The 57,671-nt window shown below is 40.4% G+C and carries 45 protein-coding genes (2 of these 45 running past the window's edge); 25 read left to right on the top strand and 20 right to left on the bottom strand.

Features of this window, described 5'->3' with window-relative positions; genetic code table 11:
- On the bottom strand, positions 1–234 hold the 5' portion of the coding sequence (locus FLP08_RS00940) for an L-serine ammonia-lyase (protein WP_156273111.1). 1,200 nt of this gene lie to the left of the window's left edge; only the first 234 of its 1,434 coding nucleotides appear in the window; the start codon lies at positions 232–234; its stop codon lies off the left edge, out of view.
- 215 nt (positions 235–449) lie between these two features.
- Here FLP08_RS00940 and dnaK point away from each other — a divergent pair, with 215 nt between their 5' ends.
- Both dnaK and FLP08_RS00930 read left to right on the top strand, forming a co-directional pair.
- Entirely contained in the window at positions 450–2,375 is a 1,926-nt protein-coding gene (gene dnaK / locus FLP08_RS00935; RefSeq protein WP_156273109.1) for a molecular chaperone DnaK, read from the top strand.
- Positions 2,376–2,546: 171 nt separating this feature from the next.
- Positions 2,547–2,888 carry a hypothetical protein gene (locus FLP08_RS00930; RefSeq protein ID WP_156273107.1) on the top strand — a complete coding sequence of 114 codons (342 nt, stop codon included), beginning with the start codon at positions 2,547–2,549 and terminating at the stop codon, positions 2,886–2,888.
- 7 nt (positions 2,889–2,895) lie between these two features.
- On the opposite strand, the gene eutC is transcribed toward FLP08_RS00930, so the two are convergent.
- From eutC to FLP08_RS00910, 4 genes are all read right to left on the bottom strand, one after another.
- Positions 2,896–3,651, bottom strand: coding sequence for an ethanolamine ammonia-lyase subunit EutC (eutC, locus tag FLP08_RS00925; protein ID WP_156273105.1), 756 nt, complete (start codon positions 3,649–3,651; stop codon positions 2,896–2,898).
- Positions 3,648–5,015: an ethanolamine ammonia-lyase subunit EutB gene (locus tag FLP08_RS00920; RefSeq protein ID WP_156273103.1), complete on the bottom strand. Its 1,368-nt coding sequence runs from the start codon at positions 5,013–5,015 to the stop codon at positions 3,648–3,650. Before FLP08_RS00920 ends, eutC begins: the two co-directional genes overlap by 4 nt.
- 94 nt (positions 5,016–5,109) lie before the next feature.
- Positions 5,110–6,378 (bottom strand): Nramp family divalent metal transporter, encoded by a 1,269-nt coding sequence (locus FLP08_RS00915; RefSeq protein ID WP_156273101.1) that lies wholly within the window; start codon positions 6,376–6,378, stop codon positions 5,110–5,112.
- 96 nt (positions 6,379–6,474) lie between these two features.
- Entirely contained in the window at positions 6,475–7,110 is a 636-nt protein-coding gene (locus tag FLP08_RS00910) for an alpha/beta hydrolase (RefSeq protein ID WP_156273099.1), read from the bottom strand.
- 189 nt (positions 7,111–7,299) lie between these two features.
- On the opposite strand from FLP08_RS00910, the gene FLP08_RS00905 reads away from it, so the two are divergent.
- From FLP08_RS00905 to FLP08_RS00885, 5 genes are all read left to right on the top strand, one after another.
- The gene (locus FLP08_RS00905; protein ID WP_202912741.1) at positions 7,300–7,722 is read left to right on the top strand and encodes a PaaI family thioesterase; all 423 of its coding nucleotides are present in this window, start codon (positions 7,300–7,302) and stop codon (positions 7,720–7,722) included.
- A complete protein-coding gene (locus FLP08_RS00900) occupies positions 7,722–8,864 on the top strand; it encodes a chorismate-binding protein (RefSeq protein ID WP_156273095.1) in 1,143 nt (380 codons plus the stop codon). Before FLP08_RS00905 ends, FLP08_RS00900 begins: the two co-directional genes overlap by 1 nt.
- Positions 8,865–8,914: 50 nt before the next feature.
- Positions 8,915–10,648, top strand: a complete 1,734-nt coding sequence (gene menD / locus FLP08_RS00895) for a 2-succinyl-5-enolpyruvyl-6-hydroxy-3-cyclohexene-1-carboxylic-acid synthase (protein ID WP_156273093.1) — start codon at positions 8,915–8,917, stop codon at positions 10,646–10,648.
- 68 nt (positions 10,649–10,716) lie between these two features.
- Positions 10,717–11,061 carry a DUF2853 family protein gene (locus tag FLP08_RS00890; protein ID WP_156273091.1) on the top strand — a complete coding sequence of 115 codons (345 nt, stop codon included), beginning with the start codon at positions 10,717–10,719 and terminating at the stop codon, positions 11,059–11,061.
- A gap of 100 nt (positions 11,062–11,161) precedes the next feature.
- Positions 11,162–11,995, top strand: a complete 834-nt coding sequence (locus FLP08_RS00885) for a CvfB family protein (RefSeq protein WP_156273089.1) — start codon at positions 11,162–11,164, stop codon at positions 11,993–11,995.
- On the opposite strand, the gene FLP08_RS00880 is transcribed toward FLP08_RS00885, so the two are convergent.
- Positions 11,992–12,441: a hypothetical protein gene (locus FLP08_RS00880; protein WP_156273087.1), complete on the bottom strand. Its 450-nt coding sequence runs from the start codon at positions 12,439–12,441 to the stop codon at positions 11,992–11,994. The two genes, FLP08_RS00885 and FLP08_RS00880, sit on opposite strands and share 4 nt — an antisense overlap.
- A gap of 310 nt (positions 12,442–12,751) precedes the next feature.
- On the opposite strand from FLP08_RS00880, the gene FLP08_RS00875 reads away from it, so the two are divergent.
- From FLP08_RS00875 to FLP08_RS00855, 5 genes are all read left to right on the top strand, one after another.
- A complete protein-coding gene (locus FLP08_RS00875) occupies positions 12,752–15,886 on the top strand; it encodes a SusC/RagA family TonB-linked outer membrane protein (protein WP_238388425.1) in 3,135 nt (1,044 codons plus the stop codon).
- A gap of 11 nt (positions 15,887–15,897) precedes the next feature.
- Positions 15,898–17,379: a SusD/RagB family nutrient-binding outer membrane lipoprotein gene (locus FLP08_RS00870; protein WP_156273085.1), complete on the top strand. Its 1,482-nt coding sequence runs from the start codon at positions 15,898–15,900 to the stop codon at positions 17,377–17,379.
- A gap of 152 nt (positions 17,380–17,531) precedes the next feature.
- Complete coding sequence (locus FLP08_RS00865; protein ID WP_156273083.1) at positions 17,532–17,936, top strand: DUF2059 domain-containing protein; 405 nt, start codon at positions 17,532–17,534, stop codon at positions 17,934–17,936.
- Between the two features lie 104 nt (positions 17,937–18,040).
- Entirely contained in the window at positions 18,041–18,880 is an 840-nt protein-coding gene (locus tag FLP08_RS00860; protein WP_156273081.1) for a 1,4-dihydroxy-2-naphthoyl-CoA synthase, read from the top strand.
- Positions 18,881–18,936: 56 nt separating this feature from the next.
- Positions 18,937–19,506, top strand: coding sequence for a hypothetical protein (locus tag FLP08_RS00855; protein WP_156273079.1), 570 nt, complete (start codon positions 18,937–18,939; stop codon positions 19,504–19,506).
- Positions 19,507–19,574: 68 nt separating this feature from the next.
- On the opposite strand, the gene FLP08_RS00850 is transcribed toward FLP08_RS00855, so the two are convergent.
- From FLP08_RS00850 to uvrA, 4 genes are all read right to left on the bottom strand, one after another.
- Complete coding sequence (locus FLP08_RS00850) at positions 19,575–21,974, bottom strand: alpha-ketoacid dehydrogenase subunit alpha/beta (protein WP_156273077.1); 2,400 nt, start codon at positions 21,972–21,974, stop codon at positions 19,575–19,577.
- A 197-nt stretch (positions 21,975–22,171) separates the two neighbouring features.
- On the bottom strand, positions 22,172–24,982 hold the full coding sequence (locus FLP08_RS00845; protein WP_156273075.1) for a gluzincin family metallopeptidase: 2,811 nt from the start codon (positions 24,980–24,982) through the stop codon (positions 22,172–22,174).
- Between the two features lie 77 nt (positions 24,983–25,059).
- The gene (locus FLP08_RS00840) at positions 25,060–25,749 is read right to left on the bottom strand and encodes an LOG family protein (protein ID WP_156273073.1); all 690 of its coding nucleotides are present in this window, start codon (positions 25,747–25,749) and stop codon (positions 25,060–25,062) included.
- A gap of 9 nt (positions 25,750–25,758) precedes the next feature.
- Entirely contained in the window at positions 25,759–28,590 is a 2,832-nt protein-coding gene (gene uvrA, locus FLP08_RS00835) for an excinuclease ABC subunit UvrA (protein ID WP_156273071.1), read from the bottom strand.
- 371 nt (positions 28,591–28,961) lie between these two features.
- On the opposite strand from uvrA, the gene FLP08_RS00830 reads away from it, so the two are divergent.
- From FLP08_RS00830 to FLP08_RS00800, 7 genes are all read left to right on the top strand, one after another.
- Positions 28,962–29,972, top strand: coding sequence for a response regulator transcription factor (locus tag FLP08_RS00830; RefSeq protein WP_156273069.1), 1,011 nt, complete (start codon positions 28,962–28,964; stop codon positions 29,970–29,972).
- Positions 29,973–30,375: 403 nt separating this feature from the next.
- Entirely contained in the window at positions 30,376–31,749 is a 1,374-nt protein-coding gene (locus tag FLP08_RS00825; protein WP_156273067.1) for a superoxide dismutase family protein, read from the top strand.
- A 73-nt stretch (positions 31,750–31,822) separates the two neighbouring features.
- Entirely contained in the window at positions 31,823–33,991 is a 2,169-nt protein-coding gene (locus FLP08_RS00820; RefSeq protein ID WP_156273065.1) for a thrombospondin type 3 repeat-containing protein, read from the top strand.
- A 149-nt stretch (positions 33,992–34,140) separates the two neighbouring features.
- On the top strand, positions 34,141–35,112 hold the full coding sequence (locus FLP08_RS00815) for a hypothetical protein (RefSeq protein WP_156273063.1): 972 nt from the start codon (positions 34,141–34,143) through the stop codon (positions 35,110–35,112).
- A 79-nt stretch (positions 35,113–35,191) separates the two neighbouring features.
- A complete protein-coding gene (locus tag FLP08_RS00810) occupies positions 35,192–37,144 on the top strand; it encodes a hypothetical protein (RefSeq protein WP_156273061.1) in 1,953 nt (650 codons plus the stop codon).
- A 438-nt stretch (positions 37,145–37,582) separates the two neighbouring features.
- On the top strand, positions 37,583–38,623 hold the full coding sequence (locus tag FLP08_RS00805) for a M12 family metallopeptidase (RefSeq protein WP_156273059.1): 1,041 nt from the start codon (positions 37,583–37,585) through the stop codon (positions 38,621–38,623).
- A gap of 235 nt (positions 38,624–38,858) precedes the next feature.
- Positions 38,859–39,929 carry a M12 family metallopeptidase gene (locus FLP08_RS00800; protein WP_156273057.1) on the top strand — a complete coding sequence of 357 codons (1,071 nt, stop codon included), beginning with the start codon at positions 38,859–38,861 and terminating at the stop codon, positions 39,927–39,929.
- A 43-nt stretch (positions 39,930–39,972) separates the two neighbouring features.
- On the opposite strand, the gene FLP08_RS00795 is transcribed toward FLP08_RS00800, so the two are convergent.
- Positions 39,973–40,566: an acyl carrier protein phosphodiesterase gene (locus FLP08_RS00795; protein ID WP_156273055.1), complete on the bottom strand. Its 594-nt coding sequence runs from the start codon at positions 40,564–40,566 to the stop codon at positions 39,973–39,975.
- Between the two features lie 132 nt (positions 40,567–40,698).
- Here FLP08_RS00795 and glmM point away from each other — a divergent pair, with 132 nt between their 5' ends.
- Positions 40,699–42,084 carry a phosphoglucosamine mutase gene (glmM, locus tag FLP08_RS00790; protein WP_156273053.1) on the top strand — a complete coding sequence of 462 codons (1,386 nt, stop codon included), beginning with the start codon at positions 40,699–40,701 and terminating at the stop codon, positions 42,082–42,084.
- Here glmM and FLP08_RS00785 read toward each other — a convergent pair.
- Positions 42,081–42,986, bottom strand: a complete 906-nt coding sequence (locus FLP08_RS00785) for a lysophospholipid acyltransferase family protein (RefSeq protein ID WP_156273051.1) — start codon at positions 42,984–42,986, stop codon at positions 42,081–42,083. The two genes, glmM and FLP08_RS00785, sit on opposite strands and share 4 nt — an antisense overlap.
- 53 nt (positions 42,987–43,039) lie before the next feature.
- Between FLP08_RS00785 and FLP08_RS00780 the strand changes: the two genes are divergently transcribed.
- Together FLP08_RS00780 and FLP08_RS00775 are read left to right on the top strand one after the other, a co-directional pair.
- The gene (locus tag FLP08_RS00780) at positions 43,040–43,687 is read left to right on the top strand and encodes a rhomboid family intramembrane serine protease (RefSeq protein WP_156273049.1); all 648 of its coding nucleotides are present in this window, start codon (positions 43,040–43,042) and stop codon (positions 43,685–43,687) included.
- Between the two features lie 47 nt (positions 43,688–43,734).
- Complete coding sequence (locus tag FLP08_RS00775; RefSeq protein WP_156273047.1) at positions 43,735–44,418, top strand: SIMPL domain-containing protein; 684 nt, start codon at positions 43,735–43,737, stop codon at positions 44,416–44,418.
- A gap of 46 nt (positions 44,419–44,464) precedes the next feature.
- On the opposite strand, the gene FLP08_RS00770 is transcribed toward FLP08_RS00775, so the two are convergent.
- Positions 44,465–45,586 (bottom strand): TlpA disulfide reductase family protein, encoded by a 1,122-nt coding sequence (locus FLP08_RS00770; protein ID WP_156273045.1) that lies wholly within the window; start codon positions 45,584–45,586, stop codon positions 44,465–44,467.
- A gap of 135 nt (positions 45,587–45,721) precedes the next feature.
- Between FLP08_RS00770 and FLP08_RS00765 the strand changes: the two genes are divergently transcribed.
- A complete protein-coding gene (locus FLP08_RS00765; RefSeq protein WP_156273043.1) occupies positions 45,722–48,088 on the top strand; it encodes a GAF domain-containing protein in 2,367 nt (788 codons plus the stop codon).
- Here the strand turns inward: FLP08_RS00765 and FLP08_RS00760 are convergent.
- Complete coding sequence (locus FLP08_RS00760; RefSeq protein ID WP_156273041.1) at positions 48,080–49,264, bottom strand: Pycsar system effector family protein; 1,185 nt, start codon at positions 49,262–49,264, stop codon at positions 48,080–48,082. The genes FLP08_RS00765 and FLP08_RS00760 overlap by 9 nt on opposite strands.
- A 56-nt stretch (positions 49,265–49,320) precedes the next feature.
- On the opposite strand from FLP08_RS00760, the gene FLP08_RS00755 reads away from it, so the two are divergent.
- Positions 49,321–53,040, top strand: coding sequence for a metallophosphoesterase (locus tag FLP08_RS00755; protein ID WP_156273039.1), 3,720 nt, complete (start codon positions 49,321–49,323; stop codon positions 53,038–53,040).
- Positions 53,041–53,102: 62 nt separating this feature from the next.
- On the opposite strand, the gene FLP08_RS00750 is transcribed toward FLP08_RS00755, so the two are convergent.
- From FLP08_RS00750 to FLP08_RS00735, 5 genes are all read right to left on the bottom strand, one after another.
- On the bottom strand, positions 53,103–53,984 hold the full coding sequence (locus tag FLP08_RS00750) for a mechanosensitive ion channel family protein (RefSeq protein WP_156273037.1): 882 nt from the start codon (positions 53,982–53,984) through the stop codon (positions 53,103–53,105).
- Between the two features lie 14 nt (positions 53,985–53,998).
- Positions 53,999–54,496, bottom strand: coding sequence for a Dps family protein (locus FLP08_RS00745; protein WP_156273035.1), 498 nt, complete (start codon positions 54,494–54,496; stop codon positions 53,999–54,001).
- A 98-nt stretch (positions 54,497–54,594) separates the two neighbouring features.
- Entirely contained in the window at positions 54,595–54,915 is a 321-nt protein-coding gene (locus FLP08_RS00740) for a phosphoribosylpyrophosphate synthetase (RefSeq protein WP_156273033.1), read from the bottom strand.
- Positions 54,916–55,013: 98 nt separating this feature from the next.
- The gene (locus tag FLP08_RS16400) at positions 55,014–55,151 is read right to left on the bottom strand and encodes a hypothetical protein (protein WP_202912739.1); all 138 of its coding nucleotides are present in this window, start codon (positions 55,149–55,151) and stop codon (positions 55,014–55,016) included.
- Complete coding sequence (locus FLP08_RS00735; RefSeq protein WP_156273031.1) at positions 55,148–55,612, bottom strand: thiol-disulfide oxidoreductase DCC family protein; 465 nt, start codon at positions 55,610–55,612, stop codon at positions 55,148–55,150. The genes FLP08_RS16400 and FLP08_RS00735 overlap by 4 nt, the downstream gene beginning before the upstream one ends.
- A gap of 117 nt (positions 55,613–55,729) precedes the next feature.
- Between FLP08_RS00735 and FLP08_RS00730 the strand changes: the two genes are divergently transcribed.
- Positions 55,730–56,737 (top strand): LacI family DNA-binding transcriptional regulator, encoded by a 1,008-nt coding sequence (locus FLP08_RS00730; protein ID WP_156273029.1) that lies wholly within the window; start codon positions 55,730–55,732, stop codon positions 56,735–56,737.
- Positions 56,738–56,805: 68 nt separating this feature from the next.
- Here FLP08_RS00730 and FLP08_RS00725 read toward each other — a convergent pair whose 3' ends face one another.
- A protein-coding gene (locus FLP08_RS00725) for an NAD-dependent epimerase/dehydratase family protein (protein ID WP_156273027.1) crosses the window boundary here: on the bottom strand, positions 56,806–57,671 show its 3' portion. The gene runs 13 nt beyond the window's last position; the window shows 866 of its 879 coding nt (coding positions 14–879); its start codon lies beyond the right edge, outside the window — the gene reads right to left on this strand; its stop codon occupies positions 56,806–56,808.

Genomic DNA, 57,671 nt, shown 5'->3' with positions numbered 1-57,671 from the left:
GTGGCCCAAAAGTCCCAGGAGAGTGGCGATATCTGTGGCATGTCCTTTACCTGTAAGGCTAAGAGAGCCATAAAGATCTACATGTATCTTTTCTACCTGCTCAAAGCGGTCCTTCTTTTTAAGTTCGGCGATCCATCTTTGGGCAGCCCGCCATGGACCAAGAGTATGGGAGCTGGAAGGGCCAACGCCCACCTTCAGCATATCGAAAACGCTAATGCATTCTATTTTTCGCATTCAGAGACAAAATTTGAAGACAAAAATAAGGATTTGGGAATGCTGCCCATGAATTTTTGAGAAAATAATATCGGACCTGGATTCCGGGGAAAGCGGTCTAGTGACAAGCTGTTTGCAAAAAGTGACAGTCTGTCATAAGTTTTGTACTGGCATAATGATTGACTTTTAGTGACTGTAAAATTGATAAACTAACGTAAAAAACAAGTTATATAGTTATGAGTAAAGTAATTGGAATTGACTTGGGTACCACCAACTCCTGCGTTGCCGTAATGGAAGGTAGCGAGCCAACGGTGATACCTAATGCCGAAGGAAAAAGAACTACACCTTCTGTGATCGCATTTGTAGAGGGTGGCGAAATAAAGGTTGGTGATCCTGCAAAGCGTCAGGCCGTAACCAACCCACAGAAAACCATTTCTTCCATCAAAAGATTTATGGGGAACAAGTTTTCTGAATCTGAAAGAGAAGCAAGCCGAGTACCTTATACCGTTAAGAAAGGTGATAATGATACTCCACGTGTAGAAATCGACGGTCGTCTTTATACTCCACAGGAACTTTCAGCAATGGTACTTCAGAAAATGAAGAAAACTGCTGAGGATTATCTTGGACAGGATGTGACCGAAGCAGTTATTACTGTTCCTGCATATTTTAATGACTCTCAGCGTCACGCTACCAAAGAAGCTGGTGAGATCGCAGGTCTTAAAGTAAGAAGAATTATTAACGAGCCAACCGCAGCAGCACTTGCTTACGGATTGGATAAAAAATCTCAGGATCAGAAGATCGCTGTGTATGACCTTGGTGGTGGTACTTTCGATATTTCTATTCTTGAGCTAGGTGATGGTGTATTTGAAGTACTATCTACTAATGGTGATACTCACCTTGGTGGGGATGACTTTGATGAAGTATTGATCGATTACCTTGCAGATAACTTCCAGAAAGCTGAAGATATTGATCTTAGAAAAGATCCTATGGCGCTTCAGAGATTGAAAGAGGCTGCAGAGAAAGCGAAGATCGAGTTATCTTCTTCTTCTCAAACCGAGGTAAATCTTCCTTACGTAACCGCAACCGCTAGTGGACCAAAACATCTTGTAGAAACTATCACACGTTCTAAGTTCGAGCAGTTAGCTTCAGAACTTGTAACAAGATCTATGGAGCCTGTGAAAAAAGCTCTTAGTGATGCAGGTCTTTCAAAATCTGATATCGACGAGGTAATTCTTGTTGGTGGATCAACCCGTATTCCTAAGATTCAGGAAGAAGTAGAAGCATTCTTTGGTAAGAAGCCTTCTAAAGGTGTAAACCCAGATGAGGTTGTAGCAATTGGTGCAGCTATCCAGGGTGGTGTACTTACAGGAGATGTAAAAGATGTATTGCTTCTAGATGTTACTCCACTTTCTCTAGGTATTGAAACTATGGGAGGAGTAAACACTAAACTTATCGAAGCGAATACTACGATCCCAACCAAGAAGTCACAGACATTCTCTACTGCAGCTGACAATCAGCCATCTGTTGAGATTCACGTACTTCAGGGAGAGCGTCCAATGGCGGCAGATAACAAGACAATTGGTAGATTCCACTTAGACGGAATTCCACCAGCGCCAAGAGGAACTCCTCAAATTGAAGTGACTTTCGATATTGATGCTAACGGTATCATTAAAGTAAGTGCTACAGATAAAGCAACTGGTAAGTCTCAGGATATTCGTATCGAAGCTTCTTCTGGATTGACAGAAGAAGAGATCGAGAAAATGAAGAAAGAGGCTGAAGCGAATGCTGATGCAGATAAGAAAGCAAAAGAGAAAGTTGATAAGCTGAATGAAGCTGACGCAATGATCTTCCAGACTGAAAAGCAGTTGAAAGAATTTGGTGATAAACTTTCCGATGAGAAGAAGAAGCCAATCGAGGAAGCATTGGAAGAGCTTAAGAAAGCTTATGAAACTAAAGAAGTTGAAACTATTCAGCCTGCTTTAGATAAGATCAACGAGGCATGGAAAACTGCTTCAGAAGAAATGTATAAAGCACAGGCAGAAGCTCAGGGCGGAGCAAACGGACAGCCAGGTGGACCACAACAAGGTGCAACCGGAGCTGAAGGTGGAGACGCCAAGAGTGGAGATGATGTGGAAGATGTAGACTTCGAAGAGGTTAAGTAAGCAGGACGTTGATTTTGCTTTAGCAAAATCTTACGTGTCGCTTATCCCGAGCATGGCGAGGGATCTTCACAAAATCAATATAATCTTGAAAGGCCTCGCAGCAATGCGGGGCTTTTTCATTTCTATACGCAACCTTTTTTGATGTTTCGTATCTACATAAAAACTACCACGATGAAAAAAATCTTAGTCCCAATTGCCTGTCTTTTATTTTTCTCCTGCTCAGATGATGACTTTCAAGGCTGTACAAATGCCGAAAGTAAAACCTGGTTCAATGAGTTTAAAGCAGAACTTGATGAAGATTGTTCAATCGAGGTATCAATTTTTAAGGGGGATTATAATGGTGAAACGGTTTATTATCAATTAATAACAGACCCAAGAGTTAATTTCCAGGCTATGCTCGAATTTTACAATTGCGATGGGGTAGTTGTGGCCAATCTTACTGCTGAAGAAAGTAATGCATACCTGAATGACCAGGCCGATAATGATGAAAAAATATATACCTGTTCAGAATAAACAGGTTTTATTTCCTGTCTATCTGGTCAGGTAAATTGGCTTTTAGTTTTACTCCACTTATTTTTCTTCGGAAAGATTCATTGATGAAGTATTGCAGTAATTCTGAAGCTTTGGCAATACTTAGTCCGTCTTCGTGAATATTGGAAATGCAGTTTCGACGTTCATCTGTGATTCCCGATTTTGGCTCGAAGGTAGTATAGATTCCCATACTTTTAGGAGAAGAAAGTCCGGGCCTTTCACCTATCAAAACTGCCGTGAATTTCGCGCCGACTTTTTCAGCGATCTCGTCGCCAATAGCTACGCGCCCAAATTTTACCAGGCACAGGCCAATTTTATAATCTTCTTTTAGTTTTGGAATTATATCTTTAAGAAGAGGAATAGCTCTTTCGTTTATGGCATCTGCGGCAAGTCCGTCGGTGAGAATAAAGAGGATATCAAAATCGCCATTTTCAGATTTTGAAGTTTCTGCCAGCTTTTTACCAAGATCAGGACGTTTTAAATATTCTTTTCTATCAGAAACTTCGGTTTGAAATTGATAAAGCGGAAGATCGAATTCTTTCAACTGTTGTAATAATTCTTCTTTCTTTAGGTCTGAATAAATAGCGTCTTTGGTAAACGCATGATCTGCCTGGAAACTTAAAACTTCTTTGGTTGGTAAACTGCCGCCGGAATTTCCCAAAGCGATCCGAGCCTTAGAAAGCGACCTCAGGTTTTCCCAGGGATCTTTTTGCAAATAGCCTTTATTTGATATTTCCTTACTCATGATTTCAGTTTTAGCATTTGCTCTTTAAGCTCTTTTCGATTTCCCTGTTCGTCAAAAATACCCATTTTCAGTAACCATTCTTCAAATTCGGGCGCTGGACGTTTATTCAGAACTTTTCGCAGGTACATGGCATCATGAAAAGAAGTTGATTGGTAATTAAGCATGATATCATCTGCTCCGGGCACGCCCATGATATAATTGCAGCCGGCTACACCTAAGAGAGTCAGCAAGGAATCCATATCATCCTGGTCTGCTTCAGCATGGTTAGTATAACACACATCGCATCCCATGGGTAACCCCAATAATTTTCCGCAGAAGTGGTCTTCCAGGCCGGCACGAATGATCTGTTTTCCATCATACAAATATTCCGGTCCAATAAATCCAACTACCGTATTAACCAGGAAAGGATCAAATTTTCTAGCAACAGCATAAGCTCGAGCCTCACAGGTTTGTTGATCTACACCATGATGGGCATTCGCTGAAAGCGAAGAACCCTGACCGGTTTCAAAATACATCATCTGGTTTCCAATGGTACCCCGGTTTAATTCTGTTCCTGCATCATAAGCTTCTTGCAGAAGATGGAGGTCAATTCCGAAAGAGGAGTTCGTTTTTTCGGTCCCGCTGATAGATTGAAATATAAGATCTACGGGAGCTTTATCAATGATCTCTAGGGTGGTGGTCAAATGACTGAGAATACAATTTTGAGTCGGGATCTCGTACTGCTGCCTGAAATCATCCAGTTGTTTTAATAATTTTGAGACTTCCTGCGGGTTATCTGTTGCCGGATTGATACCTATTACCGCATCACCACAACCATACATGAGTCCGTCGATGATGCTTGCTGCAATTCCTTTGGGATCATCTGAAGGATTATTGGGTTGCAGGCGCACCGAAAAATGTCCTTTTTTACCTACCGTATTTCTGAATTTAGTAACTACTTCAATTTTTTGAGCTACTGAGATCAAATCCTGATTACGCATAATTTTTGAAACAGCCGCGGCCATTTCCGGGGTTAACCCAGGAGCAAGGTCCTTTAAAATTGTACCATCTACTTCATAAGAAAGCAGGTAGTCTCTGAATTCAGCAACAGTAAGGCTTGATATTGGTTTAAAGGCTTTTGCGTCATGATCATCGATAATAAGTCGGGTAACTTCATCTTTTTCATAAGGGATCACTAGGTCGTTCAGCATCGCTTTTAAAGGGATTTCACTCAGGCAATACTGGGCGGCGATTCGTTCTTTATTATCTTCCGCAGCGATTCCAGCCAGCACATCCCCGGATCTTTCAGGGGTTGCTTTCGCCAAAACCGTTTTAAGATCTTTGAAAGAGTATGTTTTTCCGCGAAGTGTGAAATTGTACGCCATAATTGCCTAATCCTGAACTTAATTTACAAAGTTTCAGGAATGGTGAACAATCTATTTTGCGTTTTAAGTTTTATTTAATCCTGGGAAATACAGGTTAAGCGATTAGGGTGTAGATATAAATTGCTGCGAAAACCACTAATATAGCGAAACAGAATAGACTGAATATTCTATAGATTTTCCCGGGTCTATCGCCTGCAGGCATTTGGTTTCCAATTACGATCTTATAGTTGAACCAGGCTATTACCGGGGCCGATAAAAAGGAAATTGCCGTAGCAAAATCGATTAAAGCTGTAAAGGAGGTTCCGAAGAAATAAAGGATCAATAGCGCTAGTAGCGGGATCAGGAAGACATTGATCCTATAGTTTCTCCATCGTCTCTTTTTGGATTGATCATTTGCCTTATTGTTTTCAGCAAGGATCTCGGAGATCACTCTTGGAAAAGCATCGGTGACGGCCAGGGTAGTGGAGAACATCGCAATAAAAGCGGCAATTCCAACCACCGGTCTGCTCCAGTCGCCAAGTGTTTTTCCGTACATATCTATCAGCTGACCCGAAAACTCCACCCCATTGCTTGAAAAACTGAGTCCGCTTCCAAACATGATCAAAGCTCCCATAAGCAAAAATAGAATTCCGATGAAAGCGGCTGCAAAAAAACCAATATTGAAGTCGGTAAAGGCTTCCTTAACGCTGGTTCTTCGATTGTTTCCTTCAGCTTTTTCCTTGGTCCAAATAGAATGCCATACCGAAGCATCCAGTGGGATAGGCATCCAGCCCATAAATGAAATAATAAAGGCGATGCCGGCCTTATTCCAGATATCGGGAGCGGTATAGGAAAGAGCATTGTCGAGCCTTCCGTCGCCAAAAGCGAAAATTACGGCAGATAAAGTAGCGATCGCAAGAAGGCTAATAATTACCTTCATCGTAGTATCTAGAGCAGAATATTTTCCAACCAAAAGTAAAGCGATGCAAATTCCAAGAACGATAAAACTCCAGGAGAATATAGACCAGCCCATACTGAAAATTTCTTCCGCGAGACCGGCAGAAACTATGGTTACCGCCGCCTGAATTATGAACATGGTGCCCACGGTAACCAGTATAAAAATTCGATAGGGCCATTTGCCCATTTTTTGGTAGCCACTAATTAAATGGTCCCCGGTTGCCGCAGCATAACGAGGACCAAATTCCAGAAAGGGATATTTAGTAGCGCAGGCGAGGACTAGAACCCAGATCAAAAGAAACCCATAATCGGCACCGGCACGGGTAGATTGTACCAGGTGAGAAACACCAATGGCTGCACCGGCCAGTAAAAACCCAGGACCGAGAGTCTTCAAAATTGAGGTTCTGGTGGAAGTTCTTTGTTTCATAAATCTGGTTGGATTAGGATTTCTCACTTCGCTCGAAATGACAATATCTTTATATGAATAGGTAGAAGAAGCGCAGAAATGGAGAAGGCTTTCAAATTAAGCAAATTTTGAGATCAGTTTGGTATTTACTTCATGCCCGCCTTCAAAGGTGAGGATATCAAAATTGTCCGGGAACAATTGCCTTAGGCGTTTTTCTTCTACTTCGACGATCCCAGACTTTAGATATTCATCCTCGGTACCATATATGTAAGTGAAATTCGCATCCTTTAAAAAATTGAAATCTTTCGCAGCCAGTTCCTGAGGCACTTTTCCGGAATGCATGATAAGGTTCTTACACTTGATCTTTCTTCTGGCAATAAATCTTGTGGCGATCGAAACGCCCTGCGAATATCCAAGGATATTCAGGTTGGTAACCTCCCCAAGTTTTTCGGCCTCATAAACAGCATCCAGGTATCGCGTTACATTCTCAATTTCAGCCTCTGTATTCTCACGGGTGAGCCAGGAAGCGCCCATGTGTCTATATTCACCATTAAGGTAATATTTAGAAGGCGCCTGCGGGGCGATGATATAATTTTCTTCAGGATCCAGGTGTTTAAAATACTTGAGAAAATACCTGCTGAGATAGCCTATACCATGAAAAACGAGCCAGACATTCTTGGTTTGACTTGTGCGGGTGTTTAATCGGGAATATGTATTGGTGGTCTGGTAGGAAACCTGGGCTTCATTGATCATTTTGGGGACTTTTAAAAACAATATTAAAAAATAAGCTGAAGAAAACTGTACGAAAAAGTAAAATGAGCTGGGATTTTGTAATTGTTCCAGATTACAGTCATCGCCCATCTATGTTTAATGGCTTCGGTGAAGCTCTCGAAAAAACATAACTGTTTCGTACTTTTACACTCCAACCAATCTTATTAAATGATGACCAAAGAAGAAATGCTCGAGCTAGCCAAAAAGGTATGTAAAAATACCTTGATGGAAACTCTTGAGATAGAATTCACTGAAATTGGAGAAGACTACCTGGTAGCTAAAATGCCTGTAAATTCTAGGGTGCATCAGCCCGATGGAGTTTTACATGGGGGCGCCAGTGTGGCCCTGGCAGAAAGTGTAGGAAGCCTGGCCAGCTATATATTTTTGGATACCGACAATTTTTTCGTTCGAGGGATCGAGATCGCCGCGAATCATTTAAAAAGTATAAAAGAGGGCTGGGTCTTTGCCAAGGCTACTTTCATTCATAAAGGTAGGACTACCCAGTTGTTCGAAATAAGGATCACCGATGAGGCAGCCAACCTGATCTCTATCGTGAAACTAACCACCATTGCTCTTCCAAAAGAAAATAAATAATGCCTGAAGCAGATTTTTATCAAAAAGTAAAGAGCCAGATCTCAGAAAACCGGGCGTTCGTTGCTTATAGAAAACCGGGTGAAAAAGCGGTAAAGGCTTTTTTGCAGAGCGATGATAAGGTCTATAAGGTGAAAGATCTTTCAGAAAAGGGGTTTATTTTTGCACCCTTTAAAACAGAAGCAACTTCCTATATCATCCCTTCAGAAAAATCAGAGGTCATTCAATTCGAAAGTTCCCTGGAAGGAATGGAAAAGGAGTCTAATAATGATTTCGATAATTTTGATTTTGAGCAGCTTGAAGAAGACCAGAAAAGGCATGAGAACCTGGTGCAGAAAGGCATTGACGCCATCAGGGCCGGGGATTTCAAAAAAGTGGTTTTAGCAAGATCTGAAAGGGTTCAGGTACTCGACCCCGACGCGGTAAGGATCTTCAGGAAGTTATTGCATAAATATCCGCAGGCCATGGTTTATGTATGGTTTCATCCGGAAACCGGATACTGGCTGGGAGCTACTCCAGAAACCCTTATGAAGCTAGACAGGAACAGGTTCGAAACTATGGCCCTTGCCGGCACCCAGGTTTACAAGGGAACAGATGATGTGGAGTGGGGTGTCAAGGAGATTGAGGAACAAGGGTTTGTAACAGACTACATCCTGGATATGCTGGAAGGCGTTCAAGGAGTGGAACAGGTGAAAACTTCAGGCGCTTACTCCGCCAGGGCCGGAAATCTTCTTCATATTTGTACAGATATCTCGGGCAGACTAAAAAGCCAGGAAAATCTTAAGGACCTGGTAAATGCCCTACATCCAACCCCTGCGGTCTGTGGACTTCCCAAAGAGAAGGCATTGCAGTTTATACACGAAAATGAAATTCAGCCCAGGGAATTCTATTCGGGATACCTGGGAGAATTAAACCTGAAGACCGAACACAAGCGGAGTTCGAACAGGCGAAATCAGGAGAATCAGCAGTTCGTCTCGATATCCCGGCAAACCGAATTATTTGTAAATCTAAGGTGCATGAAACTAAAGGATGGTAATGCCAGGATTTTTGTAGGTGGAGGAATCACCAAAGATTCCAATGCGGCAGACGAATGGATGGAAACGGTGAACAAATCTCAGACCATGAAAGCCGTTCTTGTTAAATAAGCTCAAAAACTACCCCCAAAATTGGCTGTATATTGTAATTTTGGGCATCTATGAAGTATTCAAAAATTCCGGTTGCCCGCTCTGTAGTTGCCTTGTGCGTGGCCAAAGATATAAAGCATGTGGTCATCTCCCCAGGATCCAGAAATGCACCATTAACCATAGGTTTTACCCATCATGACGAGATAACCCCCTACAGCATTGTAGACGAGCGTTGCGCCGCTTTTTTCGCCCTGGGAATGGCCCAGCAGTTAAAAAAGCCGGTAGCACTGGTTTGTACTTCAGGATCGGCCTTGCTAAATTATTATCCCGCCATTGCCGAGGCATTTTACAGCGATATACCTCTGGTGGTTATCTCTGCAGACAGGCCGATAGAGAGAATCGATATTGGTGATGGGCAAACCATCAGGCAGAAGAACGTATTCGAGAACCACATCCTTTATTCTGCTAATCTTTATTCGGAATTGGTACTGGAAACGGAATCCAATGATCCTAAGCTTCAGCAGAAACAATTCGAAGCCCAGAAGCATAACGAAAGGGAGGTGAACCTTGCCCTGAACAAGGCTATTGAAGAAAAGGGCCCCGTTCATATAAATGTGCCTTTTTATGAGCCATTATATGATACGGTAGAAAATATTGAGGTAGATCCGCTACAGATCCTTCCGGAAATAAAGGAGAGACATTACTCTGAAAAACAGTTGGCGAACTACGCCGAGGTGTGGAATAGTGCTGAACGCAAAATGGTGATTGTAGGTGTGGCCCAGCCGAATGCCGTGGAACAAAGATTCCTTGAAAAACTGGCTAATGATCCTACGGTGATCGTGCTTACCGAAACCACCTCTAACCTTCATCATCCGGACTTTTTCACCCGAATCGATACCCTTATCGGGCCTATAGAAAAAGATGAAAATCGGGCAGAACTGTTCAAAAAATTACAGCCGGATATCCTTCTCACTTTCGGCGGGATGATAGTTTCAAAGAAGATCAAGGCATTTTTAAGGAACCATAACCCTAAACATCACTGGCATATTGATCAAAAAAAAGCATACAACACCTTCTTCTGCCTGAACAAACATTTTGAGAGCGACGTGAATTCGTTCTTTTCAGAATTTTTACCATTAACCAAGTCGGTAGAAAGCGATTATGCAAAATTCTGGAAAGAGGTGAGGGCCAAAAGGCAGAAGAGGCACGAGCAATACATGCAGGAGATCCCGTATTCAGATCTTAAGGCTATGCAACAGGTGGTTCCCGCAGTACCAAAGGAAACGGTGATCCATTTTGCCAATAGCTCTACTATAAGGTATGCGCAGTTATTCCAGTGGAACGCCAGTCACAATATATACTGTAACCGCGGAACCAGTGGCATAGACGGGAGTATTTCCACCTCTGTTGGTGCAGCGGTAATAAGTAAACAGCCCGTTTTGATGGTTACAGGTGATCTCAGTTTTTTCTATGATAGTAATGCCTTATGGAATAGCCATATTGCTTCGAACTACAGGATCATTATTCTGAACAACCAGGGAGGCGGAATCTTCAGGATACTTCCCGGGAATAAGAATTCTGAAAATTTTGATCGTTATTTTGAGACCGTGCATAATATGAATGCCAAACCTGCCTGCGAGCAATACGGTTTCGAATACCTTAGAGCTGAATCTGAAGAAGATATTTCAAAGAATCTGGAAACATTTTTTAAAGTTTCCGGCAAACCGAAGCTGATGGAAATTTTTACACCCAGGAAAATAAACGACGAAGTGCTACTGGAATACTTCAATTTTATGAAATCTTAAACATCGTCTAACATTTCTTAAGATTCATATTGCTTATATTTCAGGATATTAAACCAAAAAATGAAATTATGAGTAAACTTGATGAAAAAGTAGGTAAGTATCTGGATGACCTTAAATCTAAGGTTGGTGAATCTAACCCTGATGTGGATCTTCTGAGAAAGATCGCTGAATCTATGGGGCCAAGTATTTATAATGCAGATGCTGAAACCGTTTCGTCCTCCAGCGAATCTGAGCTTGAAACAGTGAAGAAAAACTTCGTTATGAAAAAGCTTGGGATTACAGATGAGTCTAAAGTAAACGAGGCTGTGAACCAGGTGCTGGAGAAATATGGAAAATCTAATAGGAATAAATACAGGGTTGTGGTTTATTACCTGCTAACCAAGCATTTCAAAAAAGAAAGCATTTATAAATAGTTTTCAATAAAAGTATTTTAGATCCGTTTATGGGATATTCCCTTAAACGGATTTTTTTATTTATGATTAAGCCTATCTTTGTACGCTAAAGTTTTTTTCTATGATCCAGTTGGGTGAATTCCATGAGTTAATTATAATTAGAGAAACCGATCACGGTATTTATCTTGAAAATGAAGAAGGGGATGAAGTTCTGCTTCCCAATAAGTATGTGCCAGAAACCTGGATGGTGCACGACAAGATAGAAGTTTTTGTGTATCTGGATCATGAAGAACGCCCGGTAGCAACTACTCTTAAGCCTAAGATCAAGCTGGATCAATTTGGGAAGCTCACCTGTGTGGAAGTAAATAAATATGGAGCCTTCCTGGATTGGGGACTGGAAAAACATCTTTTTGTTCCATTCAAGGAACAGGTGATCCCCATGCACCCCGGGAACGATTATCTTGTATTCTGCTATTTAGATCTTGAGACCGGCAGGCTGGCGGCTTCTTCTAAAGTGCATGCTTTCCTGGATAATTCTGAACTTACCGTAAAACCTAATGAGCAGGTTGATCTTTTGATCAGCAATCAAACCGATCTGGGTTATAATGTGATCATAAATCAACTTCATCTGGGCCTTATTTACCATGATGAAGTGTTTAAACCTCTTACCATTGGAGATTCTGTAAATGGTTGGATCAAGAGGATAAGAAAGGATAATAAGATTGATGTCATGCTGCAAAGACCTGGATATCGAGGCATTGAGCCTAATGCTCAAAAGATACTTGATAAATTGAAGCTGGCAGGAGGTCACCTCGATGTTTCAGACAAGTCTGATCCTGAAGAAATAAAAAGCAGGCTTCAAATGAGTAAAAAAAGCTTTAAAAAAGCCGCTGGAAATCTATTTAAGAACCGCCTCATCGAAATTAAAGAAGACGGAATCCATCTTAAAGATTAGTAGTTATAGCGGTACGGGGAATATCTTCTGTAATTAAGTATCCTTCCGTTATTATTCTGTATAAAAGGGCTCGAGTAATAGGGATTCATGAAAATGTCATCCTGGTCCCGGGTCCTGAAATCTCCTGAGATTTCAAAAAGCTTCTTTTCCTTTTTCTGTCGAGGAAGGGGAGAACCCAGATCAATTTTTCTTTCCACCCTGTTGCGATTCGTTTTATCGATCACCGCCAGCATATCTACCTGTTCATCCTGAACCTGGCTGTTCAAATGTAAAAAGGAGCCATCTGGAAGTTTAAAGCTTGAAGGTTGCTGCCAGGTAAAACTAAACTCTCTCCAGGTATTTTCTATACTCCTATTACTTATCTCGAAATCCTCACGCTCCCAGTATTCCTGGGCATTCATAACGCCAAAGGCAAAAAGGAACAATAAAAGGAAAGGGGATTTCATTACAAAAATTTTCAGTAAAGATATCAAAGATTGTGCTAAAATAAATATTGAGAAAATTTTATCAACTATTAAGGGCAATTAATCATGGCTACTCAACCAGGTAAATGTTAGTCCTAAAAATTTAAAATTTTAGTCAATAGGAGGAGTTTCAGGGCTTTCCGAGCTTCAATCTATTAAAAAGCTAGGTTTTACGTATTTCTGTTGATAATTAAATTAAATTTTAATTGAAGTTTTTAGTTAAAGGCTAAAAATTAACATTATGTTTATATTTAGCTATATTTACTACTCATCTAAACCAATAAGTTTCATTATGACAAAAAAAATCACTTTGTTTTTTGTCGTCTTTCTTACCTCGACATTTCTTATGCTCTATGCCCAGGAAAATGTTGTTAGTGGTAAGGTGACAGACGATAACGGAGTTCCCATGATTGGCGTGACCATCCAGTTAAAGGGAACAAACACAGGAACCACAACCAACTTTGATGGAAAATACTCTATCAATGCTCCAGATGGAAGTACTTTGATCTTTTCTTTCGTAGGTTTTGAAAAAAAGGAGGTCCCGGTTACAGATTCTACTATAGATGTTAGCCTGGTGCCAGACAAAAATGCCCTTGATGAAGTAGTGGTAACGGCCTTTGGTATCGAGAGAGAAACCCGTTCACTGGGTTATTCGGTGACCAAAGTAGATGCCGAGGATATTAATATGAGTGGTAATACCAACCCAATTGCAGGATTACAGGGTAGGGTTGCCGGGGTACAGATAAACCAAAGCTCTGGTGGAGCAGGTGGAGGTATAGATATCCTTATTCGGGGTATAACTTCTATTAACCCTCAAAGAGGCAACCAGCCTTTAATCGTAATAGATGGACTTGCTTTAGATAATGATACTTTTTCAGGAGATGTGCGCCCTAGTACAGGTTCGAATTCTCCTAATAGTGCGGAGCAGTTCTCCTTTACCAACAGGGCTGCCGATCTAAACCCTGAAGATATTGAAAGCTATAACGTGCTGAAAGGTGCCGCCGCCACTGCCTTGTATGGGGTAAGAGCAGCTAACGGTGCTATAATTATTACTACTAAAAAAGGAAAGAAAGGAAAGGCTCAGATAAATTTATCTGCTTCTACCAGTTTCAGGGAAATTGTCACCACCCCAGAATTACAGACAACTTATAGGGAAGGTTTTAGTGGCGCTCCAAGAACGCTTTACACTCCAGAGACCGAAACTGGCTTTACCCGTCTGGGTGGAACCTCTTTTTATTCCTGGGGTCCAAGGTTCAGCGAAGATTCTTACACATTGGAAGACGGAACTGTAGTAGATCTAAGTGACGATCGCTTTTACGATCCTTATGATCTCTTCAGAACAGGTATTGTAACCCAAACCGACCTTAATATTAGCGGAGCAAATGAAAAACTAAACTATTATTTCTCCGTTGGTAACGATAATGAAAAAGGGGTACTTCCAAATACCTACTACGATAAGACCAACCTTAGAATGAAGGCCGGCTACCAGGTAACCGATAATTTTAATATCAATACCTCGGTAAGCTACTCCAGAACCGGAGGGGCCAGGGGTAATGGAGGAGATAAATCTGTTTTCAGTTCATTATCCTATTTTTCTGGAACATTTCCCATAAATGATTATGTGAATCCCGATGGGACCCAAAGAAACTATTCTTTCGGAATTATTGATAACCCGAGATATCTGCTGGAAACAAGTCCGCTTCTGGATGATGTGAACAGGTGGGTGGGGAATATTTCCCTCAACTGGGCACCGAAGGAATGGATGAACATTTCTTATGCCGCTCAGGTAGATAATTATTCAGACAGAAGGAATCGATTTGTGGCGCCAGACCTTGATGTAGGAACTCAGGTGGGTGGATTTGTGCTTGAACAGAATAACGATTTCCTGGGAATAGAATCCAACCTGTTGATAAATTTCGAAAAAGACTGGACCGAGGATTTTGGTACCTCACTTACCGTGGGTAACCAGATCTCAGATACCAAAAGGGATTATTCCTTTATTCGAGGAGAAACCCTTAATGTCCCGGGAATAAATGATATAGCGAATACTATTAATACTTTTGGTGGGAAAACGATCACCCAAGTTAGGAACGTTGGGGTATTCGGAGAATTGAAGTTAGATTATAGAAATGAGTTATTCCTAACAGTAACTGGTAGAAATGACTGGGTTTCCACACTTCCTAAAGAGAACCGATCTTTCTTCTATCCTTCGGTAAGTTTGGCTTATGATTTTCATAACCTGATCGATGAGGATAGTGATTTCCTTACCTTTAGTAAGCTAAGGGCATCCTGGGCTGAAGTAGGTAAAGGACCTTTATTTGGACAGGTTGGAAGTTATTTCGCGGCAGACCCAGCTTTCCCGTTCGTAGGGACAGGAGGATACCGTGGGAACACTGTAATTGGAGACCCTATGATAGTACCTGAAAAGAACCGTTCTTTCGAGGTTGGAGCAGATCTCAGGTTTTTCGATAACAGGCTTCGTTTCGACTATGCTTATTATATGACCACGGTTAAGAACCAGATCTTTACCGTAGGAACGGCTTACTCAACAGGATTGTCAGGTATTGTTAGGAATGCGGGTGAATTCGAGTCTTCTGGACATGAATTACTTGCCTCTTACGATATCATTAGAGGTGATGATCTTAACTGGGAAACCTATATTAACTTTTCTACCAATAAGGGAGAGGTAATCTCCCTGCCAGAAGATATCGAGGCACTGGTCTTTGCTGATGCCGGTTTTGCAGGGGTAACCTCTGAGATCAGGGATGGTGACGAACTAGGAACTCTGTATGGATATACCTGGAGATATGAGAATGGTCAGCGTTATATAGATGAGGATGGGTTACCGGAAATCAACCTTGATGAAAGAGTGAAGGTAGGAAATGCGTTTCCAGATTTCATCGCTTCCATTGGGAACAGGTTGAATTTCAAAGGAATTAATTTCGATTTCCTTTTAGAATGGAAAGAAGGTGGCGACATTTACGATAGCGGAAGACGTAACTCTCTAAGAAACGGAATCCTTCAGGTTACCGAGTTCAGGGATGTTACTACTGTCCTTGAAGGTGTGATGGATGATGGCAATGGTGGCTATGTTCCAAACACACAGGAAGTTTTAATAGACCAGAACTATTACAGAAGTTCTACCGCTTATAACAGGGCTTCTGAGATCCTGGTTCAGGATGCTTCCTGGGTGAAACTGCGTAATATTTCTATTGGCTATGATTTTTCAGGAAATATCCTGGAGACTTTAAGACTTGACAGGTTGTCGCTGTCTGCCAGTGGTCAGAATATTTTGATATGGACTCCATACGATGGTTACGATCCTGAAGGTAATCAATACAGCGCCGGAAGTAACGTTTATGGATTTACAGGTTTAAGTACCCCTCTGGGTCAGACTTATTCACTGGGACTTAAATTAGGATTTTAAAAATATTGGATATGAGAAAATTTAATAAATATTTCTTTTTAGCATTATTACTGGGTGTTTTTTCCTGTAGTGATGACTATTTTGATGTAAATACACCGTCGGCCACAGCAGATGTTGAGCAGCTCAGGATCAACGACCTTTTGGCACCTGTGATTTTCCATACGGTGGAAGGACAATATTCCGCAGAATTAGCCTTTGGAAACTATGTGCAGAATTTTGCCGGACAGGGTGGAACCGCTGCTGGGGAAACCACGGCAGCCGGACTTTGGGCAGATGTATATCTTTATGCCCTGCCTAATATTGAAGTGATAAAGGATAAAGCTGCAGACGCTGGCGCGAGCCACTATGCTGCGATTGCGGATATTCTTAAGGCCATGAATTTAGGAATGGCCACAGATACCTGGGATTATATTCCTATGAACGAGGCCTCGATGGGCGTAGAAAATTTGTTTCCAGATTTCAATGCACAGGAAGAAGTTTATACTGAAGTATTTTCTCTTTTAGATGCCGCGATCGCCGATCTTCAGGGGCCAGATGATTCAACAGTGAATATTGGAAGAGAAGACCTGGTATACCAGGGAAATATCGATCAGTGGATCAGAGCCGCTTATACCATTAAGGCACGTTATCAGCTTCATTTAGTGCAAAAGGGAGTGATCTCTCCTAACGAAGTGCTGGCAAGTCTGGAAAATGGCTTTACCTCGAACGACGACGATTTCCAGATCTTTTATGATGACAGGTCTATCAATCCAAGATACGCACAGGAAGTGCTGGCCCGTAACACAGGAAACTTTCATAATGTGCTTGCTAGCCAGATCGTAAGCATGATGAACGGGAATTATTATCCTTTTGAAAGTGATGCTCTGGAAATAGATCCAAGATTACCGGTTTTCGGAGAGATAGACAATTCCGAAGATACTGAGTGGAGAGGTTATGTAAGTGGCGGCGGTGGAGTTGCTCCAAATGGAGAGCCTGCTAACGTACAATTTGCAGATGGAGGTTATTATACCAGGGTAGATGCTCCTATCGTGGTAATTAGCTATGCCGAAGCCCAGTTCATTAAGGCCGAGGCAGAATTCCTTGCTAACGGTGGTACTGCTACCAGTACAGGTACAACTCCAGCCGGTTACGAAGCCTACCTGGAAGGAATAAGAGCCAGTATGGCCAAATATGGGGTAAATGGTTCAGATTATTTGGATGATCCTGTCGTTGATGTAGGAGCAGATAATTTAATGCTGCATCATATCATGAAAGAGAAGTATATTCATAACTTCCTGAATCCTGAAACATTCGTTGATTTCAGGAGATATGACTTTTCTGAAGAGGTTTTTACCGGGCTTACTATTAGAGAAGAAGAAGATGGTACCGGTGATTTTGAGGGAGAATGGTTTAGAAGAGCTACCTATCCGTCTACAGAAGTTAATCGAAACGGAGAGGTTGTGGAGCAATACCAAGAAAGTCCTGTAACTCCCGTATGGTGGGATGCAGAATAGTAAAGTTCAAAATTAAGAAATTATAAACAGCCAGTTAGCGAAAGTCTAACTGGCTGTTTTGCTTCGTTGAAACCCGGCAATTCGAAGTTTCCTGAATAATTAGGATTCTAATTTGTACTTTCGTCGGGAAACTATACAATCTAAAATCTATTATGAAAAAAATCATTTTTACCCTGAGTATCTTGGCGATTAGCTTTTCCTCTTTTGCGCAACAATCAACATCCCTTGAAGCAAAAGCAATAAAACTTATTAAGCTAACCGCAGGACAACAATTCGATATCATGACTGAGCCTATTGTTGAAATGATCCCAGAAGAAAACCGTGAAGCATTTAAAGCTGAACTTGCTACCAGCACAGAAGATCTTTATGCAAAGCTTGCCGCGGTATATACCGAATCTTTTACCGAGCAGGAACTGGATAAGATCCTTGCTTTTTATGATACCCCGGTAGGAAAAAAGATGGTCGCGATCACTCCTGAACTTACCAAAAAAGGAATGGAAATAGGTCAGGCCTGGGGTATGGAACTTCAGCCGATGATGGCAAAATATATGCAATAAAAATTTCCATAAGATTCTTAAAGCCTGCTCCTACAGCAGGCTTTTTTTATTCAGCTTTCTGAAATGGCCGGAAAGCTCTATTTTTACCATTAAAAATATATATCATGTCTAAAATTGACTGGAAAATAGCAAAGGAATACGACGATATCACCTATAAGAAATCTAATGGCGTGGCCAGGATCGCCTTTAACCGACCCGATGTACGCAATGCCTTCAGGCCAAAGACCACCTCAGAATTACTGGATGCTTTTCATGATGCTCATGAAGATACTTCCATCGGTTGTGTACTTTTATCTGGCGAAGGACCTTCTAGCAAAGATGGAAAATGGGCTTTTTGTAGTGGAGGAGATCAAAAGGCACGTGGTCACCAGGGGTATGTTGGCGAAGATGGCTACCACAGGTTGAACATTCTTGAGGTGCAAAGGCTTATCCGTTTTATGCCTAAGGCAGTTATTTGCGTTGTGCCTGGTTGGGCCGTGGGCGGTGGCCACAGTCTTCACGTGGTTTGTGACCTTACCCTAGCCAGTAAGGAACATGCGATCTTTAAGCAGACAGATGCAGATGTAACCAGTTTTGATGCCGGTTATGGTTCAGCATACCTGGCTAAAATGGTAGGGCAGAAGAAAGCCAGGGAAATATTCTTCCTGGGTAGAAACTATTCCGCACAGGAAGCCTACGAAATGGGCATGGTGAATGCGGTGATCCCTCACGATGAGCTTGAGGATACTGCCTATGAGTGGGCGCAGGAAATCATGGCGAAGTCTCCAACCTCTATTAAAATGCTGAAATTTGCGATGAACATGACCGATGACGGTATGGTTGGGCAACAGGTTTTTGCAGGGGAGGTAACCAGGCTTGCTTATATGACCGATGAGGCCAAGGAGGGAAGAGATGCGTTCCTCGAAAAAAGACAGCCCAATTTCGAAAAGAAATGGATTCCTTAAAATATTAACGGTTTAGAATAAAAAATATATCTTAGTTAAATTCTAAATCTGTTATTATGAAAAATTTATCCTTTTTATTGCTTTTATTCTCTTTAATCGCCTGTACAGAATCTGAGGTGTTTTCAGAGCCTGAAATGGATGCTGGATTAGAGCAGGAAAAAATAGCAGACCAAGAAGGTTCAAATGAAACTGAGGATGAAAGCAAGCCGGAAGAGGGGACTGAAGAAGATGAAAATCCGAGTGTTGAGATAGATCTTCCGCAGGTGTGGAAATTATTTAAGCTTACCTGTGATTCATCAGGAAATTGTGGGAGTACCGGGGAGGATTTGCCTTACCGGGATACTTATACTTTTTCCGCAGATTTTACTGTTAAAAAACTGAGAGTCAAAGATGGTGACACCCTTAAGATTGAAGGTGATTTTAAGGTGTCTGAAACTGAATTTAATACCTATGCCTTTAATATTTTTTATGAGGGAGAGGTAGCCGTTGAAGATATTGATATCATTTCCAGCTGCATGGGCCGGGAAGAATATCTTTTTATTACTGAAGAGGACCATGGTGTTTTGAAAAATAGTACCGACGCTTGCGATGGGCCTCGGCTGTATTACTCCCAAGTTAAGGAATAGTCAATATATTAGTGCATAAAAAAGGCCATGATCTGCATCATGGCCTTTTTATTTTTATGTGATCCAGCTTATCTCAATTTTGGATATTTCGCCGGGTTAGATTCATGCATGATCGCATAAATTTTCTCATAGATATCTTCTGCCGATGGTTTAGAGAAATAATCTCCATCTGTTCCGTAAGCAGGCCTGTGTTCTTTTGCAGTAAGCGTTTGCGGTTTACTGTCCAGGAATCTGTAGGCATTCTGCTCATCAAGTATCTTTTGTAGAATATATGCTGAGGCTCCTCCAGGAACATCCTCATCTATTACGAGCAGTCTATTGGTCTTTTCAACGCTTTTTACGATGTCATGGTTCACATCAAATGGAAGCAAAGACTGAACATCGATCACTTCAGCATGAATATCTACTTCCTGAAGTTCTTTGGCCACGTCTTCTACGATCCTGAGAGTAGAACCATAAGATACGAGGGTGATGTCTTTACCCTCGCGAACTGTTTCAGTTACTCCTACAGGTGTTTTTAATTCTCCCAGGTTGGTAGGAAGTTTTTCCTTAAGGCGGTAACCGTTAAGGCACTCTACCACTAAAGCAGGCGTGTCCAGATCCAATAAGGTGTTATAAAATCCTGCAGCTTTGGTCATATTACGTGGAACAAGCACGTACATCCCACGAAGGAGATTTAAAAGTCCTCCCATTTGCGAACCACTGTGCCAGATTCCTTCCAGGCGATGACCTCTGGTTCTTACTATTAGCGGAGCTTTTTGTTTTCCTTTGGTCCTGTAATGCACCGTGGCAAGGTCATCACTCATTCCTTGCAAACAGTACATTACATAATCCAGGTACTGAATTTCGGCGATAGGCCTGAGTCCTCTCATGGCCATCCCGATACCCTGTCCAAGAATGGTTGCCTCCCTGATGCCTGTATCAGAAACCCTGAACTTTCCGTATTTCTTTTGAAGTCCTTCCAGTCCCTGGTTTACATCACCGATCTCTCCGGAATCCTCACCGAAGATCAAAGTTTCAGGCCTGATGTTGAATATGGCGTCAAAGTTATCTCTTAGCACTATACGCGCATCTACTTCTTCAGCTTCTTCATCATAGGTTGGCAAAACTTCTACCTGAGTATCTTCTTCCTTGTAAAGGTACGCGGCATAATCTTCGTAAGCCTGCTCATCAAACTCATTTAGCCAGTTGATCAGGGCTTGTTTTTCTGAAGTTTCGTCACCAATTAAATATCTTAATACTTTCCTGGCCGAAGAAACGAGGTCCTTTTTAAGGGGCTCCTTAGTACCAGAAATCTCTTTCTTAATTGAGTTGATGAAGTTTGCATTCGAACTTGAGGCCGCAGCATCATCCAGCAGTTTCACCAGTTCCTTCTGCTTGGTAAGGGTAGGTTTCAGGTAAGCTGTCCAGGCATTATGCTTGGCGGTTCTTACTTCCTTCTTAATGCTTTTTTCAAGCTCATCTAATTGGTCTGCAGTCGCAAAATCATTTTCGATCATCCACTCCCTGAACTTGAGGTTGCAATCATGCTCTTTTTCCCAGTTCAGCCTTTCTTCAGACTTATATCTCTCATGAGATCCTGAAGTAGAATGACCCTGGGGCTGGGTTAGCTCAATTACATGGATAAGAACAGGACAATGCTCTTTTCGGGCAATTGCTGAAGCCTTTTCGTAGGTGTCTACCAATTTTGGATAATCCCATCCTTCAACTACAAAGATCTCGTAACCTTGATTTTCTTCATCTCTCTGGAATCCTTTAAGGATCTCAGAAATATTTTCTTTGGTGGTCTGGTGTTTTGCATGAACCGAAATTCCGTATTCATCATCCCAAACGTTCATCACCATCGGTACCTGTAATACACCTGCTGCATTGATGGTTTCCCAAAAATGGCCTTCACTGGTACTTGCATTACCAATGGTTCCCCAGGCGATCTCGTTTCCGTTATCCGAAAATTTTTCAGCGTCTATACCCTCTACATTCCTGTAGATCTTAGAGGCCTGGGCTAGGCCAAGTAATCTTGGCATCTGCCCGGCAGTGGGAGAAATATCTGAACTGGAGTTCTTTTGCTCCATTAGGTTTTTCCACTCTCCGTTCTCGTCCAGGCTGTGGGTCATAAAGTGACCGCCCATCTGGCGACCGGCAGACATGGGTTCATTTTCTATATTGGTATCGGCATAAAGGCCGGCAAAAAATTGTTCTGGGGTAAGTTCGTTAATAGCCATCATGAAGGTTTGATCACGGTAGTAACCCGATCTAAAATCTCCATTTTTAAAGGCTTTTGCCATAGCTAACTGAGGTACTTCCTTTCCGTCTCCAAATATTCCGAACTTCGCTTTTCCTGTAAGTACTTCTCTTCTTCCTAAAAGGCTGCACTCCCTGCTGGTTACGGCAGTTTTGTAGTCTTCAAGAACCTGAGACTTAAATTCATCAAATGAAATTGAATTTTCAGTTTGTGTTTCGCTTTGCATGAACATATTTTTGAATGGTAACAAATGTAACGAAAACTATGATTAAATACAATTCAAATTTTTGAGCTAAAATTGATAATAATATAATTTTAACCTTTAATTATTGTTTATTTTAGAATTAATAGCTTCGTTAATAAGAATTCGTTGATAATACCGAAATTGAACTAAGGATGCGTTAAAAATTCATTTTTAGGAACTTAGTACCAACGCCTGGTAAACAGCCTGATAAGGGTATTAAGGTCTAGCGCCACAATAAATCTTATCCTTTGATCATAGTTTGGCTCATCTATTTCCCAGCCAAGGCTCGAATAAACGGGAAAGAAAAGTTCAAAGTAATCCTGTACAAGGCTTACCCTTATCCCGGAGTCGAATAGAAGCTCTCCCGAATCGCCTTCATTTTTCACTATCCCCACATCCCCGTAGGCGTAGATCCAATTCCAGATATTGGTACTGGCATTAGCAGTCATAAGCCATTGATTGGCAAATTCCGGCTGCAATTGTGATTTAAAACCTCCTTCGGCCACGATTATCTGCTGGCTGAATAATCCGCTTCCCTGGCTACGACCGTAATAATTGTAATCAAAAAGATAATCTGTTGGCCTGTCCAGAGCAAAACTGAAATAGTCGTCAGACATCGCGTCGTTATATAGAAAAGTTCCGGCAAAGAATCTGAGATTTATCTGCCTGTTATTGGTGAAAAGTTTTCGGTACTCTGCCGTAAGTGAAACTTTACTGAACTTATCTGATAGCTGGTAATCGAAGGAAGCGGTTAAGTGCTTCAGGAAATTCGGGTTGCTATAGGTATACCTTACATTAAAGACGTTGTAATTCGGCTGCAAAAGAGGAGCTTCAGGATTCTCATCCCGGTGCACGTTAATATTCCTGATGGACAGCCTTTGCCTTTCGTTACTCCTCAAATAGGAGTTTCGGAAAGAAAATACCAGGAAAGGGCTGTATTTTTCATAGAAAAGGCCATAACCATAAGAAAAACGTGAGCCGCCAATTCCGTAGAAAATACTGTATAGCTCCTTATTTTCAAACTGATGGGTGTTATAAACCGACGCAGAGCCTACCAGAGTATTACTGTTTAATCCGTATTTCGGGGAGATCGAGAAATTAAAGGTCCTGCTTAAAAAGGTTTTGTTATAGAGCTTTGGGCCAATGGCAACACCATCGTAAAGGTTATATTCAAATTCAGGCATAAAGAAAACCTGGTGATACCTAGGATCCTCTATATCCTGCAGCAACCTGAACTGAATTGGTTTGTCAAGTAGCTTGGTGACTCCCTTGTAGTTATTCCTTTGGTTAAATTCAGGGATTTCCTGCTCGTAATTGAGAGCAAGCCTCTGTATACCATTATTAGGGATCGTAATGCTCAGGGTGTCACGAATATCCTCGACCCAGGTTTTATAAATAACCTCTTTTTCCCTTAGGCCATATAAGCTCACTGGCATGTCGTTATCTCTAAGGTTTTCCAGGGTAACCCTTAAGGAATCATCCCTTTTTTCGACATTCCTGATCTTAAAATCGATCTTTTTATTGGTGCCTACATAATCTTCAAAGAACCAGGATATATCCTTGGAAGCATTTTTCTGAAGTATCCTCCTGAAATCCTCATCGGTAACCTTTTTCAGTTTATAATCAGAATAAAATTCTGAAATAGATTTCTTTACTGATTCATCTCCCAGGAATTCCTCCAGATATTTTATCCCAGCCCCGGCTTTATAGGCATTGGCAATGTTCTTATTGAATTTCACCAGGGAATCCTGGCTGGTGGTTAGTGGCTGGTCAAGGTTCAACCTGGCCATGTTCATATACAGGAACTGGTATTGATCGTTGAATTCGAGGTCGGCAGCATGGAACCAGCGAATTCCAATGATCTTGCTCAGGTTGCCAATAAGCTTCATTTTTGGATAATAGGTGTCCACATAATCCATCATGAGTGAGACCATGATGGCATCGGTCACCCATTTCTCTTTCCTGGGGTCAATGAAAATGGTATTCTGAAGGTAATTGTTCGTGATCGTTTTGAACAGCTTGATATCATACTGAAACCCATCAGGAAAGGGCCTTATAAAACTCGGTAACTGGTTAAGGCCATATATGGGGCTTTTCTGATAATCGTCCTGAGTAATGAAAATATTCTCGTGGGGATATTCGCCAAGCCTTTTATCCAGGAAACCCACCACTCTTTCAAGGATAGTATTCTTAATGTCGAACTGTATATCCTCGTCCTGAATGTTTGTGATCACCTGGTTAGAGTTCGCACTAATCGACTCAAAGATAAAGGAAGTAGTCAGATACATCTCGCTGTCTACCCGGTCTTCCCCTTTAAAATTAATGGTTTTGAAACCCTGCCTGGTTTCGGTCCTCGTAAGATCCAGTCCGGAAGCGGCATAATATTCGGTGGGAATATCCAGCTTGATTTCAATGTCGTAAGGCTTCACATATTGGAGCCCCAGGTCCTGGTGGCTATAGAGTTTCCAGCCGTTGTCCAGCGGGGCAGGAACCATGTACCAGTATCTTAACTTGTAATTTCCCAGGTTGTCCCTACCGTAACGGGTAAATTTGTCATTAGGTATCTTAAGAGCGTAGTTGAGATTTAAGGTAAGCGTGTCGCCTGGGGCGAGGGGATCTTCCAGCATGATCCTGACCAGGTCCACGACATTCCCGGGACGGTCCCATTTGAGTTGATTTCCCGGCTGGTCGCTTACCGAATTTATGGTGGTATGGCCCCGTTCTTCATCTTTGGCAAAATGAAAACGTCTCGCATAATCTTCTGCGAAACGTTTTGCCAGTGCCGAGGTTTTGGAACTAAAAGCATTGTTCCAGTCGTTCAGATATATGGTTTCCAGGGGCCTGCTTTCGGTATTTACAAACTTTATCTGCTGGCCTATTTCAATAGTATGCAAACTATCAATTAGACGCGCATTCACATTGATGACATTCTGAGCAGAAAGGCATCCCGTGAAAACAAAAAGAATGAGGAAAAACCGAAGGTATTTCAACTGGTCGTAGATTTAGTACTGATAAGCAATCAGGGCTAAATATAATCAATCTTTAAAACCCCCAATAGTCCTGTTAACTAGAAATTAGGACTTAAATTATATTCGCCGTAGAACTTATCCAGGATTTCGATCACCTCGTCTTCGGTATCTACCACCTGAACCAGGTCTATATCTGCCGCGCTAATGTTCTGAAAGTTATCAAGTAATGTGCTCTTGATCCAGTCTACGAGTCCACTCCAGAATTCGCTTCCTACCAGAATGATCGGGAATTTATCGATCTTATGGGTCTGGATAAGGGTGATGGCTTCGAAAAGTTCATCCAGGGTTCCAAAACCTCCCGGCATTACCACAAATCCCTGGGAATATTTTACGAACATTACCTTTCTCACGAAAAAATAATCGAAATCAAGGCTCTTGTCATTGTCTATATATGGGTTATCATGCTGCTCGAAGGGTAGCTCAATATTTAAACCTACCGAAGTACCACCGGCGAGGTGAGCTCCTTTATTTCCTGCTTCCATGATACCAGGACCACCACCTGTGATGACCCCGTAGCCATGGTCTACGATCTTTTTTGCGACCTTTTCTGCGAGCTTATAATATTTCATATCTGGCTTGGTCCTGGCCGAACCAAATATAGAAACACAGGGACCTATCTGGCTAAGCTTTTCATAGCCGTTAACGAATTCTCCCATGATCTTGAAAATGGCCCAGGAATCGTTGGTCTTTATCTCGTTCCAGGCCTTATTGACATTATGTTTTTTCATATTTAATTATTAATGTAATTCCTTTTTAAGGAATCTCGCAGTATAACTTTTTTTATTCTTTACAATTTCTTCAGGTGTGCCCTTTGCAACCACCTTACCGCCACCTTTTCCACCTTCATACCCGATATCGATAATATAGTCGGCCATTTTTATAACATCCATGTTATGTTCAATAATGAGAACGGTATTTCCTTTATTGGTCAATTTATTCAATACTTCCATGAGTACACGTATGTCTTCGAAATGAAGACCGGTTGTTGGCTCGTCTAATATATAGAAAGTATTCCCGGTATCACGCTTGGAAAGTTCGGTAGCAAGTTTTATTCGCTGCGCCTCTCCTCCAGAAAGGGTGGTAGATTGCTGTCCCAGGCTAATATAGCCTAAACCAACATCCTGTATGGTTTTTAGTTTTCTAAATATCTTCGGAATGTTCTCAAAGAAAGGGGTTGCCTCGTCTATGGTCATTTCCAGAATATCGGCAATAGACTTGCCTTTATATCTTATTTCGAGGGTTTCCCGGTTAAAGCGTTTGCCCTGGCAGGTTTCGCATTCCACGTAAACATCTGGCAGGAAGTTCATTTCTATGACCCTTAAACCACCGCCTTTACAGGTTTCACATCTCCCGCCCTTAACGTTAAAGCTGAACCTTCCAGGTTTATAGCCCCTAATAAGCGCCTCTGGCGTTTTAGCAAAAAGGCTTCGTATTTCTGAAAACACACCGGTATAGGTGGCAGGATTAGATCTTGGAGTCCTCCCGATAGGGCTTTGATTGATATCTATCACCTTATCTATATGCTCCAGACCCTTGATGCTCTTATATGGTTTAGGTTTCTTTACTCCATTGAAGTAATGTGCGTTCATGATAGGGTATAGGGTCTCATTGATAAGGGTAGATTTACCACTTCCAGAAACACCGGTTACCGCGATCATTTTCCCTAAGGGAATGCTGATATTTACCTTTTTAAGGTTGTTCCCGGTTGCTCCTTTGAGTTCTATTTTTTTGCCATTACCTTTTCTTCTTTCCTTTGGAACTGGAATTTCTTTATCTCCACTCAAATAATCGGCAGTAAGGGTTTTATGCTCCATCAGTTCAGCTGGAGTACCCTCACTAATGATCTCTCCTCCATGCTTGCCGGCGCGAGGGCCAATATCTATTACGTGGTCTGCTCTTTCGATCATATCCTTATCATGCTCTACCACGATGACGGTATTCCCTATATCTCGAAGAGATTCCAGTGAATTGATCAGTTTTTCGTTGTCTCTCTGGTGCAGGCCGATACTAGGTTCGTCCAGAATATAAAGAACGCCTACCAGTTGAGAACCTATCTGGGTGGCCAGCCTTATTCGCTGAGCTTCTCCACCAGAAAGAGATTTGGAACTACGGTTAAGGTTAAGGTATGTTAATCCTACATCCAACAGGAACTGTAATCTCGCCCTGATCTCTTTGATCACCTCTTCAGCGATCTGAAGCTGCTTTTCGCTAAGGTTCTTTTCGATCCCTTCGAACCAGGCAAAGAGGTCGGTGATATCCAGGTGGGCCAGTTCAGAAATATTCTTGTCGTGGATCCTGAAGTAGAGAGCTTCCTTCTTTAAACGAGAGCCTTCACAATTAGGACAGATAACCTTATCCATATATTCTTTAGACCAACGCCTTAAAGAGGAAGAGTCATTATTATTATAGGTGGTTTCGATAAAGTTCGCCACCCCTTCAAAATCTATCTTATAGTCTCTTGTAATACCCAGGGATTTAGATTCCCTGGAGAATTTTTCTTTTCCTCCATGCAGGATCATTTCCAGGGCTTCATCGGGAATTTTCTCGATGGGATCGGTCAGTTTAAAATCAAACCTTTCTGAAATAAGTTCCAGCTGGGAAAATACCCAATTCTTCTTCTGTGGTCCATGCGGAGCAAGCCCCCCGTTCTTAATGGAAAGGGACCTGTCTGGAATGATCTTATCAATATTTACCTGGTAAAGGCTGCCTATGCCGTTACATTTTGGGCAGGCTCCTTTAGGTGAATTAAATGAAAAGCTGTTTGGTTCAGGGTTAGGGTAACTTATACCCGTGGTAGGGCACATCAGATTTCGGCTAAAGTACCGGATGTTACCTGAATCCTGTTCCAGGATCATTAAAGTATCATCGCCATGGTACATGGCAGTTTTGATGCTTTCGTCCAGCCGTTTGTCTGAATCTGGTTTTTCTTCAATTTTCAGGCGGTCTATTACGATTTCGATATCATGGGTTTTGTATCGGTCCAGCTTCATGCCTTTCTCGATATCTACAACCTCGCCGTCTACTCTAACCTTCAAAAACCCCTGTTTCGCGATCTGTTCGAAAAGTTCGCGGTAATGTCCTTTACGGCTTCGGATTACCGGGGCAAGTATATTCACCCTTTTACCGGTAAAATCCTTGATGATGAGATCCTTAATCTGGGAATCGGTATAGCTTACCATTTTCTCCCCGGTATTATAACTGTAGGCTTCGCCGGCACGGGCGAAAAGCAATCGAAGGAAGTCATAGATCTCTGTAATGGTTCCTACGGTACTTCTGGGATTTTTGCTGGTGGTCTTCTGTTCAATAGCAATTACAGGAGAGAGGCCTTCAATTTTATCTACATCGGGTCTTTCCAGGCTTCCAAGGAATTGTCTTGCGTAGGCCGAAAAGGTTTCGATATAACGCCGCTGTCCTTCCGCGTAAATGGTATCAAATGCCAGTGAAGATTTACCCGATCCTGAAAGTCCTGTGATCACCACAAGCTTTTCCCGGGGGATATTAACATCTATATTCTTTAAGTTATGGACGCGGGCTCCTAATACTTCAATTCTATCTTCAGTTTTTGCCATAAAATTTTTCAAGTGGGCAAAGTTACTTATTGTATTATTATTTAGAAAGCTAATGTCAATCAACTGATGTTAAGATACCTGTAAAATTAGAGCCTTTGTAGGGACAGGCTATAAATCGATTAAAAATTAAGTTAAAAATGTATGGTCATTTAGGTGGCACTTTAGAATTTTTAGCTAGCTTTTAACATACTGAATGTCAGGATAATATTACTTGAATTTTTATAGCTTATGGGGGAAATCACCTATATTTGAAAAATCCGAAAATCACTTACCCAGATCTTTCTTTTAAATTTTTGAACATCCTTTTATGCCAGGAAAACAGGCCCCTGTATTTCTAGATAATTATTGTTTATTCTTTTTAATGCAGTTTGATGATGGAAAAAAGACAACTTCTAATCGTAAGTAGAAACGAGGATTTAATAGATAAGCTAGTAGAACACTTAAGTCTAAGTTACGATATCACCACCGAAAAGTCTATTCACGTTGCTTACAACAGCGCTTTGAACCTTTTACCGGATATTATTTTATTCGATAAGAACTCATATACTAAGAATTCAGATTTCCGGAATCTGAGAAATTTCAAGTCTACTCATTTTCTTGCCAAAAGTTTCCTGATCGTATATGGAAAAGAGGATGACCTGAATATTCTGAAAAAGCGGTATAAATCTGTAATTGATGAATATATTTCAGACCATACCGAAATTGAGGTCATTGCGTCCAGGATCAGAAAGGATGATAAATGTAAAAGCTTTAATTACTGGCATGATTGCTTTATGGGGCTTTTCAATTTAATGACCCAACCCATTCTCTTGCTTCAGCAGAACAATATCATTGCTATGAACGATTCCTTCAAGAAAACTTTCAGAGTTAAGAAAACCGATGGGCTAAAGCTAACCGATTTCGTCAATATTGAGAACAAGGCCAAGGTAAAGACCAGTCTTAGGAATTTTTCCCGTGGCAAGCACATGAAAGCGGTGACTACAACCTCTCTTTTAGTCCATAACGATAAACTGAGAAATGCGAAAATTAGTTTTTCAAAACTGAGCAGGAATATAACCGATCAGTTCATTATGTTCATAGATTTTTCTGGAGAGGAATATTTCATGGACGACAGGATAGGTAGCCATGCAGACCAGGTAGAGAAATGTTTTAAGGAGAATAGTGAGATGGCTGAGTTTAGTTTTACTAAAAGGGAAAAGGAAATCATCTCCCTGTTATGCAAGGGTTATAAAACCAAGGAGATCTCTGATGCTTTGTTCATTTCTCCAAAGACTATTGAGAAGCACCGATCTAATATCATTAAAAGGACCAATTCTGAAACCATCCTTGAAAGTATAATCTACGCGATCAACCATAATTTAGTCGACTTTCCAAAATCCTAAAGAATTCTTAAAACACTAATAAACAGTGTATTATTGAATAAATAGGGGGGATTTCCCCCATGCACTTCAAGAATCCAGTTTCATACATTTACATTGATTCTGATAAGAATGTCTTGCCCCCGATACTTATTTGAAGATTCCTACACCCCCCAAATCACTTTTATTTATTGATCTGTTACTGTTCTTTCCCCTGGGAAAGGTCTGTATAAACTTTATTAACCATTCTAAATACTATTAACCAAATTCTACTGATATGAAAAAATAGATTACTCTTTTCAATTCTTTTAGTGCCCAAATCTTATTAGATCCCGAGATCCCATTATGACCACTGTTTTAACGGGAAGAGATTATGAGTTAAACATTTTAAACCATTCTAAATTTTATAAACCAAAACTTCGTAATTATGAAAAAAATCAATCAATTACTGGCTTATTGCGCTGTATTTGCGCTAATTCTGGCCGGTTGTTCTAAAGATGAGCCCGGGAACGTTCAAGACCCCGGAAATTCTGAAATCGCGGTCCTTGAATTAGGACCAGTTCTAGTTGACCTTGATAATTCTAGGCAACAAATCACACCTGATGAGACTCCAGAATGTGTTGGAGATACTCCGGCTTATGCAAGATTAAGGCTGGAATATGGTAGCGGGAATACTGAGATCGTTACCAATGTAGACATCACTTCAGATAGTGATGGGAATCTTTTTACCAAATACAGTGAAGAACTGGAAATTCCAATTCCATCGGGAGAAACTACCGTTTCGGTTACTTTAACAGATTTCGTCGTTTATAACGACAACGATATGGTAATTTGGGTAGCACCGAAGGAAGATAGTGAATTTGAAGACTTTGTAACTAATCCTTTAGATAATGAATGGTTATTAAGAGCGGGATCCAAGAATTATCAAGAAGTAGAGGTGATCTGTTTTGACGATAGGGAAGTTAATAATTATGGTTATCAATTCTTTGATATTACACCGATACCCCTTATTAAGTTCTGCGTATTTGGAAACTATTGTCCACCATCAGGAAGGCATTATGTTGCAGCATATCGCGTAAATGTTTATGAGAGTGACAATGGTGACAAAGGTGATCTTATCTGGTCTCGTGAGAGATTAGTTGAGGGTGAAGGCAATGATGCTTATGCCGACCCATTATGTTTTGAGCTACCTAATAGGTTAGATATAGACGACAATGAGGAGCAGTATTATTTTGAATTTATCCTTCTTCCAGACACTCCTGGATATGACGGAGGTGAAGAACTATTTGCAGAAGGTCCAATAACAGTAGCCGAGATTGAATTGTTCTTCGGTGAAAATGGAACTTTAGATTACTACCACTTCCAGTACGGTTGTGACGGAGGTGTACCACCGCCATTTGGCAGACCTGAAACCAAGAGATATAAAGCCTGTATCAAATATCTTGATTCAGAAGATGAAGTAGCTGGATTTGCTTACCTGTCTCTTAACGGTACTGTATTAGAAGCAGCAACCTCAGTATTCGGATTGAAATTCGGGGAACAACATCCTCAGCATATCCATCAAAATGCATCTTGCTCCGATCCTGGAGGTATTACTATCGCACTAGATGATGCTAATGGAGACTTCCCTATACCAATCAATGTTAATGGAGCTTCATTCATTAATTATTACGAAATCATTCCAAATGTCTTCGATCAAAATTTACAGGATCGAACCATAGTAATTCATGGTAAGGATGATGCTAACGGTGATTACCAGGAGCTAGCACCAGTTGCTTGTGGCGAATTCGAAGAATATTAAAAGATAAATCAAAAGCCCGGCTCTTCATAGAGCTGGGCTTTATATCAAATATTAACCATTCTAAATATAAATTATGAAATTATTAAAAACCTATTTGGCTCTGTTTGCCATATCTCTAACCCTATTCACATCTTGTAGTAAAGATGAAACAGTTCAGGGGGATGTACCAAATGATGTGGCTAGTTTATACCTGGGTCCCGTGCTCGAAGGTATGGATAGTCAATCCAGGCAGCAGATCACCCCAGATGATACCCCAGAATGTTCAGATCTTCCTGCGGCTTATGCGCAAATCAGAATAATATATGGGGAGAATGATACCGAAGTGGTAGCAATAGTAGAAATTCTTACCGATGATGACGGAAATTTGTTCACGGCATATAGTGAAGAACTTGAAATTCCTGTCGCTAGTGGCCAAACCTCTGTTTCAGTAACACTTACCGATTTTGTGGTATGGAGTGATTTACCGGCGAATGGAGGAGTAGTTATTTGGGTCGCTCCTAAGACTGGAAGTGATTTTGAAGATTTTGTAACTGAACCTTTGGATAATCAATGGAATTTAAGAGCAGGCTCTAAGAACTATCAACAGGTAGAAGTAATTTGTTTTGATGATAGGGCGGTGAATCAATACGGTTATCAATTCTTTGATATTGTACCAAGGCCACTTTCAGAACTTTGTGTTTTTGCAAATTATTGTTTAACACCTGGTGGAAGAGACCGGGTAGCAAATTATACTTTTGATCTATATACCTATTCCGGAGAAACTGCGGAAGATAACCCGATAACCAATGCAAGTCTTTATACTTTAATTAATAATGATAATGACTCACCAGTTACAGGTTTAGATGGTGAATCTTACTACGCAGAGCCACTTTGCTTGCCGATTCCTAAAGGAGACGATGAGAATGGAGATGTTCCTTATTTATATTGGGAAATGAATCTTGAAGACTGGGAAGATTATTATGGAGAAGCACCTGATCTTCAACTTTCGGGTTACCTCACTTGGAATCAGGTTAAGAGCTATTATAATGACGATAACACTATAGATTATATTCACCTATTCTTTAACTGTGAAGAATGTCCAGAAGGAGACGGTACAGATGGAGATGGAGATGGAATTGAGGATGCTTGTGACAATTGTCCAGATAATACGAACTCAGATCAGGCTGACAGAGATGGTGACGGAGTTGGAGATGCTTGCGACGATTGTCCAGATGAACCTGGAACCGGAGGCTTCGGTTGTCCGGATGCTCCTTGTTTCGATCAACCAGATCCTGACGGTGACGGGGTGAGAGGAGATTGTGATAATTGTCCAAATGTTCCTAATACAGATCAAACTGATACTGACATGGATGGATTTGGAGATGCCTGTGATTTCTGTCCGGATGATGCAAGTGAATCAAATCTAGATTCAGACGGAGATGGTGTTGGAGATGCTTGTGACGACTGTAAGGATGAGTTTGGTAATCCAGATAATTTTGGTTGTCCAGATGCTCCATGTTTCGATCAACCAGATCCTGACGGTGATGGTATTAGAGGAGATTGTGATAATTGTCCTAATGTTCCTAATACAGATCAAACAGATACCGATTTGGATGGAGTAGGAGATGCCTGCGAAAAATGTCCAGGATTTGATGATAACGATGATGCAGATTCTGATATGGTCCCTGACGGATGTGACCAATGTCCAGGATTTGATGATGGAGAGGATGCAGATTCAGATGGAGTGCCAAACGGCTGCGATGTGTGTGAAGATGGAGACGACAACCTGGACGATAATAATAACGGAATTCCAGATGATTGTGAAACTCCTACAGGTGGAGCCTGTGAGACTGCATTTATGTTTGGAGATATAACAATAAATTCTCTGGCAAATGCAAATAGATGGGGTTGGGTTGAATTATTTGACGATGGAGATGGAGATTCTCAACAATATCCAATCTGGGCAGGTGCCGGCCAAAATGATACCAGCAAGGGAACCCAGGTTGGTAATGCTACTGTCACGCTACTAGATGATGGAGATGTCCAATTAAGCATAAATCTTTTTGAAGGATTCTCATTTGAAGAATTGCATGTGAATTTGTCTGAAGGTCAACCTTCTGGTAACACAGCGAAAGCTCCTGGCCAATATAACAGGAATAATGAAGTAAGCGCTGATATATTGGAATATACTTTTGACTTCAATAATTCAGACGGAGATTTCTATATCATAGTTCATGCAGTTGCATGTGGAATAGATGATTAAAAAAAATCCAGCCGGAATATGTTCCGGCTGGATTATATAACCTTTAACCTTCTGAAGCGGAAGGGAAATTTTAACCATTCTAAATATTAACTAAAACTTTTATTATGAAAACAATTAAATTTTATTTGGCGGCATTCGCCGTATGTTCTTTGCTCCTAACATCATGCAGTAAAGATGAGGTAAGTCCAGATGATGCAATATCAGATAATATTGCGAGTCTTACCCTGGGTCCAGTTCTTCAGGGTGCAAATGTGAACAGGCAGCAGCAGATCACGCCTGAAGGAACTCCCGCATGTGCCTTAGATGTGATTCCAGCTTATGCAGAACTTAGATTAATTTATGGAACAAATAACATCGAGGTAATCACTACTGTAGAAATTGGAGTAGATAGTAATGGGGATCTTTTTACTAAATACAGTGAAGATTTGGAAATTCCAATCCCCTCTGGTCAAACCTCTGTTTCTGTAACCTTAACAGATTTTGTGGTTTATGACGAAAATGATGTGGTGATCTGGGTAGCTCCAAAAGAGGGCAGTACCTATGCTCAGTTTGTAACCGATCCTCTTAGTAACAACTGGAGCTTGAGGGCAGGTTCAAAAAATTATGAAGAAGTAGAAGTAATTTGTTTCGACGATAGAGAGGTAAATCTTTATGGATACCAGTTCTTTGATATCATTCCAGTTCCACTTTATGAATTCTGTATTTTTGCCAACTACTGTGATGATGATGGAAGGCATTATACAGCCGATTATGATTTTAATATCTATTTCTATGATGGAAACAGGGAAGATGGTAAAGGAGAATTAATTTATGAAGAAGATAGTCCTTTAGGTCCAATAACCGGAGATGATAATGGTACATATTGGGCAGAACCCTTATGTATTGCCGTTCCTGGTCCTGGAGACCTAGCTTCAGATGTACCATATTTAGTATTTGAGGCGACCGTTATTGATTGGCCGAATTATTATACTGTTGATGGTAATGTAGAAACTACTACCCAAATGCTTACTTGGGAAGTGATTGAGTCTCTTCTTGATAGGGATGGCGATGATGAAACCACTAATTACTGGCACATCTTCTTTAATTGTGATGAAGAAGACGGCCCTAGTGGAAATCTTTAAAAATAGTTGAAAACCTAACCCGGAAAATTCCGGGTTAGGTTCTAATTCGGTACTATTTTATCTTAACCCTAAACCAAAAATGATGAGATTTATAAATAAGTATTTGGCAGTTTTTGCCATATTATCCTTGATGGTTTCTTCTTGTACCAAAGATGAAACAATTCAGGAAATTAATGACGTTCCTGGGGACGTAGCCAGGTTAAGTCTGGGGCCCGTAATACAGGCCATGGATTTGAACAGACAGGAGATAACCCCAGATGAAACACCGGAATGTTCTGATCTGCCAGCCGCTTATGCGCAGATAAGGTTGGAATATGGAGATGATAATGAAGAGGTGATAACTGTCGTAAAGATTTTAAAGGATGACGACGGAAAACTTTTCACGGCCTATAGCGATGATCTGGAAATACCGATTCCTAGCGGGGAAACTTCTGTTTCGGTAACACTTACCGATTTTGTAGTATGGAGTGATTTACCAGCAAATGGGGGAGTAGTTATTTGGGTTGCTCCAAAAGATGAAAGCGATTTTGCTCAATTTGTGAGTGATCCGCTTAGTAATAATTGGAGCCTAAGAGCAGGCTCAAAGAATTACCAGGAAGTAGAAGTAATATGTTTTGATGATCGTGAAGTGAATCTATATGGATATCAGTTCTTTGATATCATACCTGTTCCACTTTCAGAGCTTTGTGTTTTTGCCAATTACTGTCTTACACCTGATGGAAGACACAGAGTGGCAAATTACACTTTCGATCTTTATACCTATTCTGGAGAAGTAATTGAAGAAAACCCGGATCCAAGCGGATCTATGTATACCTTGATCAATGAGGGCGATGATACACCTGTTACAGGTTTAGACGGGGAATCTTATTATGCTGAACCACTTTGTTTGCCAATTCCTAAAGGAGATGATGAGAATGGAGATGTCCCATATTTATACTGGGAAATGTCTCTTGAAGATTGGGAAGGTTATTATGGGGCAGCACCTAACCTTGAACTTTCAGGGTACCTTACCTGGAATCAAGTTAAGATGTATCTAGACAAGGATGGAGATGATGCTACCGTGGATTATATCCATATTTTCTTCAATTGTGAGGATGGCGACGGACCTGATCCCTGTGACTTGGATGATCCTGATGCAGATTGCGATGATGATGGCATAGATAACGGCGATGAAAATGAAGGCTGTAAAAATAATCCTGATCCAGATTGCGGTGAGGAAACATGTACCAATCCAACTACCTGGTACAGAGATCAAGATGGGGATGGATTTGGAGACCCAAATACCACCCAGGAAGAATGTGAGCAACCAGAAGGTTATGTCGATAATAATAGCGATTGCGATGATACTAATGATAATATTGGAGAAGCAATAACCTGGTATAGAGATCAAGATGGAGATGGATTAGGAGATCCTAGTATTACTGAGGTGGCATGCGAGCAACCAACTGGATTTGTTGACAATGCCAATGACCCATGTCCGGAAGACGAAACAAACACTTGTAACGTTGCATGTGATGATACAAATCCAAATGCTGACTGCGATGATGACGGCACCTTGAATAAATGTGATACAGATAATCCAAATTATCCCACATTCGATTGTGATGGAGACAATGTTCCCAATGGGCAAGATGATTGCCCCACCGAGGCGCCTGAATTAGTAGATTATAATATGGATGGCTGTGAAGACATACCAGACACCTGTGATTTCACGACCGATAATGACTGTAGTTTAATTGTTTGGGATCAGACTACAGCATCCGGAGGAGATCCTTTCTACGGAATTGATCTAAATGGTGAGAATATTGGAAGTGTGTCCATATCCTTAGACGGAAATAATGATGTAGTGATTGAATTAAACTTGGATATCGACTATTTATTAGATGATATATATATAGTGTTGGATGACGGCACTCCGCTATGTAGGTCAAATGTTGGTCAAGGTTTAAATGAGTTCACTATTCCAGGAACTTTTTCCGAACAACAATCAGTTCTTATCTATGCCAATGTGTGTCCTGCAACAACTAATTAATTTTTAACCCGTCTCAATTATTTGACCGGGGGGTGACTAATTTTGCGGGTTAAATACTCATTCCATTGTGGAATGTGTGGAGCTGTCCGAATTCTTTCGGACAGCTTTTTTTATTTTAAAAAGAAAAATTATTCAGATTTGAAATATTTGATATAAGTTGGAATAGGTTAGAGAAGGTTTTACAGGTCATAGATGCCTGTTTTTTTATGGAGATCCAGTAAAATAAACGCTTTCTAGATGTTCTAAAATTAAATTGCCCTTAGTTAAATTATTGACCCAAATCTTTACTGGTTTAAATTTGTTGAAGTTTTGTAAGAATTTGATTGTTAAAAAATTAGACCTTCATTTTCTAAAAATTTTTGGAATAGACTTTGTAAAACTCTGACCCGTAACACAAAATGTGAAATAAATTTAAATCAGAATTTAAAAGACCTATTTATGAGAAAATTGAAATTAATCTTCGTATTACCGGTTCTAGCATTTTTGGCCTGTAGCGAAGATCCAGTTTCCGACGAGATTGAAACTGGAAATGAGCCCCAAACTCAAACAAAAACCTCAAACCAAAGCAATACAGAAGTGGCCTTCCCTGATGAGGTTGGAACCAAAGAAGATATTTATTACACGGGATTAAAATTACCAGTGGAAAATGTCAATGGAAACTATGTGTATCAGGGTGATATTTTGATTCCAAGATCGAAAACATCAAAGAGCCCTGTTCAATTGATTTATGAGAAGGGAAAAGCTCCTCACCAAAAAAGTGTTGGGCGAACTAAGGCTTATTGGCCAGATAACACAGTTTATTACGAAATTGACGGTAGCTTACCAGATAAGAACAGAGTATATGACGCGATAAGTCACTGGGAAGCGAATACTAATATTCAATTCGTGAAAAGGTCTGGACAATCTAATTATGTATACTTTACTCCTGGATCTGGTTGTTCTTCTTATGTGGGAATGATAGGAGGTAAGCAAAATATAACTTTGGCTAGTGGTTGTACCACCGGTAGTACCATTCATGAGATTGGTCATGCTGTTGGACTGTGGCACGAACAAAGCCGTGTAGATAGAGACAATCATATAACCATACATTGGGACAACATTCAAAGTGGAAGAGAGTATAATTTCGAAACTTATGCCTCTGCTGGTTATGATGGAGACGAATTCACCACCAATTTAGACTTTGGATCAATTATGCTGTATAGTCCTTACTCTTTCTCTAGTAATGGAGAGCCTACAATTACCAGAAAAGATGGTTCGTTGTACGGAGCTCAAAGGAGCGGCTTGTCCAGCGGCGATATTGAAGGAGTAAACTCTATGTATCCCTCTGGAGGAGATGGTGGATCTGCCAACTATATTAACGGTGAGTACTACACTATTGAAGGATTAACTGTCTTAAGATATATGGATGAATGGTGGTATGATACTAGATTCGGTTGGAGAAAAGTTAAATTAGTTAATGGAAGTTGGGAATGGGCCTAACTTATAAATTATATGACCCGATTTTTAGTTTTAAAATCGGGTCTTTTTTTGTGTAAACAAAATGTTAAAACCACACCGATTGGGGATATAATACACAGTTAAAATTTTAACAATCTAAAACCTACAAGATAACCCAAATCGATAAAAGGTTTATTTTAACGTTGAAAAGCCTATCTTTTTATACTTTAAAATTTTCAAACCCAACCATACCAAATTTTACTTAAAACCTACTATTATGAAAAAAATCAAGTATTTACTAGCCTTGCCACTACTGGCCTTCATTTCATGTAATGAGGACAATGTCACAGAATCCTTTTCTGAGAATAAAGTAGACCAATCTGCTTTACCTTCCGCAAATGTCGAAGTCGCGTTTCCTGATAAATCAGGGATTGTTTCAGATATTTATTTCGCGGGAAAAAGGATGCCGGTGGAAGAGATCAACGGCAAATTTGTATACCAGGGGGATATTTTCCTTCCCGAGTCTGGAATTTCTAAGAGTCCGGTAGAATTAGTTTTAAAATCTAACGAGGACCCTTATTCGGTGAATAAAAGCGTGGGCCGTACCAAATTCTTCTGGCCAGAGAACACGGTTTATTATGCTATAGATCCTTCCCTGCCCAATCAGCAAAGGGTGTTGGACGCTATAAGCCACTGGGAGTCGAATACCGCAGTGCGCTTTGTGGAAAGGACTTCGGAATCCAACTTTGTATACTTTACTCCTGGAGGAGGATGTAGTTCTTACGTTGGAATGATTGGAGGGCAACAGCCAATTACACTGGCAGATGGTTGTTCTACTGGTAATACCATTCATGAGATTGGCCATGCCGTTGGATTATGGCATGAGCAAAGTCGTGCAGATCGCGATCAAACCATTGCGGTGCACTTTGAAAACATTATTTCGGGAAGGGAACATAATTTCTATACATATGTGGAAGCAGGATGGGATGGAGCAGAATACACTGCCGGATTGGACCTTGGCTCTATAATGATGTATAGTCCTTATTCTTTCTCTTCTAATGGTCAGCCCACCATTACCCGTAAGGACGGTTCAATTTATTCGGTACAGCGTTCACAACTTTCAGGAGGGGATCTCGAGGGAATCGAGGTTATGTATCCTGGTGCGGTTACAGAACCCGGACCAACTGAGCCGGAACCTACTAATCCTGAGCCAGAATATATCAATGGTGAATACTACGTGATAGAGGGAGTAATGGTGCTTAGAAAAGATGATACCTGGTGGGTAGAAAAAGGCAAGAACCTTAAGGAGGTAGAATTGATCAATGGTAGATGGAGATTCGTTAAATAAACAATCACAAAATAATTGAGGAGGCCGGTCATACCGGCCTCTTTTATTTTACTTCCAGCTCATTTAATTTTTCCTCTGAAAAATTCATTAAGTCTGCAAAGAATTTTTTGAACTCCTTCCTGAATTCTGAATAATGTTCCTGCAATTCTTTTACGGCCAGGTGCATATTCGATTTGCCGCCGGTCCGTTTATTCAGGCCTGAGAGTACTTGCCTGATACCTTCAATTTCAGCATAACTCAGCAACCAGTTGTCCCTTTCCATATAAGGTAGAAAATTCTTCACTTTTACCGGCAGGACTTCATAATGTTCATGCAAAAGCTGATAGAATTCCAGGGTGTATTTTTTTAGAGGAACGTTAGAATAACTATCCCAATCTGCTGCCAGAAAATGATCGTAAAAAATGTCCACGATGATGCCGCTATAATGCCCGTATACAGGAAAGAGCCTTTGCATGCTCTCCATAAAAACCGGATGGGTATCTGTGTAATAATCAATAGCACGGTGAAGAATAATCCCCTTTTGAATCTTTTCAGGATACTTAAGGTATTTCTTCCCCTTTATCGAATCGGCCATGAAATTGCCAATTTTAACCTGGTCGTTATTACCCGATAAATATATATGTGCTAAAAAATTCATTTCGGGAAGATACAAATTCTAGAAATGGAGGGTTAATTTTTGTTAAGGTTTGGAGAGAGGGAAGGCAGCCACTTATATTTGTGAAAAATAATTTCCCTACGTTTTTAGAAATTTTAAATACTCAATTGAAATATGACATTAATTAAATCTATTTCCGGAATTCGAGGAACAATCGGAGGTAAAACCGGTGATAACCTAACACCTATCGACACAGTTAAATTTGCCGCGGCTTACGGTACCTGGTTAAAGGAACAATCGGGTAACAAGAAATTAAAAGTTGTGGTGGGGCGAGATGCCAGGATTTCGGGAAAGATGATCCAGGAATTAACGATGAACACCCTTACCGGACTTGGAATTGATGTTATTGACCTTGGTTTGTCTACTACACCTACCGTTGAGGTGGCTGTTCCACTGGAAAAAGCAGACGGAGGGATCATTTTAACCGCCAGTCATAATCCCAAGCAGTGGAATGCCCTGAAACTTCTAAATAGTAAAGGAGAATTTCTTGATGGGGAAGCAGGAGCGAAGATCCTTAAAATAGCGGAAAGCGAAGGTTTCAATTTTTCTGAAGTGGATAACCTCGGCGAGATTAGTGTAATTGATGGTTATATTCAGAAGCACGTAGAGGAAGTATTAAAGCTTGAACTGGTAGATGCCGAAAAGGTGAAAAATGCCAAATTAAAAGTGGCCGTAGATGCCGTAAATTCTACCGGCGGGATCGCCATTCCAGCCCTGTTGGAAAAAATGGGAGTGGAAGTGATCAAACTCTACTGTGAACCGAACGGACATTTCCCGCATAATCCGGAACCTTTGAAAGAACACCTTCAGGATATCTGTGAACTGGTGAAAAAAGAAAATGCCGATTTCGGGATCGTAGTAGATCCAGATGTGGACAGGCTGGCCTTTATTGACGAAAATGGAGAAATGTTCGGGGAAGAATATACTCTCGTAGCCTGTGCCGATTATGTGCTTTCTAAAAAACCTGGAAACACGGTAAGTAATTTATCTTCTTCCAGGGCCCTTAGGGATATTACTGAAAGGCATAATGGAAAATATGAAGCCAGTGCCGTGGGTGAGGTGAACGTGGTAAAATTGATGAAAGATAATGATGCTATTATCGGTGGAGAAGGTAATGGAGGGATCATTTATCCTGAAGCTCATTACGGTAGGGATAGCCTGGTAGGAGCAGCTCTTTTCCTTACCTATCTTGCTGAAAAGAATCAAAAGGTTTCTGAAATAAGAAAAGAGTACCCGTCATATTTTATGAGCAAAAATAAGATCGAATTAACTCCAGATCTCGATGTGGATGGTGTGTTAAAAGCCGTTCAAAAACGCCATGCCGGAGAAGAAATCTCTACGGTGGATGGAGTGAAGATAGATTTTCCTGAAAACTGGGTGCATCTTCGTAAATCTAATACAGAGCCTATTATAAGGATCTATACTGAAGCAAAATCACAGCAGGAAGCAGACGAACTTGCCGAAAAAATGATTAAAGAGATTAAGGAAATAATCTCTTAATCTATAATTTCTGCTCTATTAGGAATGGGCTCATTGCGATGTTTCCATCGTTTATGAGTCCATAAATAAAATTCAGGCTTGCTCTTAATTTGATTCTCCAGCAATTCGATGAACCTTTTTGTGATATAATGTTCAGGTTCATTTGGGGCATCTGTAGTAATTGGTTTCAGGGTAGCATTGTAGAAACCTCTTCCGGTTTTTTCCACGTGAAGATAAATTACGTTCATATCCAGCTTTCGAGCCAGTCTTTCTGACCCTTCAAAAACAGGTACCCTTATTCCCATGAAATGAATCCAGTGTTTAGCCCGGCTTAATTTTGGAGACTGGTCTGCGATCATGGCGTAATTTCCCAGGATACCTCTTTCCTGGTTATATCTTATAGCTTCAGTTGCCTTGTAGGTGGTGATCAAAGTGCCGTCAAATCTTCCTCTTATTCGTTTTACCAGGTCATCAAAATATTTGTTCTTGATCCTTTTATAGATGCCGAAAGAGCGAAATTTCAAGTCATATAGCTGTAGGGCATTCATCCATTCGTAACTGGCGTAATGCCCGCACATTACGATGATGCTCTTATCCATTTTCTCTAATTCACGCAGGTACTCCAGGTTGGTGAACGTAAACCTTCTTTTTAGCTCTTTTTCTGAAATGGAGATGCTCTTGATCATTTCCAGAAACATATCGCACATATGGCTGTAAAACTTTTTCTGGATTTTACTGATCTCTTCTTTGCTCTTTTCCGGAAATATTAGTTCCAGGTTTTGACGAACCGTTTTTCTTCGATAACCTATTATATGATAAACGAGTATGAAAATAAGGTCTGATACTATATAAAACAGCCTGAAAGGTAGAATGGAAATAAGCCACAGGATAGGGTAGACCAACCAGAAAACTAATCCTTGCATAAAAATTCTTTCCGCAAATATATGGTATATTTGAAATTAAACATTCATCAAATATGGGAGATTTAGGCCTTGCAACGCTCGTGGTAATTGCCTTGAACGTTCTGGTTTCATTTAAAGGATTCAGTGATAAGTCTTTTTTTAATAAGTACAAGTTCAATATTGCCGATATAAAATCGGGTTCAAAATACCAGATCTTGACCTCTGGTTTTCTACATGTAGATACCGGGCACCTGTTCGTGAACATGCTTACCCTGTATTTTTTTGCCAATGTGCTTATTTATAACCTGGGTGCAATTGCCTTTTTAATTATCTACCTGGGAAGTTTATTGCTGGGGAATTTGCTTTCCTTCTTCTTTCATAAAGACGATTATAATTATACGGCAGTCGGAGCCAGTGGTGCTGTAATGGGCGTCCTCTATTCAGCCATCTTATTACAGCCTGATATGATGCTTGGGTTATTTTTTATTATCCCAATTCCAGCCTATGTTTTCGGAATCGGGTACCTGCTCTATACCATCTACGGAATGAAGCGAAGAAGCGATAATATTGGTCATGATGCCCATTTTGGCGGCGCAGCCGGAGGATATTTTTTAACCATGCTTTTCGCTCCCTGGGTATTCGAATCCCATATGCTTATGGTGATCTTATTGGCGATCCCTATCGTGGTGCTTTTTTTACTTCAAAGAATGGGGCGCATTTAGTTTGGTACTCTTCTTGGTTATGGTTTATAAAACTAAAAACTGACTATATGAAAAACTTACTTTTTATAATTGCTGTTCTTATAGCTATCCCGGTAATGGCGCAGGACTCCGAAAAGCCTGTGGTAAATGTCACCGGTGAAGGGCTGGTAAAAGTTGAACCAGATGAGGTTCTGATAAAATCAAGGATCGAGCATGAAGGTAATTCTGCTGCGGAAGTTAAAAAGAAGAATGATGAAGTGGTAAACAAGATAATCAAGTATCTTAAATCTCAGGATATCGAGGAGAAATATATCAAAACCGAATATCTGAACCTTAACAAACGCTACGATTATAACGATAAAACCTATACTTATGTGGCTAACCAGTCTATTTCTATTCACCTTAAAGACCTGAAGGATTACGAAAAAATCATGAAGGGCTTGCTTGAAAATGGACTTAACCGGATAGATGGGATACAGTTCAAATCTTCAGAAATGGAGAAATATGAAAAGGAAGCTCGGAAATTGGCCGTACTTGATGCCCAGAACAGGGCCAAGGAACTTGCCCAGCCATTAGGCCAGGAAATAGGGAAGGCGATAAGTATTAGCGAAATGGACTATAATAGTTATCAGCCGGTTTACCGGATGGATGAAGCCGTAGAAATGAGCGCAGCTAAAGGCAGTACACAAACCATATCTCCCGGTGAGCTGGAGATAAAGATCAAGGTAAGTGTAGGTTTCGAACTCAAATAAAAAAAGCGCCATGTAGGCGCTTTTCGATTTTGTAAAGGAAAATAGCTTAATCCAGTAGTTCTCCGATCTTTTCAGAAAGGGCATCCCCGCGAAGGTTCTTCGCTACGATCACCCCATTTTCATCAAGAATAAATGTAGCCGGAATAGCATTCACACGATATTTTTTAGCAATTGGATCTTTCCAGAACTGAAGGTTAGAAACGTGATCCCATTGTTCAAGGTTATCTTCTTCAATAGCCTGTATCCATCTGTCTTTTTGGCCAGGACGGTCCAGGGAAACACTAATCACGTTCAATCCCTGGTCCTTGTATTTATTGTAGGTTCTAACCAGGTTAGGATTTTCGATTCTGCAAGGTTTGCACCATGCAGCCCAGAAATCGACCACAGTAACCTTGCCCAGGCTTTCTTCAAGGGAAATATTTTCTCCTTCAGGATTAGGCGCGGTAAAAGAAGGCGCCTTGCTGCCCACTTCAGCCGCCATGGCATTGTCAAGGTTTTCCTTTAGGCTTTTTCCTAAAGCTGTCTCCTTGATCCTATCTGAAACATCGGCGTACATTTCTCTAACTTCTGCAGAAGACAGGCTTCTCATGTTCAGTAGATCTGAAAGCAACATTACCGACACATAAGAGTCTTTATTTCGATTGAATAATTCTTTCTTGAAATTAACGTCATTATCTCTCATCTCGGCCTGGGATTCTCTCAGGCTGTAGATCTTTGCAGTATCCTGTTCCATCATCGCCTGTCGGGTTTCCTGCTGGATTTCTACCATTTCCTGGTTCAGCTTTTTGAAATGTGCCAAATACTCACTAAGAGCCTCATTTTCCTTGCCTCCGGAAATTTTCGCATCCCTCAGGCTGTCTTTGTGGATCTCGAAGTTAATTTTTTGGTTTTCTGAAATAAATGCAACAGTACCATTAACTCCTTCAAATCTTAAAAAGCTCAGAACCGGCTGGTCCTGCTCTTCCAGATCTATTTCAAAACTGCCCTCCTGGATAGTTGCTGTATCTATGGTCTTCAGGCTGTTGGTAGTTTCGTCTCTGTCTGAAATATAAACTTTCTTACCATTTTCGATTCCCTCTACGGTTCCTGTAAGGTAGTAGCCTTTATCTTCCTGGCATCCCACTAGAACTAGGGTTAAACCGAAGATCAATAATGCTATTTTTTTCATTTGTTTAAGTGTTTTCCACAAAAATAACGAACAGTTTTCGCATAGTCAGCGAATATGTATAAATTATTGTTAATTTCAAGATACTTAGCTTTTTTAGGCTTTAATAACTTCTAATTTTACCCTAAATTATCTTTTATGAGGCAGCACTTAAAAGAATTTCCTTTAGACGTACAGATCAGTTTTCATAAAGTGATCGAGCAGTATAAGGAGGAGTTGGAACAAATTGAAAGCGACATTTCTCGAAAGTATCTGGAAGAAATGCTGGATTATATTTCTGACTATCCAGAGCTCTCTGAGGGATTTGAAGACCTTGAGCTTCTTAAGAAATACAAGAAGCCTATAGATATTTTACTGGATGATCTCTTTCCAGGAATTCTAACCAACAACGAAATAAAAGCTGCTTCCGTACCATTTCATAATATCCTTTTCAATATTTCCAGCAGGCTTAAACAAATCCTGAAAAATGCGGGTGAAGATTTTGAGCTTGAATTCAGAAGTATGGACGATGATCTTGTTTATATTCTTGCCTGTATACAAATATTGAAGCATTATTATGGATACCAAATTGACCTTTCCAGGCCAATTTATTATGATATTCCAGATGAACATGGCATTCGCCGTCATTACCGAGTGGCCATGAATGCCGATTTCGTAGATATCCTTAAAAAGGATGATGCCCCCGAGATCACCCAAAAGGACGTAGACCTGCTTATTCAGAATGTGGAAGACCTTGATCTGTGGAAGGAAAAGATTCCTCCCCACAGCTATATATTCAAAGGTTTTACCATTATCAATCTTACCGATGTCACCGTGGATGATGCTATTTCTGAACTAAAGACCACCTTGCTTTTCGAGGAGATCAATGAAGCTGAGGAGCTCCAGAAACTGCAGGAAATCTTCAGATCTATATATAAGATCCCAGATCTTCGTGTTGGCTTTACGGTCTTTAATCGCCGGGATATGGTTTTTGAAAGGATGGAAAATGAGGATGCCACAAGTTTTATCCTGGATAAAAAACTGGCCAATGACTGCGAAACCGGAATATGTGAACGCGGTTTCGAAAAGTTGGTCGATGAGAACTCTTATTTTACCATTACCAATCTAGATGATTACCTGGAAAAGAATGATAACCTTCTTGCTAAAAACCTGAAGAAGAATAAAGTTAAGAGCTGCCTCTTAGCACCGATCGCGAAGAATGGTAAATTACTGGGAATTCTTGAGCTGGTATCCCAGCGCAAAAATGAGCTTAATAGTATTAATGCTATTAAACTGGATGATATCCTGCCTTATATCGTAAGTACGGTAGAAAGAAATCAGAACGATTTCGAAAACAGGATAAAAGCGGTGATCCAAAGTGAGTGTACTTCAATTCACCCCAGCGTTCTTTGGGTGTTTGAAAAGGAAGCGAAAAAATTCATCAAAGATCTTGATAAAGATGGGCTCGCTTCATTTAAGGATATCACTTTTAAAGACGTTTTTCCACTTTATGGACAAATCGATATCGTGGCATCTTCTGAAGCCAGAAATGAGGCCATCAAAAAAGACCTGCTGGACCAGTTGGATATCATCCTGGATATTATCAGGAAGGCCTACGAGATTGAAGAGCTTCCAATATATGATCAGGTGAAATACAGGATAAGCGATTTTAAAGAAGAGCTTACCAATAAACTTAATGCAAGCAGTGAGCAAAAGGTATTCAATCTCCTGCAAAAGGAGGTGAACCCTTTAATGAGCCATCTCAAGAAACAATCTGAAGAGATCAGGAAGTTGGTTAAGGATTATTCAGATATGCTGAACCCAGAAACAGGTCTGGTTTACAATCACCGCAAGAAATATGACGATACGGTTCAGCAGATCAACAGGACCATGTCCCGTTATATTGATAAAAAGCAGGTGCAGGCACAGGACATATATCCGCATTATTTTGAAAGATATAAGACAGACGGGGTAGACCATAACATGTACATAGGTGCATCCATGGCGAACAAGCGACCTTTCAATAAGGTATATCTATTCAATTTGCGTTTATGGCAGCTAAGTACCATGTGCGAAATGGAAAACCGTTTTTATCAGCTGCAGGAAACGACACCCATTAAATTGGAAGCAGCCTCTTTGATTTTAGTTTACAACAGCACAATGTCCATCAGATACCGCATGGATGAGAAGAAATTTGATGTGGATGGCACCTATAATGCGAGGTACGAGATCATTAAAAAGAGGATAGATAAAGCCTTTATCAAGGGTACCGAGGAAAGGGTGACCCAAAAAGGAAAAATGACCATTGTATATTCTCAAAGCAGTGATGAAAGGGAATACCTGCAATACATCAAATACCTGCAGGCCAAGAATTATTTTGGGGATGAGGTAGAGCTAGTAGAGCTTGAAGATGTTCAGGGAGTGGTAGGCCTAAAGGCCATCAGGGTGAATATCCTTTACTCACCCGATAGTGAACATCCAGAAAAGACCATCAACTATGATGATCTTATGGAAGAATTACATTAGGTAAAAAGATAGAATATAGGCCAGGACAGAAATTACTATCCCAGACATGAATACCGTGTAAGTAAGCCTAAGAAGCATGTACTTTCTATGTAAAACCTTTCCCAGTAAATGTAGATCCATGGTGAGCATTTCGTATACGTAATCCTTGTCTTTTATCAGCTCGTTCATGGCCCATTTAAACTGATCGAAAGGCATTTTGTGGTAATTCCCGAAAAAGAGAAGGTTTACCTCCCTGTTTTTTACCTGTTCCCTTGTGAATTCTCCACTGGTAACATTTGGTCTGGTAGACATAATTGATAGAACAATTGAGGCTACACTGAACAGGATAAGTATAAGGGTTGGTATCAAAAGATGTTTGTTCGAGGCTGCCTCCAGTTTTGGGATCATGTCGGCGATAGCCAGGGAAATAATGATCGCGTTTACCGAAAGCAGGATGTTCGCCTTCGTGTCGGCGATATCACTTAATTTAATATGGTTCCTTAAAGTAGTTCTATAGAGGGTTTGAATACTTCTTTCAGGATTCTCATTTTTATACTTGGCCTTCATACGGGCCTTATGCTCTTCCTTTTTTAGTTTTTTCTCCTGTTTGTTCTTGCTTTCAATAAGATCCAGGAGATTTTCTTCCTTTTTTGGTTTCCAGTTCTTTATCGCATAATCTGTATAATATTTATGTTTTTCAGTAAATACCTGGATATTCTCCTCTAGCCATTCGGCGTTGGTGAATTTTCTGATATTATGGAGTTCCAGTTCCTGTCTTAAGAATTCGCTGGTTTCTTCGAAATACTTCTTTCCAAAATGGGAGGAATCGGCATCTCGAATTATTTTCTCTCCCTGGCACTCAGGAATGGTGGTGAACTTCGTGGCCAGAATATACTTTTTCACCTTTTCGATAAGTTCTTCGGTAGCGTTGTTCTTTTTCAGGAAGTCCTCGGCGATCTCGGCACTTTTCTCTTCGTGACCTTTATACTGATGAATATACCCGGTGTCATGTAGCCATGCTGCCAGCATTAACGCCTCTCCGTCTTTAACATTAATTTCAGAATTATCGATTAATTCTTTAGTACTTTTAGCAACACGCTGTGTATGCTGGTAGTTATGATAAATAAAGGTGTTTGGCAGTTTTTCTTTAAATAATTCTTCAACAAATTTATCAGCTTTCTCTACGAGATTATTCATACATGAAGTTCTTGAATGAATGCCCAAATTACAAAAAAAATTGACCACAATTTTCTATGAAAAAAGTTAAACTTTTTGCCCCACTTTTCACTTTATTCCTAGCTTTTTCTTGTGCAACGGTAGAGCCTAAATATAGGGAGGGGGAGCCTCATTCAGATTTCGGATATCCTGAGAATAAGGAGATTGAAAAATCATTTTATTTAATTGGAGATGCAGGTTATTCTCCACCAGGAGGAACCTCTCTGGGGCTGATAGCTTTCAAGACCTTCCTTGATTCAGTAAACAAAAGAGAGAATTATACCATTTTCCTTGGTGATAATATTTATCCCGATGGAATGCCTCCTGAAGGTTCGCCCGAACGGGAAGCGGCAGAATATCGCCTGGATGCCCAACTTGATGCCATTGAGAATTATCATGGGAAGGTTGTGGTGATCCCGGGAAACCATGATTGGTACAATGAGAAACTGGAAGGCCTGGAACGGCAGAAAGAATACCTTAAAAAGAAATTCGAAGACCAGCTGATCTGGAGCCCGGATATTGGTTGCGGACTTCAATCCATAGATATTTCAGAAAATATACAGCTTATCGTTATAGACTCCCAGTGGTATCTGGAAGATTGGGATAGAAACCCCAAGATCAATGATAATTGCGAGCAGATCAAGACCAGGGAAGCAATGTTCCTGGAACTGGAGTCTGAAATAAAAAAGAACCAGAACAAAACAGTGCTGGTTACGCTTCACCATCCCATTTATACCAATGGAGTTCATGGAGGGCAGTATACGTTCGACAGGCATATTTATCCTTCCCAGAAAAAAATCCCCTTGCCAATCCTGGGGTCGCTGGCTACCCTTATAAGGACTACCGGTGGGGTTTCTATCCAGGATGCTCAAAATAATCGATATAAATCACTGGCAGACAGGATATCGACCATAGCCCAGGGATCAGAGAGGTTGATCTTCGCGTCTGGCCACGAACATTCCCTGCAATATATAGAACACGATAGCGTAAGACAGATCGTTTCAGGCTCAGGCTCTAAAGCCTCTTACGCCACACTTAGCAATGATGGGGTTTTCGCTTATCCGGGGCAGGGGTTTGCTGTACTGGATATTTTTAAAGATGGTTCTTCCTGGGTAAGTTTTTATGGAAATGAAAATAATAAGCCCAAACTTTTATTTCAGAAAGAAGTTTTAGAAACGCCGGTGCCATTTGATTTTAAAGATTATCCGGACAGTTTTCCGCAGACCATGACCACCTCGATCTATAAGGAGAAAGATACCGATAAAAGCACTGTGCATAAGACGGTATGGGGAGAAAGATACAGAGAGCTGTATGGGACAGATGTCACCCTGAAAGTAGCCGACCTGGATACCCTATATGGAGGGCTTAAGGTTGTTCGTGAAGGTGGAGGTCACCAGACAGTTTCTCTGAGAGTAAAAGATAGTCTTGGCCGGGAATATAATATTCGAAGGGTTAGGAAAGACGCGTTAAGATTTTTGCAGAATGTAGCCTTTAAGAATCAGCCGGTAGAAAATAAACTGGATAATACGGTTGCAGAAAACCTGATCACAGATTTTTATACGGCTGCCCATCCCTATGGTTTCCTGGCTATACCTACCCTTAGTAAGGCAGCTGGGGTATACCATACCAATCCAGAAATCTTTTATTTGCCAAAGCAGGAAGCCCTGGGGAAATACAATTCCATACACGGGGATGATATCTATATGATCGTGGAGCGGCCAGAAGAGGGCTGGACCGGTTATGAATCCTTCGGAAATCCAGACCATGATATCGTTAGTACCGCAGATATGATCGAACGTTTACGGCGTGATGAAAAATATATACTGGATGAAACCGCTTATATAAGAGCCAGGATCTTTGATATGCTGATAGGCGATTGGGATAGGCATCAGGACCAGTGGCGCTGGGCCGAGATCGAAGATGAAGAGGGAAACCATTATTTTGAACCTATTCCACGAGATAGGGACCAGGTATTTTCAAATTTTGATGGTGCCTTCTTCGGAACCTTAAGGGCAATCACCGGTTTTGCCAATCAATTCGCGGTCTATGGAGACGATATTAAAGATGTTGAATGGTTCAATATCGCGGCTTTGGGGCTGGACCGTTCTCTTATTCAAAATGAAGGGAAAGAGGCCTGGATAAAGCAGGCTGAATTCATCAAAGAAAATATTACAGACGAGGTAATTGAAGAAGCATTTTCGAAACTTCCGAAGGAGACAAGGGGGCCAGCTTCACAGGACCTTATGGAAAATGTGAAGGGTAGGCGAAATAATATCATCGATATCGCCAGGAGATATTACGACCACCTGGCCAACCTGGCTATTGTAACCGGAACAGATAAGGACGATTTTATAGATGTGCTTAGGCTGGAAGATGGGAATACGAGAGTGACCATTACCCGAAACAAAGACGGTGAGCGTGCCGAAATTTTAAGCGATAAAGTCTATAAGCACGATGAAACCGAAGAAATCTGGGTGTACGGCCTTGACGATGATGATAAGATCCTGGTAAAGGGAGATGGTCCCGGAAAGATCTTTTTACGCGTAATTGGGGGACAAAACAATGATATTTATACCGTAGAAAATGGAAAAAACCTTAAGGTTTACGACCATAAGTCCCTCCCCAATACCATTAAAAAGATAGACGGTGCAAAACTAAGACTTACCGATAATTACGAGATCAATACTTATGATAAGGATAAGAAGACCTTTTCATCAGGATCGATACTTCCTGAAATTGGTTATAATCCAGATTCCGGATTTTCTTTTGGGCTGGAATTCGTGAAATCCATCAATAAATTCAAGCGAAACCCATTCAGCTCGCAGCATTCATTTTGGGGGGAAGTACATTCGGCCACCAATGGATTTGCTTTAAATTACGAGGCCGAATTCGCCAGTATTGTAGGGAATTACAATCTGCAGGTCGGTGCTAACTTTGCCAGTCCCCAGTATTCTGAAAACTTTTTTGGATTCGGGAACGAGACTAAGAATTTCGATGATGAGTTAGGGCTGAGTTATAATCGTGTTGGGTTGAGTGAATATGGGGTAAAGGCCGCACTGGTAAACAAAACGCCATTTGGTAGTTATTTTGGTTTTACTGCCTCCTTTGAAGGTATAGAAGTTCAAAATGAAGACGGCACATTTATTTCAGATGACTTCGTAAGCAACGACCCAGATTTCTTTGACAGGAAATACTTTGCCGGACTGGACGCGATGTACAGGTACGAAAGTTATGATGATCGCCTTAATCCTACCAGGGGAATGCTCTTTGAACTGAATTTAGGAGCTAAGCTGAATACTTCCAACACCAAACGACAGTATGGTTATTTTAAGCCTTATATGGGCTTTTATAATGCATTAACCAGGAATCGTAAACTGGTGATTAAGACTAGGGCAGAAGCTCATATCAATATTGGCCAGGAATATGAATTCTACCAGGCAGCACAATTAGGAGCAGATAGCGGGCTAAGAGGTTACAGGCTGGAAAGATATAGCGGTAAAAGTTCGTTTGGGACCGGAGCGGACCTTAGATACTCCTTCGATACCGTAAAGACAAGTTTCCTTCCATTTCAGCCGGGAATCTATGTTGGTTATGATCTGGGAAGGGTTTGGATGGACTCTCAGAATAGTAAGAAATGGCATGACAGTTACGGAGGAGGGATCTGGATTAATAGTGCCGATGCGATACAGGGGAATTTCAGTGTATTCGCCGGTGAGGAAGGTGCAAGATTCCAGTTTGGAGTGGGATTGAAATTTTAACCTGAACATCCATAAAAAAAGCCCGGTAGAGATACCGGGCTTTTTTTTTATGTTTTGTTTTTTTAATCTGCTTTATTCAGGGTTAAATTGTTCTTGCCAAAATCGAGTGTTCTAATAGGGAATGGAATATTAACTCCTTTAGCGTCATAAGCTTTCTTAATTGCAATAATAGCTTCATGCTGACCTCCCAACAGATCCCTGTTCTTGGTGGCATCTATCCAGAACCTTACCACGAAATTTATGGAACTGTCTCCAAATCCGCTGTAAAGGAATTCAACTTCCTCATTACCTCTTTGAGGGAACTTTTCCTTGATCACCTCCAGGGTAAGGTCACGCACCATTTCAAGATCAGATTCATATCCAACCCCACAATTCACGAATACTCGGGACCTCGATGTGCGACTGAAATTCTTGAATGGCTCTTCCACGATTTTGGAGTTTGGAATCACCACATAGTTATTATCTGATTGTTTGATAACGATGTTTCTAAGATTGATCTCGGTTACCGTACCAGCATATCCATTGGTCTCCACCCAGTCGCCTATCTGAAGCTCCGGAAGGAAGCTTAGGATGAGTCCGGAAAAGGTGTTATTAAGAGTTCCCTGTAAGGCTAGTCCAATAGCCAGACCAACAACTCCAGCACCTGCCAGAACAGAGGTGAGGACTTTATCAAGATTCAATAAACCTAAGGCGATAAAGAACCCGATGAGAATGACGATTGCTTTGATGACCTTTACCGTCATTAAACGGATGGAATCCTGTTTAATGTGGCTTCGGGTTATTCTTTCGAAAATTCGTCCTACGTATTTGGCAATAATTACAAATAAGATAAAGACGATTACGGCTAAAAGAAAATTAGGCAGATTCAGGATTAAAGAATCCAGCCATCCGCCTAATTTATCCCATATGCCTTTAATTGAATCTTGAATATTAAAATCCTGCATATTTTATAGATTGGTTATTTTTTTACCGGTTTATGTTGATCATTGGTTTTCATCTTCCATGCATCTAACATCCAGCTTGTTTTTTCAAGCTCTCTTATGTACGCACCAATAAGGTCGATCGTACCTTCGTCATCAGCTTTATCTGCAAACTCAACCACTTTTCTCATTTGTTTTAGAATTAGGCCGTGATCGTTTAATAGAATCTCGATCATTTTGCTGTCGGTGATGTCAGATCCAGACTCTTTTAAATTAGAATCTTTCAGGTATTCGCTGAGGTTGCTGGTTGGTTGATATCTTAATGTCAGGATGCGCTCTGCGATCTCATCAACCTTTAATTTCGCATCGTCATATAACTCCTCGAACTTTTCATGAAGATCAAAGAAATTCTTTCCTATGATATTCCAGTGAAAATTTCTAAGCTTTTGATAGTAAATATGGTAATCTGCTAATAGTACGTTCAGTTCTTCGACGGTCTTCTTAGTCTTATCTGTATCCAAACCTAAATAATTCATAGTTTTTATTTATCGTTTTTTAATTTTCAATACAAATTTATAATAGTGTTCCTGTTCTGCCAATCTCGCTGGCATATTTAATAGAAGTTTAACTAAGCTTAATCCAAGGTCCTGTGATCTTTAAGGTCTAGTTTTTTCATCATTTTCTTAGATACCTGGCCACTGGAAACACCATAACCGTCTACTAAAATCCCTTTATGATTATTTGAAGTTGTGATTGCATAAAGTATGGCGTTATCGTCAGGGTTACTCATTCCCTCGAACCTTAACACCTTATCTACTTCAAATTCTTCGACTCCGAAGGTTTGATCTTTTGACTTTAATTGAATTTTTTCATCAAGCAGATTAAAGTCTTCCTCATAGCCTTCTTCCAATTTCAATTTATTAATTGCCTGTGATAATGTTCCGTAATCTTTCATTTCATTTGAATTTTAATTCTAAATCAAATTACACTGAAAGGCCCATTTTTACAAATACTTCGGGCTGTTTAGGATAAGTTTAACTCCGGTTAAACAGACTAATTGTTTTTATTTTTTGAACCGAACAGGCCAAGTGGTAATACCAGAAGAAAGAAGAAATACCAACCGGTAACTATCCCAATGATCGTGATGATCGCTGCAATAATATAAAACCAGTAAGATGCAGGTATTTTCATAGCAAATAGATGATTATTAAAATAACGAACAGATATATTAACCAATATGGTTTAAAGTTCAAAGGATCCTTTCCAAACAAAAATTTCGTGACCTGGAAATAGAAATGCCGGTTTTTAGCAATATGATTGTAAGCGTGATCGCTTAAAAATTCGAACCATTTGTGATTCCTGTAATATTCGTGATATGACTTTTTATTAGCATGCCAGAGACTTCGGTAAGCAGAATCGGGACCGCTATAAACCTTTCCGTCTCGTTCTATAAGGCGGCTCGCTTTTTTAAATTCTTTAAGAGGAAAATCGGGAAAGTCTGAAGCCTTTTGCTGATAAGTCTCGAAATTCACCCGGCCTTCAGTTTTTTCCTGCCACCTGGTTTTCCAGAATTTACAGAACCCGCAATCTCCATCCCAGATTAAAACAGGATGGGAGGGAGGATATTTGGTAAATTCGATTTTTTTAAACAAAATTTGCGCTATTCTAAATGGACAGATTAATCCAAAGATTTCTTCAAATCTAAGAATTGTTTTAATTGTGCTATTCAGGATTTTTTTTAACCTTTATGATTAATTCCATTATTCCCTATGAAAAGCAAGATCACCTTAAAGGAACTGGCTAAACTTTTGAATGTTTCTGTTTCCACGGTTTCCAAAGCACTACATGATAGTCCGGAGATAAGTCCGAAAACCGCCGAAAGGGTTAAGGAACTTGCAAAATTACATAATTATAGACCAAACCCGGTAGCGGTAAATTTAAAAAAGAGTAAGACCGGCACTATAGGAGTGGTGATCCCGAATATTTCAAACAACTTTTTCGCCCGGGTCCTTTCCGGGATGGAAGCACAGGCCCAAAAACATGGGCAGCAGATCATAACCTATATCTCGAATGAATCCCTTGAAAGAGAGAAGCAGATCTGTGATATGCTTACCTCAGGATTTGTGGATGGGGTATTGATAGCTGTTTCTGAAGAAACTCAGAAAAAGAATGACTATGAACATTTATATGCCTTACTGGAATATGAAATCCCGTTGGTGATCTATGACCGTATCAATATAGGTCTGCCAACCGATAAAATAGGGGTGGATGATGAAAAAAGCTTTTATGATGCCACAAAGTTTTTTAAGGCTAAAGGTTTGAATAAGCTTGGTCTGGCATCGGCCATTCATCATGTAGGAATTGGTCAGCTCAGGATCAAGGGTTTTGAAAAGGCGATGGAAAGTGGTGGGGAAGCCTATAAAGCTACAAGCACAAAACCTGCCGAACTTAAAAGGAAGATAAGGGAATTAGTCACTTCAGATAGAGTCGAAGCGCTATTATGTACAGATTTTGAAAGTGCAATCATGGCGGCCAGGGTGGCTTATGAAGAAAATGTGGATATCCCACGCGATCTAAAGCTTATAGGATATATAGGAAAGGATGTAGCCGAATTTTTAACTCCTTCTTTGAGCTATATAGAACAACATCCTCAGGAAATAGGCTCTAACGCCGTTGAGGTACTGAACAAACGACTAAACGGGGAATCGCAACCGGGAAAATTCGAAGAAAAGATCATCGCCACAACCATGGTGCATTTGGAATCGACGAGGTTTTGATTCTTGTCCTAGGCTTTCATATATGTCTAGGAATCTGAAGGCATTCAATTAAAGAATTTTGGTTTAGGTTAGAATTTACCATATGTTTTTAGATAGGTTACTAACTTTAATTTTCCTTGAATTTCCAAATCTTCAGCTTGCTGGTAATTTGGTCGGTATAATCTTTTAATTTGATCGGGATTTAATCCTAATGAAAATGGAATCGATCTTGAAACATGATATATCAAATTCATAACCAATTTTGGAATTAAAATTAAGTACTGAGTCTTATTTTTAATTTTGCCAATTATCTTTAAAATATCTTTAATTGAATAATTAGCATTTCCAACAATATTGAGCTTTTTCTGACCTATGGACTTATCAAAAATATACTCCTTCAATAGTCTTGAAGCTTCAAGTAAATAGATGGGACGTAATTCTTGTGATATTTGAACCGGACAAAGATGAATTGAATTCGAAAACCCTGAGTTTATTAATTTATCTATCCCTTCTATTTTTCTAGATCCATAAACTTCAGCCAACCTGAAAATTGTCCAATTGTTAAAATTTTCCTGCAGAAACTGTTCAGCTAGATATTTGGATCTTCCATAAGCTCCACTTTTTGGGCCGGATGCATAAGAGCTTAATAAAATAAACCTGTTTATATTGAATTTACTAGCAATTTTAATTAAGTCCTGAGTATACTTAAAATTGATTCGGTAATAAGGATCCACTTTAAAAGAATGTGTTACTGCCGCAGCATGTATCACCATAAAACATCCTTTCAATACATTTTCAATTTTTTTGATGTCGCTAAGATCTCCATCTATTAAAGTGACATTATCAATATTAATATTATCGGGTTTCCGGCTTAAGCCAATTATTTCATATTCTTCGAAATTAACCAGAGGGATTAAGTTTTTTAGTATTTCAGACGAAATACCTGTGATGAAAA

Origin of the sequence: Christiangramia aestuarii (assembly GCF_009735585.1) — a bacterium.
Taxonomy (GTDB): domain Bacteria; phylum Bacteroidota; class Bacteroidia; order Flavobacteriales; family Flavobacteriaceae; genus Christiangramia; species Christiangramia aestuarii.
This window is presented reverse-complemented; position numbering and strand designations above follow the sequence as displayed.

Bases quoted from the DNA above. Each gene is read 5' to 3' on its own strand.
- FLP08_RS00755 (WP_156273039.1), top strand. From the start codon at position 49,321: ATGAAAAAAGTTAAACTTTTTGCCCCACTTTTCACTTTATTCCTAGCT.
- uvrA (WP_156273071.1), bottom strand. From the start codon at position 28,590: ATGGCAAAAACTGAAGATAGAATTGAAGTATTAGGAGCCCGCGTCCAT.
- FLP08_RS00795 (WP_156273055.1), bottom strand. From the start codon at position 40,566: ATGAATTTTTTAGCACATATATATTTATCGGGTAATAACGACCAGGTT.
- FLP08_RS00825 (WP_156273067.1), top strand. From the start codon at position 30,376: ATGAAAAAAATCAATCAATTACTGGCTTATTGCGCTGTATTTGCGCTA.
- FLP08_RS00885 (WP_156273089.1), top strand. From the start codon at position 11,162: ATGATCCAGTTGGGTGAATTCCATGAGTTAATTATAATTAGAGAAACC.
- FLP08_RS00760 (WP_156273041.1), bottom strand. From the start codon at position 49,264: ATGAATAATCTCGTAGAGAAAGCTGATAAATTTGTTGAAGAATTATTT.
- FLP08_RS00860 (WP_156273081.1), top strand. From the start codon at position 18,041: ATGTCTAAAATTGACTGGAAAATAGCAAAGGAATACGACGATATCACC.
- FLP08_RS16400 (WP_202912739.1), bottom strand. From the start codon at position 55,151: ATGAAAATACCTGCATCTTACTGGTTTTATATTATTGCAGCGATCATC.
- FLP08_RS00810 (WP_156273061.1), top strand. From the start codon at position 35,192: ATGATGAGATTTATAAATAAGTATTTGGCAGTTTTTGCCATATTATCC.
- FLP08_RS00770 (WP_156273045.1), bottom strand. From the start codon at position 45,586: ATGAAAAAAATAGCATTATTGATCTTCGGTTTAACCCTAGTTCTAGTG.
- FLP08_RS00775 (WP_156273047.1), top strand. From the start codon at position 43,735: ATGAAAAACTTACTTTTTATAATTGCTGTTCTTATAGCTATCCCGGTA.
- FLP08_RS00855 (WP_156273079.1), top strand. From the start codon at position 18,937: ATGAAAAATTTATCCTTTTTATTGCTTTTATTCTCTTTAATCGCCTGT.
- FLP08_RS00750 (WP_156273037.1), bottom strand. From the start codon at position 53,984: ATGCAGGATTTTAATATTCAAGATTCAATTAAAGGCATATGGGATAAA.
- FLP08_RS00905 (WP_202912741.1), top strand. From the start codon at position 7,300: ATGACCAAAGAAGAAATGCTCGAGCTAGCCAAAAAGGTATGTAAAAAT.
- dnaK (WP_156273109.1), top strand. From the start codon at position 450: ATGAGTAAAGTAATTGGAATTGACTTGGGTACCACCAACTCCTGCGTT.
- FLP08_RS00865 (WP_156273083.1), top strand. From the start codon at position 17,532: ATGAAAAAAATCATTTTTACCCTGAGTATCTTGGCGATTAGCTTTTCC.
- menD (WP_156273093.1), top strand. From the start codon at position 8,915: ATGAAGTATTCAAAAATTCCGGTTGCCCGCTCTGTAGTTGCCTTGTGC.
- FLP08_RS00890 (WP_156273091.1), top strand. From the start codon at position 10,717: ATGAGTAAACTTGATGAAAAAGTAGGTAAGTATCTGGATGACCTTAAA.
- FLP08_RS00740 (WP_156273033.1), bottom strand. From the start codon at position 54,915: ATGAAAGATTACGGAACATTATCACAGGCAATTAATAAATTGAAATTG.
- FLP08_RS00765 (WP_156273043.1), top strand. From the start codon at position 45,722: ATGAGGCAGCACTTAAAAGAATTTCCTTTAGACGTACAGATCAGTTTT.
- FLP08_RS00910 (WP_156273099.1), bottom strand. From the start codon at position 7,110: ATGATCAATGAAGCCCAGGTTTCCTACCAGACCACCAATACATATTCC.
- FLP08_RS00920 (WP_156273103.1), bottom strand. From the start codon at position 5,015: ATGGCGTACAATTTCACACTTCGCGGAAAAACATACTCTTTCAAAGAT.
- FLP08_RS00800 (WP_156273057.1), top strand. From the start codon at position 38,859: ATGAAAAAAATCAAGTATTTACTAGCCTTGCCACTACTGGCCTTCATT.
- FLP08_RS00850 (WP_156273077.1), bottom strand. From the start codon at position 21,974: ATGCAAAGCGAAACACAAACTGAAAATTCAATTTCATTTGATGAATTT.
- FLP08_RS00780 (WP_156273049.1), top strand. From the start codon at position 43,040: ATGGGAGATTTAGGCCTTGCAACGCTCGTGGTAATTGCCTTGAACGTT.
- FLP08_RS00875 (WP_238388425.1), top strand. From the start codon at position 12,752: ATGACAAAAAAAATCACTTTGTTTTTTGTCGTCTTTCTTACCTCGACA.
- FLP08_RS00870 (WP_156273085.1), top strand. From the start codon at position 15,898: ATGAGAAAATTTAATAAATATTTCTTTTTAGCATTATTACTGGGTGTT.
- FLP08_RS00805 (WP_156273059.1), top strand. From the start codon at position 37,583: ATGAGAAAATTGAAATTAATCTTCGTATTACCGGTTCTAGCATTTTTG.
- FLP08_RS00930 (WP_156273107.1), top strand. From the start codon at position 2,547: ATGAAAAAAATCTTAGTCCCAATTGCCTGTCTTTTATTTTTCTCCTGC.
- FLP08_RS00900 (WP_156273095.1), top strand. From the start codon at position 7,722: ATGCCTGAAGCAGATTTTTATCAAAAAGTAAAGAGCCAGATCTCAGAA.
- eutC (WP_156273105.1), bottom strand. From the start codon at position 3,651: ATGAGTAAGGAAATATCAAATAAAGGCTATTTGCAAAAAGATCCCTGG.
- FLP08_RS00830 (WP_156273069.1), top strand. From the start codon at position 28,962: ATGATGGAAAAAAGACAACTTCTAATCGTAAGTAGAAACGAGGATTTA.
- FLP08_RS00915 (WP_156273101.1), bottom strand. From the start codon at position 6,378: ATGAAACAAAGAACTTCCACCAGAACCTCAATTTTGAAGACTCTCGGT.
- FLP08_RS00745 (WP_156273035.1), bottom strand. From the start codon at position 54,496: ATGAATTATTTAGGTTTGGATACAGATAAGACTAAGAAGACCGTCGAA.
- FLP08_RS00730 (WP_156273029.1), top strand. From the start codon at position 55,730: ATGAAAAGCAAGATCACCTTAAAGGAACTGGCTAAACTTTTGAATGTT.
- FLP08_RS00840 (WP_156273073.1), bottom strand. From the start codon at position 25,749: ATGAAAAAACATAATGTCAATAAGGCCTGGAACGAGATAAAGACCAAC.
- glmM (WP_156273053.1), top strand. From the start codon at position 40,699: ATGACATTAATTAAATCTATTTCCGGAATTCGAGGAACAATCGGAGGT.
- FLP08_RS00880 (WP_156273087.1), bottom strand. From the start codon at position 12,441: ATGAAATCCCCTTTCCTTTTATTGTTCCTTTTTGCCTTTGGCGTTATG.
- FLP08_RS00785 (WP_156273051.1), bottom strand. From the start codon at position 42,986: ATGCAAGGATTAGTTTTCTGGTTGGTCTACCCTATCCTGTGGCTTATT.
- FLP08_RS00820 (WP_156273065.1), top strand. From the start codon at position 31,823: ATGAAATTATTAAAAACCTATTTGGCTCTGTTTGCCATATCTCTAACC.